This is a genomic window from Corynebacterium sp. 1103A, assembly GCF_055700955.1.
Genome location: NZ_JASTTF010000007.1, coordinates 57,672 through 113,134, shown reverse-complemented (window position 1 = coordinate 113,134; position 55,463 = coordinate 57,672). Strand labels below are relative to the sequence as shown.

Annotated in this window: 55 protein-coding genes, 2 tRNA genes, 1 other RNA gene and 1 pseudogene (2 of these 59 cut by a window edge); 36 read left to right on the top strand and 23 right to left on the bottom strand. The window is 66.5% G+C overall.

Annotated elements, in window-relative coordinates:
• Positions 1-474 carry the 5' portion of an ABC transporter ATP-binding protein gene (locus QQS52_RS06910; RefSeq protein WP_472773171.1) on the bottom strand. Its footprint begins 108 nt before the window's first position, so the window shows 474 of its 582 coding nt (coding positions 1-474); it begins with the start codon at positions 472-474; its stop codon lies beyond the left edge, outside the window.
• Between the two features lie 115 nt (positions 475-589).
• The gene (locus QQS52_RS06905) at positions 590-1,300 is read right to left on the bottom strand and encodes a queuosine precursor transporter (protein ID WP_472773170.1); all 711 of its coding nucleotides are present in this window, start codon (positions 1,298-1,300) and stop codon (positions 590-592) included.
• A 41-nt stretch (positions 1,301-1,341) separates the two neighbouring features.
• Here QQS52_RS06905 and gluQRS point away from each other — a divergent pair, with 41 nt between their 5' ends.
• On the top strand, positions 1,342-2,268 hold the full coding sequence (gene gluQRS, locus QQS52_RS06900; protein WP_472773169.1) for a tRNA glutamyl-Q(34) synthetase GluQRS: 927 nt from the start codon (positions 1,342-1,344) through the stop codon (positions 2,266-2,268).
• A gap of 68 nt (positions 2,269-2,336) precedes the next feature.
• Positions 2,337-3,889, top strand: a pseudogene (locus QQS52_RS06895) (cation:proton antiporter).
• Positions 3,890-3,926: 37 nt separating this feature from the next.
• Here the strand turns inward: QQS52_RS06895 and QQS52_RS06890 are convergent.
• Positions 3,927-4,295 carry a cupin domain-containing protein gene (locus QQS52_RS06890; protein WP_472773168.1) on the bottom strand — a complete coding sequence of 123 codons (369 nt, stop codon included), beginning with the start codon at positions 4,293-4,295 and terminating at the stop codon, positions 3,927-3,929.
• Positions 4,296-4,423: 128 nt separating this feature from the next.
• Between QQS52_RS06890 and QQS52_RS06885 the strand changes: the two genes are divergently transcribed.
• Together QQS52_RS06885 and QQS52_RS06880 are read left to right on the top strand one after the other, a co-directional pair.
• On the top strand, positions 4,424-4,927 hold the full coding sequence (locus QQS52_RS06885; protein ID WP_472773167.1) for a GNAT family N-acetyltransferase: 504 nt from the start codon (positions 4,424-4,426) through the stop codon (positions 4,925-4,927).
• 57 nt (positions 4,928-4,984) lie between these two features.
• A complete protein-coding gene (locus QQS52_RS06880) occupies positions 4,985-5,233 on the top strand; it encodes a hypothetical protein (protein WP_472773166.1) in 249 nt (82 codons plus the stop codon).
• A 158-nt stretch (positions 5,234-5,391) separates the two neighbouring features.
• Here QQS52_RS06880 and QQS52_RS06875 read toward each other — a convergent pair whose 3' ends face one another.
• From QQS52_RS06875 to QQS52_RS06865, 3 genes are all read right to left on the bottom strand, one after another.
• Positions 5,392-5,535, bottom strand: a complete 144-nt coding sequence (locus QQS52_RS06875; protein ID WP_472773165.1) for a hypothetical protein — start codon at positions 5,533-5,535, stop codon at positions 5,392-5,394.
• Between the two features lie 5 nt (positions 5,536-5,540).
• Complete coding sequence (locus tag QQS52_RS06870; RefSeq protein WP_472773164.1) at positions 5,541-6,479, bottom strand: alcohol dehydrogenase catalytic domain-containing protein; 939 nt, start codon at positions 6,477-6,479, stop codon at positions 5,541-5,543.
• 794 nt (positions 6,480-7,273) lie between these two features.
• A tRNA-Ser gene (locus QQS52_RS06865) sits at positions 7,274-7,362 on the bottom strand.
• 194 nt (positions 7,363-7,556) lie between these two features.
• On the opposite strand from QQS52_RS06865, the gene ffs reads away from it, so the two are divergent.
• The 9 genes from ffs to recR all read left to right on the top strand — a co-directional run bounded on the left by ffs (position 7,557) and on the right by recR (position 15,363).
• An RNA gene (gene ffs / locus QQS52_RS06860) (signal recognition particle sRNA small type) lies at positions 7,557-7,655 on the top strand.
• Between the two features lie 154 nt (positions 7,656-7,809).
• Entirely contained in the window at positions 7,810-8,178 is a 369-nt protein-coding gene (locus QQS52_RS06855; protein ID WP_368520505.1) for a GntR family transcriptional regulator, read from the top strand.
• Complete coding sequence (locus QQS52_RS06850) at positions 8,175-8,933, top strand: ATP-binding cassette domain-containing protein (protein WP_472773163.1); 759 nt, start codon at positions 8,175-8,177, stop codon at positions 8,931-8,933. Before QQS52_RS06855 ends, QQS52_RS06850 begins: the two co-directional genes overlap by 4 nt.
• Positions 8,934-8,986: 53 nt before the next feature.
• Entirely contained in the window at positions 8,987-9,664 is a 678-nt protein-coding gene (locus QQS52_RS06845) for a hypothetical protein (RefSeq protein WP_472773162.1), read from the top strand.
• A 94-nt stretch (positions 9,665-9,758) separates the two neighbouring features.
• Positions 9,759-11,030, top strand: coding sequence for an aspartate aminotransferase type Ic (locus QQS52_RS06840; RefSeq protein WP_472773161.1), 1,272 nt, complete (start codon positions 9,759-9,761; stop codon positions 11,028-11,030).
• Between the two features lie 142 nt (positions 11,031-11,172).
• Positions 11,173-11,616, top strand: a complete 444-nt coding sequence (locus QQS52_RS06835) for a suppressor of fused domain protein (RefSeq protein WP_472773160.1) — start codon at positions 11,173-11,175, stop codon at positions 11,614-11,616.
• Between the two features lie 17 nt (positions 11,617-11,633).
• A complete protein-coding gene (locus tag QQS52_RS06830; protein WP_472773159.1) occupies positions 11,634-14,132 on the top strand; it encodes a DNA polymerase III subunit gamma and tau in 2,499 nt (832 codons plus the stop codon).
• 99 nt (positions 14,133-14,231) lie between these two features.
• Positions 14,232-14,579, top strand: coding sequence for a YbaB/EbfC family nucleoid-associated protein (locus QQS52_RS06825; RefSeq protein WP_296206283.1), 348 nt, complete (start codon positions 14,232-14,234; stop codon positions 14,577-14,579).
• Positions 14,580-14,706: 127 nt separating this feature from the next.
• A complete protein-coding gene (recR, locus tag QQS52_RS06820) occupies positions 14,707-15,363 on the top strand; it encodes a recombination mediator RecR (RefSeq protein ID WP_472773158.1) in 657 nt (218 codons plus the stop codon).
• Here the strand turns inward: recR and QQS52_RS06815 are convergent.
• The 4 genes from QQS52_RS06815 to leuA all read right to left on the bottom strand — a co-directional run bounded on the left by QQS52_RS06815 (position 15,360) and on the right by leuA (position 21,194).
• Positions 15,360-16,115 (bottom strand): type 1 glutamine amidotransferase, encoded by a 756-nt coding sequence (locus QQS52_RS06815; protein WP_472773157.1) that lies wholly within the window; start codon positions 16,113-16,115, stop codon positions 15,360-15,362. The genes recR and QQS52_RS06815 overlap by 4 nt on opposite strands.
• Complete coding sequence (locus tag QQS52_RS06810) at positions 16,108-17,421, bottom strand: MurT ligase domain-containing protein (protein WP_472773156.1); 1,314 nt, start codon at positions 17,419-17,421, stop codon at positions 16,108-16,110. Before QQS52_RS06810 ends, QQS52_RS06815 begins: the two co-directional genes overlap by 8 nt.
• A gap of 57 nt (positions 17,422-17,478) precedes the next feature.
• Entirely contained in the window at positions 17,479-18,984 is a 1,506-nt protein-coding gene (locus QQS52_RS06805) for a DNA polymerase III subunit epsilon (protein ID WP_472773155.1), read from the bottom strand.
• Positions 18,985-19,376: 392 nt separating this feature from the next.
• The gene (gene leuA / locus QQS52_RS06800; protein ID WP_472773154.1) at positions 19,377-21,194 is read right to left on the bottom strand and encodes a 2-isopropylmalate synthase; all 1,818 of its coding nucleotides are present in this window, start codon (positions 21,192-21,194) and stop codon (positions 19,377-19,379) included.
• A 504-nt stretch (positions 21,195-21,698) separates the two neighbouring features.
• On the opposite strand from leuA, the gene QQS52_RS06795 reads away from it, so the two are divergent.
• Positions 21,699-22,847 carry a mannosyltransferase family protein gene (locus QQS52_RS06795; RefSeq protein ID WP_472773153.1) on the top strand — a complete coding sequence of 383 codons (1,149 nt, stop codon included), beginning with the start codon at positions 21,699-21,701 and terminating at the stop codon, positions 22,845-22,847.
• Between the two features lie 21 nt (positions 22,848-22,868).
• Here QQS52_RS06795 and QQS52_RS06790 read toward each other — a convergent pair whose 3' ends face one another.
• Entirely contained in the window at positions 22,869-23,732 is an 864-nt protein-coding gene (locus QQS52_RS06790) for a DMT family transporter (protein ID WP_472773152.1), read from the bottom strand.
• 189 nt (positions 23,733-23,921) lie between these two features.
• Between QQS52_RS06790 and QQS52_RS06785 the strand changes: the two genes are divergently transcribed.
• Complete coding sequence (locus tag QQS52_RS06785) at positions 23,922-25,187, top strand: aspartate kinase (protein WP_070768873.1); 1,266 nt, start codon at positions 23,922-23,924, stop codon at positions 25,185-25,187.
• 65 nt (positions 25,188-25,252) lie between these two features.
• Positions 25,253-26,284 carry an aspartate-semialdehyde dehydrogenase gene (locus QQS52_RS06780; protein ID WP_472773151.1) on the top strand — a complete coding sequence of 344 codons (1,032 nt, stop codon included), beginning with the start codon at positions 25,253-25,255 and terminating at the stop codon, positions 26,282-26,284.
• 78 nt (positions 26,285-26,362) lie between these two features.
• Here QQS52_RS06780 and QQS52_RS06775 read toward each other — a convergent pair whose 3' ends face one another.
• Positions 26,363-27,778, bottom strand: coding sequence for a YkvI family membrane protein (locus QQS52_RS06775; protein WP_472773150.1), 1,416 nt, complete (start codon positions 27,776-27,778; stop codon positions 26,363-26,365).
• Between the two features lie 267 nt (positions 27,779-28,045).
• Positions 28,046-28,615 (bottom strand): RNA polymerase sigma factor, encoded by a 570-nt coding sequence (locus QQS52_RS06770; protein WP_472773149.1) that lies wholly within the window; start codon positions 28,613-28,615, stop codon positions 28,046-28,048.
• A gap of 194 nt (positions 28,616-28,809) precedes the next feature.
• Here QQS52_RS06770 and QQS52_RS06765 point away from each other — a divergent pair, with 194 nt between their 5' ends.
• A complete protein-coding gene (locus tag QQS52_RS06765) occupies positions 28,810-30,363 on the top strand; it encodes a catalase (protein WP_472773148.1) in 1,554 nt (517 codons plus the stop codon).
• 252 nt (positions 30,364-30,615) lie between these two features.
• A complete protein-coding gene (locus QQS52_RS06760) occupies positions 30,616-32,124 on the top strand; it encodes a hypothetical protein (RefSeq protein ID WP_472773147.1) in 1,509 nt (502 codons plus the stop codon).
• A gap of 17 nt (positions 32,125-32,141) precedes the next feature.
• Here QQS52_RS06760 and QQS52_RS06755 read toward each other — a convergent pair whose 3' ends face one another.
• Positions 32,142-32,429, bottom strand: coding sequence for a peptidase M23 (locus QQS52_RS06755; protein WP_472773146.1), 288 nt, complete (start codon positions 32,427-32,429; stop codon positions 32,142-32,144).
• 395 nt (positions 32,430-32,824) lie between these two features.
• Complete coding sequence (locus QQS52_RS06750) at positions 32,825-33,271, bottom strand: TetR/AcrR family transcriptional regulator (protein WP_472773145.1); 447 nt, start codon at positions 33,269-33,271, stop codon at positions 32,825-32,827.
• Between the two features lie 196 nt (positions 33,272-33,467).
• Here QQS52_RS06750 and QQS52_RS06745 point away from each other — a divergent pair, with 196 nt between their 5' ends.
• Positions 33,468-34,826, top strand: coding sequence for a citrate:proton symporter (locus tag QQS52_RS06745; RefSeq protein ID WP_472773144.1), 1,359 nt, complete (start codon positions 33,468-33,470; stop codon positions 34,824-34,826).
• Between the two features lie 62 nt (positions 34,827-34,888).
• Here the strand turns inward: QQS52_RS06745 and QQS52_RS06740 are convergent.
• Both QQS52_RS06740 and QQS52_RS06735 read right to left on the bottom strand, forming a co-directional pair.
• Positions 34,889-34,965, bottom strand: a tRNA-Pro gene (locus QQS52_RS06740).
• A gap of 117 nt (positions 34,966-35,082) precedes the next feature.
• Positions 35,083-35,988, bottom strand: a complete 906-nt coding sequence (locus QQS52_RS06735) for a metallophosphoesterase (RefSeq protein ID WP_472773143.1) — start codon at positions 35,986-35,988, stop codon at positions 35,083-35,085.
• A 33-nt stretch (positions 35,989-36,021) separates the two neighbouring features.
• Between QQS52_RS06735 and QQS52_RS06730 the strand changes: the two genes are divergently transcribed.
• Positions 36,022-36,489 (top strand): GatB/YqeY domain-containing protein, encoded by a 468-nt coding sequence (locus QQS52_RS06730; protein WP_472773142.1) that lies wholly within the window; start codon positions 36,022-36,024, stop codon positions 36,487-36,489.
• Positions 36,490-36,513: 24 nt separating this feature from the next.
• On the opposite strand, the gene QQS52_RS06725 is transcribed toward QQS52_RS06730, so the two are convergent.
• Positions 36,514-38,961 carry a transglycosylase domain-containing protein gene (locus QQS52_RS06725; protein ID WP_472773141.1) on the bottom strand — a complete coding sequence of 816 codons (2,448 nt, stop codon included), beginning with the start codon at positions 38,959-38,961 and terminating at the stop codon, positions 36,514-36,516.
• Positions 38,962-39,217: 256 nt separating this feature from the next.
• Here QQS52_RS06725 and QQS52_RS06720 point away from each other — a divergent pair, with 256 nt between their 5' ends.
• The 4 genes from QQS52_RS06720 (at position 39,218) to QQS52_RS06705 (ending at position 41,120) form a co-directional block, all read left to right on the top strand.
• The gene (locus tag QQS52_RS06720) at positions 39,218-39,553 is read left to right on the top strand and encodes a WhiB family transcriptional regulator (RefSeq protein ID WP_472773140.1); all 336 of its coding nucleotides are present in this window, start codon (positions 39,218-39,220) and stop codon (positions 39,551-39,553) included.
• 109 nt (positions 39,554-39,662) lie between these two features.
• Positions 39,663-39,818, top strand: coding sequence for a DUF4177 domain-containing protein (locus QQS52_RS06715; RefSeq protein ID WP_168166954.1), 156 nt, complete (start codon positions 39,663-39,665; stop codon positions 39,816-39,818).
• Positions 39,819-39,821: 3 nt separating this feature from the next.
• A complete protein-coding gene (locus QQS52_RS06710; RefSeq protein ID WP_472773139.1) occupies positions 39,822-40,277 on the top strand; it encodes a RidA family protein in 456 nt (151 codons plus the stop codon).
• A gap of 21 nt (positions 40,278-40,298) precedes the next feature.
• Positions 40,299-41,120: an MBL fold metallo-hydrolase gene (locus QQS52_RS06705; protein WP_070768885.1), complete on the top strand. Its 822-nt coding sequence runs from the start codon at positions 40,299-40,301 to the stop codon at positions 41,118-41,120.
• A 164-nt stretch (positions 41,121-41,284) separates the two neighbouring features.
• Here QQS52_RS06705 and glxR read toward each other — a convergent pair whose 3' ends face one another.
• On the bottom strand, positions 41,285-41,968 hold the full coding sequence (glxR, locus tag QQS52_RS06700; RefSeq protein ID WP_070768258.1) for a CRP-like cAMP-activated global transcriptional regulator GlxR: 684 nt from the start codon (positions 41,966-41,968) through the stop codon (positions 41,285-41,287).
• Between the two features lie 466 nt (positions 41,969-42,434).
• Between glxR and nth the strand changes: the two genes are divergently transcribed.
• From nth to QQS52_RS06680, 4 genes are all read left to right on the top strand, one after another.
• Entirely contained in the window at positions 42,435-43,130 is a 696-nt protein-coding gene (gene nth, locus QQS52_RS06695) for an endonuclease III (RefSeq protein WP_472773138.1), read from the top strand.
• Between the two features lie 12 nt (positions 43,131-43,142).
• Positions 43,143-43,775, top strand: a complete 633-nt coding sequence (locus QQS52_RS06690) for a TlpA family protein disulfide reductase (protein ID WP_472773137.1) — start codon at positions 43,143-43,145, stop codon at positions 43,773-43,775.
• A gap of 51 nt (positions 43,776-43,826) precedes the next feature.
• Positions 43,827-44,591, top strand: coding sequence for an NUDIX hydrolase (locus QQS52_RS06685; protein WP_472773136.1), 765 nt, complete (start codon positions 43,827-43,829; stop codon positions 44,589-44,591).
• An 87-nt stretch (positions 44,592-44,678) separates the two neighbouring features.
• Positions 44,679-45,887 carry a MarP family serine protease gene (locus QQS52_RS06680; RefSeq protein WP_472773135.1) on the top strand — a complete coding sequence of 403 codons (1,209 nt, stop codon included), beginning with the start codon at positions 44,679-44,681 and terminating at the stop codon, positions 45,885-45,887.
• A gap of 25 nt (positions 45,888-45,912) precedes the next feature.
• Here the strand turns inward: QQS52_RS06680 and QQS52_RS06675 are convergent, their stop codons facing one another.
• A complete protein-coding gene (locus QQS52_RS06675; protein ID WP_472773134.1) occupies positions 45,913-46,824 on the bottom strand; it encodes an alpha/beta fold hydrolase in 912 nt (303 codons plus the stop codon).
• A 104-nt stretch (positions 46,825-46,928) separates the two neighbouring features.
• Complete coding sequence (locus tag QQS52_RS06670; protein ID WP_070768264.1) at positions 46,929-47,435, bottom strand: phage holin family protein; 507 nt, start codon at positions 47,433-47,435, stop codon at positions 46,929-46,931.
• A gap of 153 nt (positions 47,436-47,588) precedes the next feature.
• On the opposite strand from QQS52_RS06670, the gene QQS52_RS06665 reads away from it, so the two are divergent.
• The gene (locus tag QQS52_RS06665) at positions 47,589-48,317 is read left to right on the top strand and encodes a Fic family protein (RefSeq protein WP_472773133.1); all 729 of its coding nucleotides are present in this window, start codon (positions 47,589-47,591) and stop codon (positions 48,315-48,317) included.
• A gap of 13 nt (positions 48,318-48,330) precedes the next feature.
• Here QQS52_RS06665 and QQS52_RS06660 read toward each other — a convergent pair whose 3' ends face one another.
• Entirely contained in the window at positions 48,331-49,161 is an 831-nt protein-coding gene (locus QQS52_RS06660; RefSeq protein WP_472773132.1) for an HAD family hydrolase, read from the bottom strand.
• A gap of 318 nt (positions 49,162-49,479) precedes the next feature.
• Here QQS52_RS06660 and ssd point away from each other — a divergent pair, with 318 nt between their 5' ends.
• The 7 genes from ssd to QQS52_RS06625 all read left to right on the top strand — a co-directional run bounded on the left by ssd (position 49,480) and on the right by QQS52_RS06625 (position 54,038).
• Complete coding sequence (gene ssd / locus QQS52_RS06655) at positions 49,480-50,544, top strand: septum site-determining protein Ssd (RefSeq protein WP_472773131.1); 1,065 nt, start codon at positions 49,480-49,482, stop codon at positions 50,542-50,544.
• Positions 50,537-51,712 carry a TadA family conjugal transfer-associated ATPase gene (locus QQS52_RS06650; protein ID WP_472773130.1) on the top strand — a complete coding sequence of 392 codons (1,176 nt, stop codon included), beginning with the start codon at positions 50,537-50,539 and terminating at the stop codon, positions 51,710-51,712. The genes ssd and QQS52_RS06650 overlap by 8 nt, the downstream gene beginning before the upstream one ends.
• Positions 51,709-52,506, top strand: a complete 798-nt coding sequence (locus QQS52_RS06645; RefSeq protein ID WP_472773129.1) for a type II secretion system F family protein — start codon at positions 51,709-51,711, stop codon at positions 52,504-52,506. The genes QQS52_RS06650 and QQS52_RS06645 overlap by 4 nt, the downstream gene beginning before the upstream one ends.
• Entirely contained in the window at positions 52,506-53,087 is a 582-nt protein-coding gene (locus tag QQS52_RS06640; RefSeq protein WP_472773128.1) for a type II secretion system F family protein, read from the top strand. Before QQS52_RS06645 ends, QQS52_RS06640 begins: the two co-directional genes overlap by 1 nt.
• 101 nt (positions 53,088-53,188) lie before the next feature.
• A complete protein-coding gene (locus tag QQS52_RS06635) occupies positions 53,189-53,386 on the top strand; it encodes a DUF4244 domain-containing protein (protein ID WP_472773127.1) in 198 nt (65 codons plus the stop codon).
• Positions 53,387-53,389: 3 nt separating this feature from the next.
• Positions 53,390-53,692, top strand: a complete 303-nt coding sequence (locus QQS52_RS06630; protein WP_070769377.1) for a hypothetical protein — start codon at positions 53,390-53,392, stop codon at positions 53,690-53,692.
• Positions 53,685-54,038 carry an Rv3654c family TadE-like protein gene (locus tag QQS52_RS06625; protein ID WP_472773126.1) on the top strand — a complete coding sequence of 118 codons (354 nt, stop codon included), beginning with the start codon at positions 53,685-53,687 and terminating at the stop codon, positions 54,036-54,038. The genes QQS52_RS06630 and QQS52_RS06625 overlap by 8 nt, the downstream gene beginning before the upstream one ends.
• 37 nt (positions 54,039-54,075) lie before the next feature.
• On the opposite strand, the gene QQS52_RS06620 is transcribed toward QQS52_RS06625, so the two are convergent.
• Positions 54,076-55,463 carry the 3' portion of a DEAD/DEAH box helicase gene (locus QQS52_RS06620; protein WP_472773125.1) on the bottom strand. Its footprint extends 943 nt past the window's final position, so only the last 1,388 of its 2,331 coding nucleotides appear in the window; its start codon lies off the right edge, out of view — the gene reads right to left on this strand; it ends in the stop codon at positions 54,076-54,078.

Here is a 55,463-nt window from a genome sequence, read left to right as displayed (position 1 = left end):
CACTGATATCCACGTGCTGTCGAGATGCCGCTCGGGCTCGTCCACAGCGAAGACCGTGGCATTGAGGCCTAGCTGGGAGGCCAGAGAAAAGCGCTGCTGCTGGCCGCTAGACAGCTTCAATACCGGTTGCTGCAAGAACTCGTCAATCCTCCAGACTTCCTGCTCGCGCAGCAGCGCCTGCCCGCTGCTGCGGCGCAGGATCTCAAAGTGCTCCCCGACCGTTAAGTCTGGGTAGAAGACCGGGGCGCCGATGAAGGAGATGGCCCCCAGGTTTTCCTTGGCAAGCGGATTCTCGTCGTTCAGGCGCAGTGTGCCGGAAACCGGAGCGAGCTGCCCACCCAGGGTCCGCAGCAAAGTTGTCTTGCCGGCCCCGTTCCGGCCGGAGACCCCGTAGACCATCCCCGGAAGAAATTCTTGTTGTAAAGAACCGATTGGGCAGTGGTATCCGAATTCGATGTCTACATCAAGGCTCATTCTTTAAAAGTTGCTCCGTAGGTCTTCCTGGAGGGCCTCCCCGGGCGGGGAAGTCAGTCCTAGTGCAGGTGCAATAACAGTGAAAGTGTAGCTGGTTATTGACACCCGGTGGCGTTTAGGCGGCCGCCCCGCCGGCAACGTAGTTCTCCTTCTTCTTGACCCACTTGATGACCTGGGTGGTCACCGGCAGGAGGACGACCTCGATGAGGGTCTTCCACAGGAAGCCGACGATGACGTAGTTGATGAAGCCGCCGGCGGTGGAGATGCCGATGACGGGCGCCGCGATGGCGCAGAACAGGAGGGTGTCACCGAACTCGCCCACGACGGTCGAGGCGATGAGGCGGACCGGCAGCTTCTTCTCGCCGCTGCGGCGCTTGAGCACGGACATGACCCAGGCGTTGAGCAGCTGGCCGACGAGGTAGCCGCAGAGGGAAGCCAAAACGATCTGGGGAACCAGGCCCAGGGTGGCGGCGAAGGCCTCTTGGCCCTCGTAGAACTCCGCTTCCGGCAGCCAGATGCCGATGTAGAAGGACAGCACGGCCAGTAGGGCCATGGCGAAGCCGATGTAGATGGCGCGCCGGGTGGACTTAAAGCCGTAGCACTCGGCCAGCACGTCGCCGGTGATATAAGCCAGGGGGAACAGGAAGAAGGCGCCGTCGGTGACTAGGGGGCCAAGCTCGACGCCCTTCGTGGCGTTGATATTCGAGATCAGGAAGGTGACGACGAACAGCGTGACCAGCCACGGGTACAGGCTGGCCTGCACCGGGATGAATCGGATGCTCTCGCCACCGGGGTTGGTGGTTGCGGTTGCCGATTGTTTTGTCATGCACCTTATCGTGCCAGAACGTGGGCGGTACGCTGTAATTTATGAGTTCTGAGACCCTTCCTGCGGCCGGGCGCTACGCGCCCAGCCCAAGCGGTGACCTGCATTTTGGAAACCTGCGCACTGCGCTGCTGGCCTGGCTGTTTGCGCGCTGGTCCGGCAGGAAATTCTACCTGCGGGTCGAGGACGTGGACACCCAGCGTTCCTCGCTGGAATCCGCCGCGCGGCAGCAAGAAGACTTGCAGGCTATCGGCCTGGACTGGGACGGTGAGGTGCTGCGCCAGCAGGACCGTTCTGCGGCGTACGAGGCGGCGCTGGCCCGACTGCCGCACTACGAGTGCTATTGCTCCCGCAAGGACATCCAGGAAGCCGCCCGCGCCCCGCACGCCATTCCCGGCCAGTACCCGGGCACGTGCCGGGACTTGAGTGATAAAGAGCGGGAGGCCAAGCGGGCGGAGCTGGCCGCGGCTGGCCGCGTGCCGGCGTTGCGCCTGCGCGCCGACCGCGACGAGTATACCGTGCACGACTACCACCGCGGTGATTACACCGGTGAGGTCGATGACTTCATTCTGCGCCGCGGCGGGAACGCGAACCAGCACCAGGACTTCGCCTATAACCTGGCCGTGGTGGTCGATGACGCCTACCAAGGCGTGGACCAGGTGGTGCGCGGCGACGACCTGCTTACCTCCGCCCCGCGTCAGGCGTACCTGGCGCACCTGTTGGGGAAGGCGGCCCCGGAGTACGTTCACGTGCCGTTGGTGCTCAACAGCGACGGCCGGCGCCTGTCCAAGCGCGACGGGGCGGTGACCCTGCGCCAGCTGCTGGAGACCGCCAGCGTCCAGCAGGTGGTGGGGCAACTTGCGGCATCGTTGGGGCTGGCCGGAGCCCGCAGCGCGGAGGAGATCTTAGAGGGTTTCGATCCGGCACGGATGGGCTGGGATCCGGTTTTCTGGGAGCTGGCAGGAAACTAACTGGTGGCTGCCAGCCCCGCGTCCTACACTTAAAACGTAAAGAGAAAAAGGCGCGGGGAGAAGGCGTTGTGGAAATAGTCCTAGGGGTAGTGGCGTTGCTGCTGCTCAGCATCATTTCAGTCGTAATGGGAAAATTTGGGGCTGCCGTGGCCCGCCCTGCTATCGGTGGTGGCGATGGTCATCGTCTTCATCCCAGGTATCCCGGCGCTTAACGTGCCGGCCGATCTCATCCTGCCCATCTTCCTGCCGCCGCTGCTGTGGGCGCTGGCGCGGCGGACCTCCTAGGGAGTTATCCGGCAGCAGTGGCTGACCATCGTGAGCCTGTCCGTGCTGCTAGTGGTGGTGACCACGGCCGCGGTGGGCGCTGCCGCGTACGTCTTCTTGCCCGGCGTCGGGTGGCCGCAGCCCTGCTGATTGGTGCGGCCATCGCCCCGCCGGATCCGGTCGCGGGGGACGCGGTGGCCGAGCCCGCCGGCATTCCGCGCCGTATCATCTCGGCCCTGCAGACCGAGGGCTTGTTTAACGATGCCGCCTCCATCGTCGTCTTCCACATGACCCTGTTGGCCGTAACCCGTGGCGCGGAGCTTTCCGTGGGGAGGGCATCTTAAAGTTCGCCTACTCCGCCGTGGTGGCCAGCGTCATCTGCCTACTGGTCGGGCGGGGGCCAGCTGGTTTATCAAGCACGTGCACGATGTCACCGCGCGCAACGCACTGACCTGGGTGATCCCTTTCGCCACCTATATCCTCTCCGAGGAGCTGGGTGCATCCGGCGTTATCGCCGTGGTCATCGCCGCGGTGGCGCTCAACTCCCGAGCGCCCATTGAGGCCGAGGACCGCGTCAGCGGCCAGGCCTTCTGGTCCACGGTGGACCTGCTCTTTACCGGCCTGGCCTTCGGGCTCATCGGGCTGTCCGTCAACGACGCCATCACGCAGGTCGGCTCGGATCTGTGGCACTCGGTCCTGGTGGGCGTCATCCTGTCCCTGGTGGCCTTCGCCGTGCGCCTGGCGTGGATGTACGTCTTCTACCGGATCAACCTGCGGCGCGGGAAGCCCGGCGTGGCCCCCGCTCCGCCTGCAAGAAGTCCTGCTGATGACCTGGTCCGGCATGCGCGGACTCGTCACGCTGGCCCTAGTGCTGTCGGTGCCGAGCGGGGCCATCCCGTTCTACAACGAGCTCGCCGTCATCGCCCTGACCGTGCTGCTGGTGACCATGGTGCTGCCTGGTATGCTCCTGCCGTGGCTGATGAGCAAGCTGGATCTGACGGCGGATTCGCAGGCCGCCTCGGACAAGATGCACGCCGAAGTCACTGAGCGCGCCCGCAAGGCCGCCATCGACAGCCTGCGTAAACAGCACGATGACTTGGAACCGGAGGTCGCTGCCAACATCGACGACTGGTTCGACAAGGTCTTCGGCACTGACGACCTCGACGCGGAGGATCAAAAGGCCCGCCTGGAAAAGGCCCACCGCGCCCGCGCCTTCGCGGCCCAGGCCCGCGCTACCGCCTTCCAGGCCTCCCAAACCGTCCTGCTGGAGATGCGCAACGATCCCCGCTACAACCCAGCCCTGGTCGACGAGGTCCTCCACGAGGTCGACCGCATGGTGCTCGCCGCCCGGAAATAAGTTGCCGAAAAACCACCGGCGAGCAGACCAGTGGTGATTAGGATGCGCGGCCGGTCAGCTTGTCGATTTCACGGCGGACGGGGCTTAAATCAAAGCCGTCTTCGCGCAGCCACTCCACCTGCGGCGGGGTGTTCATTCCCCACTCCGCCCGGCAGAAGACATACGCCTGCTCCACCTCCGCGGTGTCGAATCCACCGTCGGCAAGGTACTGGCGGAAGCCGTTGGCGCCGGAGTCTTTAAACCACAGCCACACGAAGTCCTCGAGCGAGTCATCCAGCAAGAAGTCCTCCATCCCGGCCGGGATGTAGCGCAGCTCGTCTTTAATCCGTGCCAGCAGGTCAGCGTCCAAGAACGCGTAGAGATAGTCCAGCGAGTCTTCTAAACCGGCGTAGGTGAGGGCGTCCATGGGGCCCAGCTTAGCGCTTGCCGTACACCGGCCGCGCACGACCGCGAAACTACCAGTCACCCGCCCGGCATTTGGTGCCCTGAGGCATTCGGCAACCGATGCCGCCTTCAGCCAACAAAGGAGCTGCCATGGCCACCATCCGCCCTGAGAACCCCGCCGATAATGCGGGTATCCACCAGCTCGTGGAGGCTGCTTTTGCCCCCGTGGAGCAGTCCGATCACACCGAGCAGCACATCGTCGATGCCCTCCGCGTAGCAGGTGCACTGACCGTCTCTCTAGTCGCCGAAGACAACAACACCCTGGTCGGCCACGTGGCCGCCTCCCCAGTCACCCTGGGCACCAGCGCCGAAGGCGCGCACGGGTGGTACGGAATCGGCCCCGTCGCCGTCGCACCGCAGCGCCAAGGCGAGGGCATAGGCAGCGCCCTCATGGAAGCCGCACTTGCCCGCCTGCGCGCAGCAGGCGCAGCCGGCGCAGTGGTTTTCGGCGAACCGGACTACTACAATCGCTTCGGCTTTCACCCCGTACCCGGACTGGAATACCCCGGCGTACCCGAAAAGTATTTCACTGCCTGCTCCTTCGGCCCCGAGATTCCACTCGGTAAGGCGCGTTACCACCCGGTGTTCGGTTAGCCTGGGGCTAGTACCTGGACATCTACTACCAGCAAGTGCCCGGTCAACGGTGTCACCGTGCAGGAAACGGAAATGAAGTTCTTCCTTTTGTTTGTCGAGCTACTAGCGCTCCTAGTGGCCTGCGTAGCCTTCGCGATGGGATTCAATGAGGCCCATAATGCCCTTACACATGTGCAGACCAACAACGGCGTGGATGAAGCCACCCGGCTGCTTGAGCAAGCCCACGCCATGTTCACCGCAGCCGCAGTCTGCGGGGCGGTGTTCCTAGCCCTTTTTCTAATCCGGCTGCTGAGGCCCGCGAAATAGACCGCAATCTGCGATGAACGAGTCGACCGAGGAGCATGCAGACCGCGGGTAAAACGAAGCCGGGGTCGCCGCGGAGGCGGCGAATGCGGAAAACAGTGACCAGCTTGTCGCCAAGGGTAGGCGCCCGCCGCACTAAGTGCGGCGGGCGGAGGTGCGCGCTAGCTGCGGCCTTTGACGTCGATGAGGATTTTTACCTCGGTCGGGTCTTCCTTTAGGGCCTTGTAACCCTTCTCCACGAGATCGTCCATGGGGATCCGGGAGGTAATGTACGGCGCGAGGTCTAGGCGGCCGTCCTGGATCATCTTGATTACCTGGGGTGGTCGTTGTTGTATCCCAAGGAACTGCCGATGGAGCGTTCGGGCATGGTCAGATCTCCCACGATGTCGAGCTCGAAGTTCCGGTTGTGCAGGGCGATGATTTCGATGTGCGCGCCGGGTCGGGTGACATCGATCAGCTGCTGGAGCACTGCGGGAACGCTGGTGCATTCGAAAGCGACGTCGGCCATGGCGCCGTCGGTGAACTTCTGGACTTTCTCGGCTAGATCCTCGTTCATCGGGTCCACGCTCAGGTCTGCGACCCCGGTCTCCAGCGCCTTCTCGCGCCGGGCCTGTGACGGTTCGGAGATGATGACCTTCACCCCGTAGGCTTTCAGCACTGCGGCGGCGAGCAACCCAACGGGGCCGGCGCCGCCGATGATTGCGACTTTTCCGGCGTGGTCGCCGTTGGCGAATCCGGCGTGTGCGATGGAGTGGTGGGACACAGCCAGCGGCTCGATCAGGGCCGCCTGGTCTAGCGGGATATCTCTGATGGGGTGGACCCAGCGCTTTTCGACCACGATGTGCTCGGCGGTACCGCCACCCCGGCCGGAGATGCCGATAAAGCCCATGTTGTCGCACAGATGGTAGTCGCCACGCTGGCAGGCGTGGCAGGTGCCATCGACCATGAACGGCTCGACCACGACGGACTGACCTGGCTCGAACCCCTCGACATCGGCAGCGACTTCCTCCACCACGCCGGAGAATTCGTGGCCCAAAACGACGGGCAGCGTCTCCCCCCCCCCGGAGACCGGGTGCGGTGCGGTCTCACTGGGTGCTGGGCAGAACGGCCCTTCGAAGTAAAGGTGCACGTCAGAACCGCAAATGCCGCTGTAGGCCGGCGCGATCTTTACCGTACCGGGTTGCAGTTGTGGCTCTTCAATGTCATCGATCCGGACGTCTTCCTTGCCGTAAAGGCGGGCGGCTTTCATGGGAGTTGCTTTATGTCGAGTGCGCTCTTTCAATTCCCAGGATACGTCGCATTTTCAATCCCTTCCTGGTAACTAGAAGCGGTACGCGAGAAGTCTCACTCGGGTGGTCTATTTCTGGGCAGTACCAGTCTCGACTGCGTAAATTTATATCAGGTCCAGCATGAGCCGCCTTGGTTTTAGCCCAACGGGTGCGGCCCGGGTTTCACGCCAAACAGCGGCTTGGGTGAAATGACAAAGAAGAGACAAGGTGGAGTTGAATGAAGGCATCTGTAGGTTTGCTTGCCCTGGGGCGATTTTCGTTGCCTTCCTTAGGGGCTTAGTCAAACCCACAGAGCGCTAACGCTTGTGCAACCCGGGGTGGTCGTGACTAAGCTGCGTGCCGCTTGGGCAGGGAACGGGCCTGACCCCCGGAAAGTAGACACGCCGGGGTCAGGCCCCTCCCCCAGTCCCTAGACTGCCGCACACCGACAGAGGCTGAAACCGAGTTTTGGAAGGCCGACTCCCTAGGAACAATGGGAATCTAGGCACGTGCCTAGGGGGAAAACCCGGATGGTTCAAAGCTCGCGTCACCGCCGATGGGGTCCAAGAGTTCAAACTGCTTATCAAGCCGAACGGCCAGCCCTTTGCGGCAGTGCGATAGACGCCGAGCGCAGCTAATCGCCAGGCGTCCAAAAGCTCGATGAGAGCCTGGTCCTGACGTGTTGAGCAGTCACATCATGTGCGACTAATCCCGTAACCCGTCATGCTTTGGTTAACGCAAAGAAAAACGCGCCTCACCGAAGTGAAGCGCGTCGTGGCGGAGGATGTGGGATTTGAACCCACGAGGGGCGTGAGCCCCGCACGCGTTCCAGGCGTGTGACATAGGCCGCTAGTCGAATCCTCCGAGAAGAAACTGTAGCAGCCCCGGCAAGTGGCGACAAAATCGGCAGGTCAGCTTGAGAAATGGGTGGGCGATCTAGGGCTATAAAAGTGGCTGTCGGGTAGGCGGTTGTCGGGGCCGGCGGTGGTAACGCGCGTGGGCGCCTGGGCGGGGAGTGGACTGTTTGGACTATCGCCGGAATCCCGGCTAGAGTATGGGGCAGGATCTCGCGTGGCGTCCATCCTGTGAACTCCCCCAGGGCAGGAATGCAGCAAGGGTCAGCAGGCTCTGACGGGTGCGCGAGGTCCCCTTAATCTTTGTTGCCATCCGGCGCCTGCCGGGTGGCTTTTTCTATGTCTGGTCCGCTTTTAGGTCTTGACGGGGTGGGCAGTCTAGGTTAGGTTTACTACCTACGTAGTAAACCATATTGGTAGGTCGGTTTGCTGCGGGAACAATAAGGAAGGTGACGGGATGGCTATAACGGCTAAGGATCCCCGCCCTATCTATCAGCAGATAGCGGAGGAGCTGCGCGGCATGATCTTGTCCGGACAGCTGCCCGAAGGCGACAGGACACCGTCGACGCACGAATTAGCAAATTTTCATGAGGTCACGCCGACGACGGCATCGAAGGCGCTCACGGCGCTGGCGCAAGCTGGGCTCGTGGAAAGCCAGAGAGGACGAGGGATGTTTGTCATGCCTGGGGCGCGCGAGCGCATCAGGGACCAACGGAAGAAGGCGTTCGCCCAAGACTTTGTCCGCCCGCTGGTGGCGGAGGCCAATGCCCTGGGCTTGGGGGAAGACGACATTGCCCAGATGATCGCTAAGGAGTTAAGACCATGACCAGCACGCAGGATACTTGGGGCCCGCGGCCTATCATGGGGCTGATCGGGCCGAACGGCTCCGGCAAGACCACGTTTTTCCGCCGGCGCAGCGCGGAGCCGGATGTGGCCTTCGGCCAGGCCAGCGCCGATATTCACTTCTTCGGCGCCACGCCCCGAGACCATTTTCGTGTCGTGCAGCGCGGCTGGCAGGGGCTGGACGTGGGCGAAGCGGAGAAAACGCTGGGCTTCGACCCAACCACGCCGCTGGCAAAGCTGAGCGTGGGCCAGCGCCAGCTGGTCATCGTCGGCAGCGTAGTGGCCGCCGGCAAACCGGTGTTGCTGCTGGACGAACCCTTCAACGGTTTGGACGCACCACACCGCAACCAGGTGCGGGAGCGGCTTCGGCAGGCCGCAGAAACCGCCGAGGTGTGGGTGAGTTCCCAGCACTCGCAGGACCTGGCGGGCCTGGTTGATGCGGTGGTGGTCATGCGTGATTTCCACGCCCAGGCTCCTGTGACCATGGATGAACTGCGCGAGACCCACCCCGTGCTGAGCGGGCCGGCCGAGGCGGTGGCAGAGGTCATCGGCAGCGCGCCGTTGCTATCCGACAAGGCGCTGGGTGGGCATCGCCGGGCGGTGCTGGGGGCCGGACTTTCGGCCTCAACCCGGGATTTTGCCCAGTCCCGCGGCGTAGACGTGAGGTATCTCGACACCAGTGAACTGCTGGACGTAGCGGTAGCGGGTGCGCTGGTGCAGGAAGAAGAGGAGCAATAACAATGAAAGCGCCAGTATTTATAGCAAGCCAACCGGGACTGATCATCGGGTGCATGGCGGTGGCCCTGGGGCTGGCCGCCGGCGGCCGCTACCTCTTTATGGACGGCGGGTCCTGGACCATCCTGGCCGTTGTGGCCACGGCCGTGATTTTCACCCTGGCGGCGGCGGACTCGGCCCACTTGCTCGATTACCAGGTCGCACCCGGCCGCTGGTTGGGTTCTGCGGTCGTGTGCGCGGTAGTCGCAGCCGCGGTGGCCGCGGGCGTGCTTGGTGTGGCGATGTTTGTCATGCAGGATGACTCGCCGTATTACTCCGGTTACGACAGCTTCATCGTCACCTCCGGCCCGGTGGAATGGCTCGATACCAACGGGCAACCCTATATCGTCCCCGACGCCGGGGTAGGCGGGCGCGAAGTTGTCCTGACCCTCCTGGTGGTCTTCACCGTTTTCTTGGCCGCCGCCCTCGTCGGGGTCGGGCTGGGCGCGGTGCGCGCCCGCCGCTCGGTCCGCGCGCAGTGGGTGGTGGTCTTCGCCGGTATCGCTGCTACCGTTGCCGTCGCGTGGCTCATCGACCAAGTGCTGGGCATTTCCGTGCCCGCGCCGCTGCCGGGGGTATTCCTCTTTTGCATCCCGGTAGCCGTCGTGGGGGTAGTGGTGGCTGCCGTGAGTCTCCAGCGGTCCCGCACACGCTGGGCGGGTAGTGCGGATAGAGTTAAACTCGCCCGCAGCTGAGTGCTAAATCACGTAGGCGGCGCTATGCTAGGGGGCCAATAAGCAATCACCGATCTCTCACCTCGGATACCGGAAGGTAGGCAGACTAGCTCCTATGTCTCTTCTAGATTTGGGCGCGGCGGAGCGCGCCGAACTAGCAACTCAGATTCGTGCCGATTACGAAGATTTGAAGGCCAAGGGCCTGAAACTGGATCTGACTAGGGGCAAGCCCTCCAAAGAGCAGCTGGCACTGTCCGAGGACCTGCTGGAGCTGCCGGGCCGCAACAACTACACCGACGCCACCGGCGCGGATGTGCGCAACTACGGCAACCTGCAGGGCATCGTTGATATCCGCCAGCTGTGGGGCAAGCTGCTGGGCATCAACCCGGACCTGTTGATGGCCGGGGACTCCTCTTCCCTGAACTTCGAGTTCGATGTCATCTCCTGGGCCTATACCTTCGGCACCAACGACTCAGAGCGCCCGTGGAGCCAGGAAGAGACGGTCAAGTGGATCTGCCCGGTGCCGGGCTACGACCGCCACCACGGCATCACGCAGCGCTTCGGCTTCGAGATGGTCACCGTGCCAATGCTGGAGGACGGCCCGGACGTGGAGGCCATCCGAGAACTGGTCAAGGATCCGCAGGTCAAGGGCATGTGGGCCGTGCCGATGTTCTCCAATCCTTCGGGCGTTACCTTCGCCGAGGAGGTCGTGCGCGAGCTGGCCTCCATGGACACGGCCGCCCCGGACTTCCGCATCATGTGGGACAACGCCTACGCGGTCCACACGCTGACCGACGAATTCCCGGAGATCATCGACGTGCTGGGCCTGTCCCGCGAGTTGGGCAACCCCAACCGCTTCTTCGTTTTCTCCTCGACCTCTAAGATCACCTTCGCCGGCTCTGGCGTGGGCTTCATGGCTTCCTCCGAGGCGAACCTCGACTGGTTCAAGTCGATCGCCGGTAAGCGCGGTATCGGCCCGAACAAGGTCAACCAGCTCGCCCACGCGGAGTTCTTCAGCTCCGCCGAGGGCGTGCGCGCGGTCATGCGCCGCCACGCCGCGCTGCTGGCCCCGAAGTTCGAGGCCGTGCTGCGCATCCTGGACGAGCGCCTGGGCAAGTACGAGGTCGCGCAGTGGACCAAGCCCACCGGCGGCTACTTCGTCTCCCTGGACGTCATTGATGGCACCGCCACCCGTGTGTGGGAGCTGGCCAAGGAGGCCGGCATTGTGCTGACCCCGGCTGGTTCCTCCTTCCCGCTGGGACAGGACCCGAACGACCGCAACATCCGGCTCGCGCCGTCGATGCCGCCGCTGGGAGAGATCGAGGCCGCCATGGACGGCGTGGCCGTCTGCGTGCTTCTGGCCGCCCTCGAGAAGCTGGGGGCGTAGCGCAATTAACAACACGGAAATTGCGTATTGGCTCGATCAGATAATCCCGGCCTCCCTGGAGTTCCGCGACGTCTCCTCTGCTGACGGCGGCACCCGCTGGCGGATCGGTACCGCCGAGCTCGGCGACGGCCAGGCGCTGGCGGTGACCGTGGGCTTCAGCCAGGTTGATACCGGTCTGCAGCGCGCCGACGATGGCGTCGACGTGCGCTGTGAGTTGTTGGCCGTGGGCCGGACGAAACCCGCCACGGTGGCGGCGGCGGTGCAGGCTGCCGCGGATCAGATTGCGGCGGCGGCCGGGGTCATCCCGGCCCAGCCCGGCGTCCTGCTGCCGAACATGGCCGCGAGCAGTGCCCTGGAGCAGGACGAATCCGTCACGGCCCGGCACGGGCTGCTCATCGCCCCCTACCTCTGGGGCGGGCAGACCCCGCAGGTGGCAGAGGATAAACGCCTGACGCTGATCTGCCAGCTGCTGGTGCTCACCGACGCCGAATACTCCTACGCCGCTGACGAAGGCGTGGGGCCTTTCCAGCAGGCGGTCGCCGACGGCGGGATTGACCTGCTCGACTTCTCCCGGGCTGATGGCTAAGCGGTAGGATTTACGGCGTGGCTCTTTACCGGAAATATCGTCCCGCAAGTTTCTCCGAGGTGGTAGGCCAAGAACAGGTCACCACCCCGTTGTCGGCCGCCCTGGACTCGGGGCGCATCAACCACGCCTACCTATTTTCCGGGCCGCGGGGCTGCGGCAAGACCTCCTCGGCGCGCATCATGGCGCGCTCGCTCAACTGCGTGGAAGGGCCCACCTCCACCCCGTGCGGGGTCTGCGAGTCGTGTGTCTCCCTGGCCCCGGGTGGGCCGGGCAACCTGGACGTCACTGAGCTGGACGCGGCTTCCCACAACGGCGTGGAGGACATGCGTGAGCTGCGCGACCGCGCCTACTACGCCCCGGCGGAGTCCCGCTACCGTATCTTCATCATCGACGAGGCGCACATGATCTCCGCCTCGGGCGCGAACGCCTTGCTCAAGGTGGTCGAGGAGCCGCCGGAGCACGTCATCTTCATCTTCGCGACGACGGAACCGGAAAAGATCATCGGCACCATCCGCTCGCGTACCCACCATTATCCCTTCCGGCTGCTGACCCCGCCGGCGATGAAGGGGCTGCTGCAGCGCACCGTCGCCGCCGAGGGCGTGCAGGTCGAAGACTCCGTCTACCCCATGGTCATCCAGGCCGGCGGCGGCTCCCCGCGTGATACCCTCTCCATCCTAGACCAGCTGCTGGCCGGCGCCGGCCCGGACGGCCTGACCTACGAGCTCGCCCGCCCGCTGCTGGGCGTCACGGACATCACGCTCATCGACGACGCAGTCGCCGCCCTGGCCAGCGGCGACAAGGCCGCCCTGTTCCAGCTGGTCGACCACGTCATTGAGGCCGGCCACGAGCCGCGCCGTTTCGCCGTCGACCTGCTGGATCGCCTGCGCGATCTCATGGTGCTCCAAGCCGTCCCGGACGCTATCTCCGCCGGGCTGGTCGACGCCCCCGCCGACCGTGCCGTGGCGCTGACCGATCAGGCGCAGCGCTTCAGCGGCGACCACCTGGTCTTTCTGGCCGAGACCGTCAGCGAGCAGATTGCCGGCCTGCGCGGGGCGACCTCGCCGCGCCTGCTACTGGAAATCCTTTGCGCTCATTTGGTCTCCGCCGCCCGCCCGGCCGTCGGCCCCGCGGCGCCAACCACCAGTGGAGGGCCCCATCGGGCGGGCCAGTCCGGCCAGACGCAGCAGCAACCGCAGCAACAGTCCCAGTCCCGGCACGCCGGCTCCGCCCAGGAGGGCGCGGCAGCCGCCGCGGCCACCGCCGCACGAATCGCCGCTGCCCGCCGGGAGCGTCAGCAGCAGGGCAACGCTCAAAACCACGGCCCCGACCAGTCACCGGCATCGGAACCGGCTCCGGTCCACGTTGAAAAGCCGGTGCCTGCCGAGCACCCGGGCGAGCAGCCGGCGGAAGCCGCAACGGCTGATGCGCAGCAGGAGCAGCCCCAACAGGAACAGGCCCCGGCCGCCGACCAGGTAACGCACGGTGCGGACGCGGAGCCGGAGCACGTACCGCAGACCGAGCAGCCGGAGCGCCCAGAAGCGGAGCCCGCTGAGCAGGCGCAGGCGGCTGCCGCACCGGCACCGGCTTCCGACCCGGAGGAGCTGACCGCGACTATTCGGAACCAGTGGGCCACGCTGCGCGAGCGCGTGGGCACGACCAACAAGGTCGCCGAGATCATGCTGACCGAGGCGCGCGTGCTGGGCATTCGGGACAACACCCTGGTTATAGGACACACCACCGGGGCGTTGGCGCAGCGCTTGAACGCCCCGGAAAACGCCGGGGACCTGCAGCGGGTCCTGCGCGAGGAATACCAGGTCGAGCTTGGCATCGAGTGCGTGGTCGGAACCGACCCCGTCCAGCAGGGCTTTAACGCCCAGCCGGGCGCCAAGCCGGCCTGGGACCCGCAGAAAAACCAGCGTGAATCCAGCGACGATCAGGAGTCCGAGAGGCCTAGCTCTGCTGAACCCACGCCTGAACCGCAACCCGTGAATAATTCTGGCTGGGGCAGCCCGCGGCCCTTGGGCGGGCCGGAAGAGTCGGAGAAGGCACCGTCCCCGCAGCCCCAACAGGCCCCGCCTACCGCGCAGGGGCCCGGTGCGGGTGCAGGTGCGGGCGCCGGCGGTGGGAATGCCGCTAACGCGCGACCCAGCTGGCAGGACCGCATCCAGCAGGCGGCGGCGCAGGCGAAAAAGCGCGACGCCAACACCTTCAGCAACGGGGTACCGCTGCCGCCGGACCCGGGCCCGGAGGAAGGCTACGGTATCCCGCCGGAAGACGACTACGTGCCGCAACAACCGGACGGTCAGACAGCGGCCCCGCAGCAGGGGCAGGCGCCGCGGCCGGCACCGGGGCAGGGACAGGGCCAGCCCGGCCCGCAGGACGCGGCGGCGCTGCGGGACGAGGAAGAGCAGATGATGGCGGCCGCGGCCCAGGAGACCGGGGAGCGCGACCACCGCAGCGCTTTGGAAGTGGCGATGGAGCTGCTCAGCGATCAGCTGGGGGCGCGTCGCTTGTAGCGATCAGGGGCACGCAGCCTCTTCAGCGCCCGAGTTTTGGCGGTAGACTCGGGCATTGGCGAATTTATCCCTAGATTTTCTTGAGAGAAAGGCATAGCCATGACCCAGCCGGATCAACCCGCAGACATGAATGAACTGATCGCCCAGGCCGCCCGCGTGCAGGCCGAACTGCAAAAGGCCCAGGAAGAAATCCTGGCTTCTGAGGTCGAAGGCACCGCCGGCAACGGCCTGGTGACCTGCACCATGACCGGTGGTGCGGAGCTCAAGGACCTGAAGATTGACAAGTCCGTCGTGGATCCGGAGGACGTGGAGACCCTGCAGGACCTGGTCATCGGCGCCTTTAAGGACGCCCACCAGAAGGCCGGCGAGTTGGCCCAGGAAAAGATCGGCCCGCTGTCCCAGGGCATGGGCGGCGCCCCGGGCGACATGGGCAACCTTATGGGTTAGTCTTGCCCCCGGCTGCGTGACGTAGCCGGTGGCACAGGGCCGCGGTTTGCTTTTGGGAAAAGCAGGCTGCGGCCTTATTCTTGTTCTCGTTGCCTTTCCCGGAGTAAAGAAAGTAGGTCGTTGCCCGGTGTTTGAAGGACCTTTGCAGGATCTCATCGACGAGCTCTCCCGGCTGCCGGGCGTGGGCCCGAAGAGCGCGCAGCGGATCGCCTTCCACATTCTGCACATGGAACCCGAGGACATCGAGCGTTTGCGCAACGCGCTGGCCGCCGTGCGCGACGGGGTAACCTTCTGCCGGATTTGTTGCAATATCTCCCGGGAATCGGTCTGCCGCATCTGCGTGAACTCGCAGCGCGACCGCAGCACCATCTGCGTGGTGGAGGAGCCGAAGGACATCCAGGTCATCGAGCGCACCGGCGAATACGAGGGGCGCTACCACGTGCTGGGCGGGGCGCTGGATCCGTTGGCCAATATCGGCCCGAAAGACCTGAACATCTCCCAGCTGCTGCAGCGCATCGGCGGCGTGCTACCCGACCGAGAGCTCGCGGATTCCACGGAGGAGAATCCGCAATACGACTCCACGCCGGAGATCAAGGAGGTCATCCTGGCCACCGACCCGAACACCGAGGGCGAGGCCACCGCCTCCTACCTGGTGCGCTTGCTCAAGGACTTCCCGGACCTGCGGATAACCCGCCTGGCCTCCGGCATGCCGCTGGGCGGCGACCTGGAATTCGTGGACGAGCTGACGCTGTCGCGCGCCCTGTCGGGCCGCCTGGCGGTCTAGGCCAGGCGCTCCGCCCGCAGCTGCTGGACCGCGGGCAGATCCAGTGGAGCCAGGTCCTGGAGCCGCTGGCCGGTGGCGCGGGCCAGCAGCAGGTCGGCCAGCTGCGGGTTGCGGGCCAGGGCCGGGCCGTGCATGTAGGTGGCGATGACGCTGTCCTGGACCGCGCCCTCGCCGACGCGCTGCTGCTTGGCATCGGGCAGGTCGGCGGTGGCGGCGACATCGCTGTTGCCGGTGCCGCGCTTGACAATACCCAGGGGCTGGGCCGACGGGCCAAGGATGGTCGCGCCCAGGTGGTTTTCGAAGCCGGTCAGCGGCTCGGTCAGTTCGCTGGTGTAGCCGGCCGCCCAGGGGGTCGACTGGACCTCACCAATGGCGCGTTCCTGCAGGGGAGAGGTGGTCGCGTCCAGCAGGCCGACGCCGTCGACCACACGCCCGGAGGCGCGGAAGGACTCGCCTAAGACCTGCAGGCCTGCGCAGACGGCGAAGATGGGGCGCCCGGCGTGCGCGGCGCGGATCAGGCCGCCGTCGGAGATGAGGTGCTCCGCGGCCAGGATCTGGGCCGAGTCCTCGCCGCCGCCGAGGGTGTAGATGTCCAGCTGTTCCGGGACCGGCTCGCCCAGCTTGATGGGCACGATCTCGGCGTCGAGGCCGCGCAGGCGGGCGCGCTGGCGCAGCACCAGGGCGTTTCCGTCGTCGCCGTAGGTGCCCAAGACATCGGGAAGAATCAGGCCGATAGACAGGGTATTAGGCATGGCGGTTCTCCTTGTTTTCCGGGTTGCCGTGCTGCTCGGCGGCGTCGCGCTCGAGGGCCTTTTTCAGATCGCGGAAGGCGGTGTAGTTGGCTAGAACTTCCACGCGGCCCGGCGGGCAGGCGTCGATGGCCTGGACCGGATCCGGGATGAGCTCGTGGGTAATGTCCGCGTAGACCAAGCGCACCGCCAGGTCAGTGCCGCGCTCGCCGGCGGCCTTGACGGAAATGCCTTCGAAGTCCTCGAAACGCACGTCCCACAGCCAGGACATGTCCACGCCGTCGGCCACCTGGCCGTTGGTGGCGATGACGAGGCCGTCCGCGCTGCGGTCCACCATGGACAGCGCTTCCTGCCAGCCGGCCGGGTTCTTGGCCAGCAGCAGGCGGATTTCGTGCTCGCCGCGGGTGATGGTGGAATAGCGCCCGGCCACGTCGTCGATGCTCTCCACGGCGGTCACGGCGGCATTGGTAGCAATGCCGAAGGCCTCCGCGGCGGCGGCGACGGCCTGGGCCGCGTTACCGCGGTTGGCGCGCCCGGGAAGCGCCAGGTTCAGCGGGTAGGTGCCCACGGGGCTGACGATGCCCTCTTCGCTGACCGTCCACTCCGGCTGCGGGCGGCGGAATTCGCGCCCGTCGGGCAGCTTCTTGACCGCGTACCAGTCCTCCGGTTCGCGGACCACGTGGCCGCCGGTGCGCGGGCAGGTCACGGAGTCGCCCAGCCAGCCGGCGCCGGCAGCCACCCAGATGACATTCGGGGCGTCGTAGGCCACCGAGGTCATCAGCACGTCGTCGCAGTTGGCGATGACCAGCATGTCCGGGTGGGCCTTAACGCAAGCGCGCAGGGCGCGTTCGATCTTGTTGATCTCGCCCACGCGGTCGAGCTGATCGCGCGAGAGGTTCAGCAGCACCAACGCCTGCGGGTTCAGGTTGTCGGCCACGTGCGGCAGGTGTAGCTCATCGACCTCGAGGACTAGGTGGGAGGCGTCTTTGCCTGCCAGCAGGGCGGAGATGATGCCGGCGTCCATATTGTCGCCGCCGTCGTTGGTGGCCACGGTGTGGCGCGTACGCAGGGCCGCGGCCAGCATCCGGGTGGTGGTGGACTTGCCGTTGGTGCCGGTGACCAGGACGGCCGGGCGGCCGGCGCCCAGGGAGGACATGATGCTCGGGTCGATGGCGTTGGCCACCAAGCCGCCGATCATCCCGCCGGCGCCGCGCCCGGTGGCGCGGGAAGCCGTGGTGGCCAGGTTCGCGGCCGAGGTGGCGACGGATGTCCGCACCTTCCTGAGCGTTCTGCGTAGGTTAAAACTCATAGGCTACAGGTTAGTCCGCCGGTGGGCCCGGGCGCGATTGTGCACGCGGGTGGGTTTTTAAGAATTTGCCTGCGGTTTGCTGTTGCGCTGACTGTCGTGCCCACCGCGCCGCCGTCCGCCGCGCTTGCGCCGGGAGCCGCGGGAGCCGCCCTGCCCTGCGCCTTCGCCGTTTCTCGGCGACGGCGAGTCGGTTTTTGCTCCCGCCGGATGCTCCGGCGCGGCTGCCGACTGGGCGCTGGAGTTGTTGGCCCCGGAACGGTTCGCCCCGCCCCAGCTGCTGCGCCGGCGCCGCCGCCGGCTGCGGCGCGAGCGGCGCGTGCCGTTGTCCTCGGCCCGGCCGCCGCGGGAGCTGCGTGCGCCCCCTCTGGCGCCGGTGGTGGTATTCCCCTTGGCCTCTTGCGCCGCGGCGTTGTCCGCGCCGGGCTGCTCGCTGGCGGGAGTGATGCGCTCGACGGCATCGAGGAAGGCCCGATCCGACATCAGCGGGATGCCCTTGCGGTGGGCGTGCATGGGCTTGCCCACTAGGTCGGTGGTGACGTTGCAGACCACCAGAGAGGTCTCCCGGCTGAGCTTTTCCGAGTAGTTGAGCTCGTGCCGGGTAATGGCGGCGATGATCTCGTCCGGGTCCGCCGTGATCTCTGGAGCCACGACGATCTCCATGCCCGGCTCCAGCTCGTGCCCGGGCCGGTAGGGGCCGGGGTTCTGGTGGATGCGCGGGGCCTCCTCCGCGTCGACGCGCAGGTGCGAGCGCTGCAGGCCGAATTTATCGCCGCGCACCTCGTCCGGGGTGGTGGTGGCCAGCGGCCCGCGCTCGGCCTGGGCGAGGTAGAGGGCCACGAGGAGCTCGGTGGCCTCGCGGGAGGTCTGCGATTCCGGGACGTTGGCCCGCTCCGTGGTGGCGACCGCGCTCGGGGTCAGCACCCCGCAGTGGCGGGCGGTGGTGGCCAGCCGGATGTCCTCGAGCTGGACGCCCTGGCGCCGCGCGGAGGCCAGCGTGTCGATGATCCGCTCCGGGGCCGGCACGTGGCCGACCTTCTGCCGGCGCCGGCGGTTGTTGCCGCGGTTGCGGTTGCGGCTCCGGTTCTGCCGGGCCGCGGCCGTCATGGCGCGCCGGGCTTCGGAGACCACGAAACCCCACGTGAAGGGGGTGTCGTGAACGACTAGGGTGCGGCCGTCCAGGAGGCGGTCCAGGGGCTTGAGGATCCGGGAGAAGCTCTGGCCGGCGGAGACCTCCTCGTGGCTGAGCCCGTGCAGGTGTCTAGGGCCGGGATCGCTGCCGGGGTTGAGGACGGCGTGGAAATCCTGGCCAACTTCCCCGGCGGCGTTGAAGGTCACCGCATCCAGGGCCACGAGCCGGGCCGTGGACGGGTGGATGCCGGTGGTCTGCACGGTCAGGGCGACGAAGGGGAAGTCCGCAGCGGCGGTGGCGGACTGTTCCGCCGCGGCGCCCTCCGGACGCTGGGCGCGCGGGTCGTGTGGCTTGGGCGGGGTCGCCCCAGCCGTGGGCGCAGGCTCAGCCCCAGAGCCGGAACCGTTGTTCGGGCGCGCAGGTGAAGTACTCATTGAGGATAGTCTAGTTCACCGTTTTCCGCTGGGATGATTGGCAGGGCCCCTACCGCAAAGACTTGGTACGGCGGCCCCACCCACACCATCCAGCGCGGCAACGGCCCCCTCCTACGCCGTGTGGAAGGGGCCGGGGCCGGAGGTTTAAGAAGTCGGCTCTACCGGTTCAGTGGAGGAGTCGCCTCAAAAGTCACTTGGATGGTCGTGGTGGTGGGGAGCCGGGGGCGTGGGTGCCTCGGTGGCCGGTGTGGTTTCGCTAGAGCGAGGAGAACCTGCCCGGTCGGTCGGGCACCAGCTGACCGACGACTAGGCCGTCCACCCGCCTGTCAAAGCCGGCGCCGGCAGCGCGGGCGCTCTAAGTACAATCCACCAGGCGCTCGCTGCGGGAGGCGTTAGGCCAGCGCGCGGTTGACCGCGGAGTCGATGGCGCGCAGGGAAGCGGTGGTCGTGGAACCGGCAATCCCTACACCCCAGACCTTGGTGCCGTTGACGTCGGCGGCGATATAGCAGGCAGCCTCCGCGTCGTCGCCGGCGCTGCGGGAGCGCTGCGAGTACTCGATGACCTCGAATTCCAGGCCCAGGGCTTCCAGGGCATTGGCATAAGCTGCGATGGGGCCGTTGCCGGAGCCGCGCACGGTGGAGTTATCCCCGTTGTAGACGACCTCGGCGCTCAACTGTGTGGCGCCGCCGGCGGCCTCCGCGTTGTCGATGGTGACGTGGACCTGCTCCAGCGGGGAGGTATGATCCAGGTATTCCTGGGCGAAGATGTCCCACATGTTCTTGGAGTTAATCTCGCCGCCCTCGGCGTCCGTGACCGCCTGGACCACGGCGGAGAACTCACTTTGCATGGCCCGGGGCATGTTGATGCCGTGGTCGGTCTTCATGATGTAGGCAACCCCGCCCTTGCCGGACTGGGAGTTGACGCGGATGACCGCCTGGTAGTCGCGGCCCACGTCCTTCGGGTCGATGGGCAGGTAGGGCACCTCCCAGGTGGTCTCCCGCAGCTTGTCCCAGGAGACCTCCGTGTTGTTGGCGCCCGGCACGACCTGGTCCGCCATGGCGTCCAGGCCCTTGTTGATGGCGTCCTGGTGGGAGCCGGAAAACGCGGTGAAGACCAACTCGCCGCCGTAGGGGTGGCGCTCCGGGACGCGCAGCTGGTTGCAGTATTCCACCGTCTCGCGGATGGCCGGCAGATCCGTGAAATCAATCTGGGGATCGACGCCCTGGGTCAGCATGTTCAGGCCCAGCGTGATCAGATCGACGTTGCCGGTGCGCTCGCCATTGCCGAACAGGCAACCCTCGATCCGGTCGGCGCCGGCCAGGTAGCCCAGCTCCGCGGCGGCGATGCCCTCGCCGCGGTCGTTGTGCGGGTGCAGGGACATGATGATGTCGGCGCGCCGGGCGAAGTTGCGGTGCATCCACTCGATGGAATCCGCGTACACGTTGGGCGAAATCATCTCCACCGTGGACGGCAGGTTGATGATCATCGGGTCCTCGGGGCTCGGATCCATGATGTCCACGACCGCGTCGCAGACCTCGACCGCAAACTCCAGCTCCGTACCGGTGAAGGACTCCGGTGAGTACTCCCAGCGCCAGTTGGTGTCCGGGTAGTCCTTTGCGATGTCACGGATCAACTTCGCGGCGTCGGTGGCCAGCTTCTTGATGGCTGGCTTGTCCTTACGGAAGACCACGCGGCGCTGCAGCTTCGAGGTCGAGTTGTAGAAGTGCACGATGACGTTCTTGGCGCCGGCGCAGGCCTCGAAGGTGCGCCGGATCAGGTGCTCGCGCGCCTGGACCAGCACCTGGATGGTGACGTCTTCCGGGATCTTGTTCTGCTCGATGATCTCGCGGACGAAGTTGAAGTCCGTCTGGGAGGCCGAGGGGAAGCCGACCTCGATCTCCTTGTAGCCCATCTTGACCAACAGGTCGAACATGCGGTGCTTGCGCTCGGGGCTCATCGGGTCGATGAGCGCCTGGTTGCCGTCGCGCAAATCCACCGCGCACCACTGCGGCGCGTGCGTGATGGTCTTGTCCGGCCAGGTGCGGTCCGGCAAGCGGATGTCTTCTACCTCGGTGGCAAACGGCTGGTAGCGGCTTACCGGCATGGAGGAATTGCGCTGCTTATTCCAGGCCGGCTGGCCTTCCCGGCGGGGCCCGGCCGGGGTGGTGATTTCGCGGGGGGCGGAGATGAATGCGTCGTTCGGGCTCATGGTGTGCTTCCTTATTCTGTGTGGTCTTCGTTGTGGCTGCTATTAGCTGGTCTGCCTTAACGGGCGGCGGTCGCGGGCGGGGCCGTACGATCCGTGGCGCGGAGTATGCGCGTGGCACAAAACCGGGTGGTGGTGATGGGGTGAGCCCTCCGGCGAAGTGCGGAGCGGTCAGCGTAGGGGATGGGCCGGCACGGGCGCGGCGAGGTCACCGCGGCGGGGCGCTGACCGCAATCTGCCGGTTGGTGGAACGCAGTGCCTGCATCCTTTACCGACGGGCAAACCGGGCTGGGGCTAAATCCCGCCGCGGCTGATAAGTAGTAGCATCTGCCGCGAAGTCATGTGGCACAGACTACATGTCATTCCATGGGGTGGCAATTAAATATTCTTTTATTTCATCAGATGGGAAATCCGGGCTGTGGCAACGCCCCGCGGGGACGGGCCCAGCCGCGCGCGGGGTGTGCTGCGGCTTCCCGTGCGCGCGGAGGGCGGCTACCATCTCCAGACGTGGAAGAAACCAAGAGTACCGGCGCACCCCGGCTGCACCGCCGCGACTGGGCAGGGGCCGCGGCCGTCGGCCTGGGTGGCTCGGCCCTGCGCCTGGGGGTACTCGCGGGGATAGGGGCGGCCAACGACGAGCGCCTCGGGGATCTGCTCAACAAGTGGGACGCCGAGTACTACACGCAGATCGCCGCTCACGGCTACTTCGACGCCCAGATATCCGGCGGCGGCCCGGCCTATGAGAAGACCCTGGCGTTCTTTCCCGGCTTCCCCTTCCTGTTGCGCGCCGGGCACGCGCTGACCGGGGTGCACTATTCCACCCTGGCGGTGGTTCTCAACCTCGCGTTGACCGTCCTGCTGGCTGCCGGGGCCATGGCCTTGGCCAACCGGGTGGCCTTAAGTTGTGGGGCCGCGCCGGGGTATGGCTATCGCCTGGCCGCGGCGGCAGTGGTGACCGGGGCGCCCATGGCCATCGTCTTTGCCATGCCCTACACCGAGGCGCTCTTCGGAGCGCTGGCCATCTGGGCCCTGGTGGCGCTGTGGGACAGGCGCTGGCCGGCCGCGGCGGCGCTGGTTTTCTGCCTGGGCCTGGTGCGCCTGACCGCGGTGGATGTGCTCGCCGCCTTCGCCTTGGCCGTGCTGTTCTACGGCCGCCGGCAGTGGTCCGCGTGGGCCGGCCTGGCGGTCTCCGTGGTCCCGCTGGTGGCCTACCTGGCCTGGGCGAATTCCCACCTAACCGCGGTGGGCGGGTACTTCGGGACCCAGCGAAAGCACTGGAACTCCGGCTTTGACGGCGGGCTGGCCAGCCTGCGTTGGGTGGCCACGAGCCTGACCAGCGCGGAAAACGCCGGTTTCCTGCTGACCACCGCCGTCATGCTGGCCGCCCCGCTCTGCCTGGTCCTGGCGTGGCGCCGGATGGGCCTGGCGCCGTGGTGGTTTAGCGCGGCGCTGATAGTCAACGTCTTGGCCTCCGACGGCATCATGCACTCGCGCCCGCGGCTGCTGCTGCCGGCGGTCATCGTCGTGCTGCCGCTGCTGGTATCCGGCTTCCGCCGCCTGCCCGGCTGGGTTATGGGGCTGCTGGTGGCCCTATGGGTGCTTTTCGGTGCCTGGTTCTCGGCCTACATGCTCGCCGTGTTCGAGTGGGCCATCTAGGCGGCTAACGCGGGTCGGCGGCTAGCGCGGTTCGCTGCGCGATTGCTCGCCGCTGCCGACGGACTGCTGGGAGAGCACGATGGTGGCCGCGATCATGAGGGCCAGGGCCAGGCCCATCACCGCCCAGCCGGTGGTGGAGGTGATCTGGAATTTCTCGCCCAGGATGGCATAGCCCAGTAGGAAGGCCACCATGGGCTCGACGATGGTCATCGCGGGCAGCGACTGCTTGAGCGGGCCGGCGTGGAAGGAATACTGCTGGACCACCGTGCCGGTGGCGGCGGTGGCGATAAGCGCGTAGAACTCCCAGCTGATCAGGAGCTCGCCCACGCCGGAGTGGGCGAAGATATCAACGACCGCCTTGGATAGCACCGCTACATATCCGTAAATGCCGCCGCAGATCGTGCCGAGCATCAGGGCGCGCTGGCTGCGGTGTCGACAGCCGATGACAGCCAGCACCGCCATGACGGTGATGCCTACCAGCAGCGCCGGCGCCCAATCGGAGACGGCGGGCTGCGGCTTGCCGGCGCTGGGGCGGCCCAGGATGATGAGCGTGCCCACCGCGACGGTTAGTACCAGGGACCAGCCGATCTCCTGTCCGCTCATGCGGCGGCGGGAATACCAGGCGGCCAAAGGCAGCGTGAACATCAGGGACATGACCAGGATGGGCTGGACGATGAGCAGGGTGCCAAAGCCTAAGGCGATGACCTGCAAACCGTAGGCGGCCAGCGCGGCGAAGGTGCCCACCCACCACAGCGGCTGGGTCATGGCGGTGCGCATGACTGAGGAGGGGGCATCGAGAGCAATCCGGTGCCGTACCACCGTCCCCCAGGCTACGGTCAGGGCCGAGGCCAAGGCAAAGAAGATGGCTACGAGATTGCTTAACACCTACCCAACCGTAGTAAATGCCACGGAATTTCGTGCCCATTGGGGCACCGATGTCGAGTAAAAAGCTCTACCATGAAAGAGGTGCATGTAAATGCTGGCTCCGCGAATTGTGCGGGGTAACATGAGCACTTGACTACCAACTGACAGGTATTCACGAAGGCAAGTATTCGCGAAAGGTGGCAACAGCACGTGGCCTTAGTCGTTCAAAAATACGGTGGTTCTTCCCTGGAATCGGCCGAGCGCATCCGCGCGGTCGCAGAGCGGATCGTCGCCACCAAGAAGGCCGGCAACGACGTGGTGGTCGTGTGCTCTGCCATGGGGGACACCACGGACGAGCTGTTGGACCTGGCCGCCCAGGTTAACCCCGTGCCTCCGCGCCGGGAGATGGACATGCTGCTGACTGCTGGTGAGCGTATCTCCAATTCGCTGGTCGCGATGGCCGTGGAATCCTTGGGCGCGCACGCGCAGTCCTTTACTGGCTCCCAGGCCGGCGTGTTGACCACGGAGCGGCACGGCAACGCCCGCATCGTGGACGTGACCCCGGGGCGGATCACGGAGGCCCTTGACAAGGGCAAAATCTGCATCGTGGCGGGTTTCCAGGGTGTAAACAAGGAGTCGCGCGACGTGACCACCTTGGGCCGCGGCGGTTCGGATACGACCGCCGTGGCGCTGGCCGCGGCCTTGAACGCCGACGTGTGCGAGATCTACTCCGACGTCGACGGCGTCTACACCGCCGATCCGCGCATCGTGCCGGACGCCCAGAAGCTGGAGAAGCTGTCTTTCGAAGAGATGTTGGAGCTGGCCGCCGTCGGTTCCAAGATCTTGGTGCTGCGCAGCGTTGAATACGCCCGCGCCTTTAATGTTCCGTTAAGAGTTCGCTCGTCTTATAGCAATGACCCCGGCACCCTGATCGTCGGGTCGATGGAGGATATTCCCGTGGAAGAAGCAGTACTGACCGGTGTCGCCACTGACAAGTCCGAGGCCAAGGTGACCGTCCTGGGCATCCCGGACCGCCCAGGCGAGGCGGCCAAGGTCTTCCGCGCCATCGCGGATGCCGAGATCAACATTGACATGGTCCTGCAGAACGTCTCCTCCCTGGATGACGGCCGCACGGATATCACCTTCACCTGCCCGCGCGCCGACGGCCCGCGGGCCATGGAGCTGCTGTCCAAGCTGCGCGGTGAGGGCGACTGGTCCAACGTGCTCTACGACGACCAGGTCGGCAAGGTCTCCCTGGTGGGCGCCGGTATGAAGTCGCACCCGGGCGTGACCGCGGACTTCACCGAGGCTCTGCGCGACGTCGGCGTCAACATGGAACTCATCTCCACCTCGGAGATCCGTATCTCCGTGCTGACCCGCGAGGCCGACCTGGACAAGGCGGCCCGGGCGCTGCACGAGAAGTTCCGGCTGGGCGGCGACGAACCCGCCACGGTCTATGCTGGAACCGGACGCTAAAGCGCGCTGCAACAGCACCAACCACACAAGTACTGCACGTACAGGAGACTAGGAGTTTTAAAATCATGACCACCGTGGCGGTAGTAGGGGCAACCGGGCAAGTCGGCCGCGTGATGCGGCAGATCTTGGAGGAGCGCAAGTTTCCGCTGGACAAGATCCGCTTCTTTGCTTCCTCCCGGTCCGCCGGCACGGAGCTGGAATTCGCCGGCCAGCAGGTGACGGTCGAGGATCTGGCCGAGGTCACCGAGGAGTCCGTCGCGGACGTGGACATCGCGCTGTTTTCCGCCGGCGGTGACACCTCCCGCCAGTGGGCGCCCGTCTTCGCGGCGGCCGGCGCCACGGTCGTGGACAACTCCTCGGCTTTCCGTAAGGACCCGGACGTTCCGCTCATCGTGGCGGAGGTCAATCCGGGCGAGGCCAAGGATCTACCCAAGGGCATCATCGCGAACCCGAACTGCACCACCATGGCAGCCATGCCGGTGCTCAAGCCGCTCAGCGACGCCGCCGGCTTGCGCCAGCTGCACGTGTCCTCCTACCAGGCCGTCTCCGGCTCCGGCCTGGCCGGCGTGGAGACCCTCGCCGCGCAGGTCTACCAGGTCGGCGAGCACAACGTGGACTTGGTCCACGACGGCTCCCGCCTGGACGGCGAGGACACCGGCCCCTACGTCGCCCCGATCGCGTTCAACGCGCTGCCGATGGCCGGCAACCTGGTCGATGACGGCTCCCTGGAGACCGACGAGGAACAGAAGCTGCGCAACGAGTCGCGCAAGATCCTGGGCCTGCCGGATCTAAAGGTCGCCGGCACCTGCGTGCGCATCCCGGTCTTTACCGGCCACACCATGACCATCCACGCGGAGTTCGACAAGTCCATCACCCCGGACCAGGCCCTGGAGCTGCTGGGGAACACCCCGGGCGTGAAGGTTGTGGACGTGCCGACCTCGCTGGCCGCCACCGGCATCGATGACTGCCTGGTCGGCCGCGTGCGCCAGGACCAGACCGTGGACGACAACCGCGGCCTCGTCCTGGTTGTCGCCGGCGACAACCTGCGCAAGGGCGCAGCGCTCAATACCATCCAGATCGCCGAGCTGCTGGTCTAAGCCAGGCATTTACCCAAAGCAAAAGGCTCACCCGCACGGGTGAGCCTTTACTTGATCCCGCCGGGCGGGGGCTAAGCGCTAGTCCTGAGCGGCAGGGGAGGCGCCGGACTGCGGCGTGGAACCTTTGCCACCGGCGTTGTCGGTCTGCCCGTCGAAGTCGAGGTCGTTGTCAGCAGACGGAACCTCCGGTTTGGTGTGCTGGACGTAGGTCACGGAAGGATCCAGATCCTCGCGGTCGAAGTCCTCGAGCTCCTCGTCCGCCTCGAGCTCTTCGTAGATCTCCTCGGCGACGGTCTCCTCGAATTCGCCGGTGGCCATGTTGGAGGCCGCGGCCAGGCGGGCGAGCTCGCGCTCGTTCTTCTTGGTGAAGCGCTCGCGCGGATCCAGCTTGCGCTGCACCAGGGTGCGGGCGCGCATGCGTCGGTCGGACTCGTCCGTGAGCTTGCCGCGGCTGCGGATCCAGGTAAAGGACATCACGGCGATCATTAGGAGGCCGAGGTAGCCCAGGATCGGGTAGACGTTGCTGACCAGCTGCTGGAAGCCCACGAAGGACAGGACGAAGCCGATGAGGCAGGCCACGCAGTAGACCGGGTAGAACAGCTGCGGCTTGGAGCGGGTCAGGCGCTTGCCCAGCGCGTAGAACATGCCCACCGCGGTGTTGAAGACCATGCCGTAGATGACAAAAGTCATGACGTAGCCCAGGGCCGGGTGGATGGTGTTGATGAGCTCCAGTACCGGCATGTCCTGGCCGTTGACGGTCGGGGCGACGAAGAACAGGGAGAAGACCAGCAGGGCCAGCAGGATCAGGTAGAGGATGCCGCCGATGAGGCCGCCCCAGCCGACGGCGCGGTTGTCTAGGAAGTTACCGCCAATGACAATGGACATCGACACCGCGCACATGACGTTCAGGCCGGTGTAGTTCAGCGCGGAAATCCACCAGTTCGGCAGGGTGGTGTCCACGTTGCTGGTGGTCCACTCGTGCATCTGGCTGAAGTCCACGTCCACGGTGAGGATGGTGTAGCCGGTGGCCAGGACGATGAAGATGACGATGAACGGCGTGATAGTGCCGATGACGGTGGTCACGCGGTCCACGTCGAGCAGGCCGACCAGCAGCACCAAAACCAGCATGACGGTTCCGCCCACCCACACGGGGACGCTCGGGAACTGCTGGGTGATGTTCGAGCCGCCGCCGGCGAACATCACGAAGCCGATGCTAAACAGCGTGGCCAGCGTGGACCAGTCGAGGATTCGGGACGTAATCGGCCCGGAGACCTTCTCATAGACGGCGGTGTGCTCCGAGGCCTGGAAGTAGGAACCCAGCTGCAGGATGGAAATGCCGGTGATCATCATCAGTCCGGCGGCCAAGGCGATGCCGATTAGGCCCCATTCGCCGAATGCCACGAAGTACTGCATGGCTTCCTGGCCGGAGGCGAAGCCGGCGCCGACGACGACGCCGATGAACGCCATCGAGATTGCTATGGCGCGTTTAAACATGGAAGTTAAACCCCAAATCTATTATCAAAAGGCAGCGTAGCCCGAGGCGGGCCTAAAACGTACGGTTTATGAACTTACCCGTTTCCGGCCTGGTTTTCCGGGCAAACACCAGATAGACCACCCGGAAATTCACAATGCTTACCGGCCGGCCACGTGTCCCGGCCTGGATGTGCCCAGCTTTCACGCCTTTGTCACTATTTGGGCACAATCTGGCCCCGGCGCCGGAGGCTTAAAGGTTCGTTCCTAGTACTCGGTCCTAGTTCGGATCTAGCGTTCGGAGTTCTGGCTGGTCTCGGTGGCGGTGATGAGGTCCTTGCGGGCGCGGGCGACGCGCGAGCGGATGGTGCCGACGCGCACGCCGGTGATCTTGGCGGCCTCCTCGTAGGTATAACCCAGCACCTGGGTCAGGATGAGGGCCTCGCGGCGGTCGGCGGGGAGGGCGTCGATGAGCGCGCGGGCGTCGATCCAGTCGCTCCAGGTGGCGGAGTTTTCCAGGGCGGGGGCTTGGGCGGCGGCGTCCTCGTAAGAGGTGGCGGATTTGCGGGGCCGGGCCATGTCGTGGCGGATGTTGTCCACCCAGGCGCGGCGGGCGAGGGAGAGTAGCCAGGTGCGGGCGGAGGACCGGGCGGCGAAGCGAGGGAGGGCGGAGATGACCCGCAGGTAGGTTTCCTGCGCTAGGTCGTCGGCATTTTCGGGCCCGGCCAGGTGGGCCAGGAGGCGCCAGACGTCGTCCTGGGTGGCGCGGATGAACTCCGTCAGCGCGCGGCGGTCACCGCGCCCGGCGGCAAGTGCCAGGTGGGTGACGCGCGCGTCGTCGGCTGCGGAGTGGTGTTTCATCATCCTGAATTTACCAGGCACCGAATCCGGTTTTGGACCTATACTGGGGGCTAGGCAGGGGGCTGCACGAACCCTGACTGAGGCAAACCTATCAATAGTTGGAGTTTGTTTGCCACCCACTATTAAATGGGCTAGACTATAGTCCAACGGCTTTTAATAGCTGACCAATATTGCCACTGAAGGAGGCATACCCCATGACTCAAGATTCTTCTGCAGCAGACCAGATCCTGGGCCGCGGCAACCGCGCCGCTGGCGAGGGCCAGACCACCCGCCCGTCCGGTCAGCCGGTTGCGTCCGAGAACCGTTCTATCACCGCCGGCCCGCAGGGCCCGAACGTACTCAATGACGTTCACCTGATTGAGAAGCTGGCGCACTTCAACCGCGAGCGGGTCCCGGAGCGCACCCCGCACGCCAAGGGTCACGGCGCGTTCGGTGAGCTGCACATCACCGAGGATGTCTCCCAGTACACCAAGGCCAAGCTCTTCCAGAAGGGTACCGTTACCCCGATGGCCATCCGTTTTTCCACCGTCGCCGGTGAGCAAGGCTCCCCGGATACCTGGCGCGACGTGCACGGCTTCGCCATGCGCTTCTACACCGAGGACGGCAACTACGACATCGTGGGCAACAACACCCCGACCTTCTTCATCCGTGACGCCATTAAGTTCCCGGACTTTATCCACTCCCAGAAGCGCCTGGGCACCAACGGCCTGCGCAACGCGGATATGCAGTGGGACTTCTGGACCCGTTCCCCGGAGTCGGCGCACCAGGTGACCTACCTGATGGGTGACCGCGGTACCCCGAAGACCTCCCGTCACCAGGACGGCTTCGGCTCCCACACCTTCCAGTGGATCAACGAGGAAGGCAAGCCGGTCTGGATCAAGTACCACTTCAAGACCCGCCAGGGCTGGGACTGCTTCACCGACGCCGAGGCGGCGGAGATGGCCGGCCAGAACGCCGACCACCACCGCGAGGATCTCTACAACGCCATCGAGCGCGGCGACTACCCGGTCTGGGACGTCAAGGTCCAGATCATGCCCTTCGAGGACGCGGAGAACTACCGCTTCAACCCCTTCGACCTGACCAAGACCTGGTCGCAGAAGGACTACCCGCTGCACGACGTGGGCTACTTCGTGCTCAACCGCAACCCGCGCAACTTCTTCGCGCAGATTGAGCAGCTGGCCCTGGACCCGGCCAACCTTGTCCCGGGCGTGGGCCTGTCCCCAGACCGCATGCTGCAGGGCCGCGTGTTCGCCTACTCCGATCAGCAGCGCTACCGTATCGGGCCTAACTACAAGCAGCTGCCGGTCAACCAGCCGCTGAACGCGGACAAGGTCAACACCTACGAGCACGAGGGCTCGATGTCCTTCCTGTTCAACGACCCGCAGGATCCGGTCTACTCCCCGAACCGCTACGACAAGGGCGCGGGCTACCTGGATGACGGTGAGACCTCCAACCAGCACGATGATTTCGGTCAGGCTAGCGATCTCTACGTCAACCCGGACCCGCACGGCACCGACCTGTCGCGAGCCCCGTACGTCAAGCACGCCGAGGATGATGACTTCATCCAGCCGGGCATCCTCTACCGCGAGGTCATGGATGACGGCGAGAAGGAGCGCCTGGCCGACAACATCACCAACGCCATGGCTGGTGTGTCCGAGCAGGTCGAGCAGCAGGTCTACCACTACTGGGATCAGGTAGACGAGAACCTGGGCAAGCGCGTCCGCGAGCTCTTCGCCGAGAAGAAGTAGCCAGCGCGCTGATCCAGCCGTTCCACCCGGCTGGAAACGACCACAGATAGCTAGTACCCCGCGGGAAGCCGCGGGGTACAGTGCGTTTTATACTGAATAACCTCCTCGCGCGCCGCAGGGCGGTAAGCGCCCCGGCCGGCCCGGCACCGGGGCGGTCCCGCCGCTAACCAAGTCGGGAATAAAAATGGCAGCAGTGGGCGAAACGGCGCGCCTAGCCGAAGTAATAGGTGCTGGTAGATATCGTTTCTTAGTATGAACGACGCCCGCCTTGCTAGCCCCGCCAGCCCTACTGCCGCCGCGGATTCCGCGGACGGCCACCGCCAACCCCACCGTTTCCGGTCTGGGCTGGCGGCTTTGATCGTTCTGGTGCTGCTCACCGCCTGCGCCGGCATCGCTGCCGCGGTGGGGATGAGCCCGGAGAAGGCCTGGAACTCCGCCGACTCGGAGGAGGGAGTGACCGGCGCCCCGGCCGCCGATGCCCCCGCCGGTATCGATCCGAACGAGCTAGTCGACGCTCGCCGCGCGACGGGCGAGGCCCAGAGCCAGGCCGGCTTCCTCAAGTCCGGCACGCAGCAGCTGGCCGACGCCACCGGGCAGCTCAAAGACCGCACCGGGGAGATCACCGGCGGCGTGGACCAGCTCAGCCAGGGCACCCAGGAGCTGGTGGACGGCTTGGTGCAGCTGCAGGCCGGCACCGGCCAGCTGGGAGCGGGCGCGACCGAGCTCGCCGACGGGGTCGGCCAGGCCGTCGACCAGATAACCGGCATCGAGGTGGTGCGCGGGCAGATCCTGACCGCCATCGATGGCGCCCTGGGGGACCTGCGCGGCAACGACTCCGCGGACGCGAAGAAGCTGCGCGGTCAGCTCAAAGACCTGCGCGGCCAGGTCGATACCTTCAAGATCGACGAGTCCATCACCGGGGAGCTCAACCGCCTCAAGGACGGCTCCCGCGAGCTGTCCAACCAGCTGGCGGTGCCCGGCTATGCCTACCACGACGGCATCTACTCCGCCACGGAGGGCGCCAAGCAGCTCAACGCCGCCATCGGGGAGCTAGACGGCGGCGCCGACGAAGCCGTCAACGGCATTAACGAGCTGGACGAGGGCGCGCGCAAGATCGACGGAATGGCCGATCAGAACAAGACCAAGGTGGAATCCATCCAGCGCGCCATGCCGCCGGTCCAGTTCGCCGCGGACGGGCAGGACGTCGGCCCCTCGCGGCTGCTGGCCCCGGTGGTGGCCATGCTGATCGCCGCGCTGGTCATGCTGGGCGGTATCGGCCTAGGCTGGCTGTCCACCCAGCGCGGGTGGCTGAGCCTGCTCGGCGGCCTGGTCGGCCTGGTGGCCGCCGGTGAGGTGGCCCTGTTCGTGCTCGCCTCCGGACTGACCGCCGCCGCGGCAGCCATCGGCACCGGCATCTTCGCCCTCGCCGCGGTCACCGCCGCGGTGGTTACCCGGGCGCTCATGGGGCTGCTGGGCCGCTCCGGCGGCATGGTCACCGCGGCCTGCCTGGGCATCGTGCAGGTGGGCGTGGTCGGCTGGTTCTGGAAGTCGGTCGCGGCCAGCGATGCCCCGACCTACTGGCAGGTCATCGCCAACCTGCTGCCGCTGAACTGGGCCACCAACGCCCTGACCGTGGTGGGCAACGGCGGCCAGCAGTCCCTGCTGTGGATGTCGCTGGGCGTGCTCGCGGCCGTCGCCGTCATCGGCGGCGCCGGCGTGTGGTGGGCTAATCGCTCCAGTGTCCGTCCGTCCCGCGCCTAGGTGCTAGCAGGGAAGAATTAGTTGCCCTGGGGGTCCTCGAGGGCCTCGGGCTCGCCGAAGTACTGCTCGGGGATGGGGCGCGGCTGCGGGTTCTGCGCGCGGAAGAGCTGCAGGCGCGGGCGCCAGTTGCGGGGGTTGGTGTCGTACTGCTCGAGCTCACCAGACTCCCGGTTGACAAACGTCGGGCCCAGCTCCTGGTCCGGGTGGGCCGGGCTGAAAAGCCAGTGGGTGTCGGTCTCGGCCGCGCCGGAAAGCGGCCCGCGGTGCTGGTAGGCCTTGGCGGCTGCGTCCTGGAATTCCATCATGGTTGTCCAATCTAGCCCATTTCTTGGCCGCGTCGGGTCGGTTCTCCTTGCGCATGCCGGTGTGACGTTTGCCCACCCGGGGCGTGCTCGTGCGGGCAGCGATTTCCACCCAGATTTTAGGATGAATGAAAATGGGCAGCATACGGCGGTGATGATTTTGTCAGCTTTATGTCGCAAGTGGAGAGACCTTAACAGGATTCTGTGAAAGTGCTGGTGAGCTAGGATCTGACACTTCGGGGTGCTAGGCTAGGTCTCGCTCACGTAGTCCGCTTAGGGGGCGGACTAGCGGTTTAAATCCGTTGTGAGTGATAGGGAATAGGGGCGGCGCCGCAGCTGTAGGGATGCGGCGCCGTTTCCCTGTATCTAGGGGGGATAACAAGAAAACTCGGCCGCAGTTAGGTCGGTGCGTCAGGGGCCTGGCACAGGAGCGCCTCGGCCAGGGGGAGAAGATTGTCCACGAGTTCTTCGGTGCTGGCTTCGGCGGTTGCCGAATACTCCATGAGGTAGCGGGTAATCGCGACTCCTAGCAGCATGCTGCCCATGACGGGGAAGAGCGCAATCTGTTCGGGGCTGAAGCGCTCTTGCAGGCTGGGGGTCTGTTTGATGGCGTCAAGGAAATTCGCGCTGAAATAATCGCGCAGGCGCTCAGCTGCAAACTCGGAACCGATGCCCGCGCGGACGATAGCGCGCAGCCGCGGGCCCGTGTACGGGTCCTCCCAATTGTGGAAGTAGGTCAGCAGCATGTCCCTCAGATCCGTGCTGCGGCCGATTGTCGCGGGCACGGTCAGGAGGGTCTCCACGGCGGCATCGAAAAGTCCGGCCTTGCTCTTGAAATAGTGCATGACCAGCGCGGGGTCGACATCGGCGGCGCGGCTGAGTCAAGCGCCGAATAATCGGCAGAAAAGCCCGAGGTTACGAGCGGGGCCTCGGGGTTTGGTGAAGGCAAATCAACTGAATCAATCCAGCATGGTTTAAGCTGGATCACACTAACGAAAACGGTGTGGCGAACCTCGTGAACCGTCTGGATAAGCAGCCGGCATGCAAACCCCACTCGGCCTGACCCTCATGGGCCTGGCCATCATCATTATTACCGTGACCATCTTGATCCAGGGGCGGACGACGCCGCTGGTGCCCATGACCATCGTCCCGGTCGTCGGCGCGCTGATCGCCGGGTTCGGGTTCGGGGAAATCGGGGACTTCTTCGAAGAAGGCCTGGGCTCGGTCATGAACGTCGTGGCGATGTTCATCTTCGCCATCATCTTTTTCGGGATCTTGCAGGACGTCGGGCTATTGCACCCGGTGATCCGGGCGCTTATCACCGCCACCCGGGGCAACGTCGTCGCGGTGACCGTGGGCACGGCCGCCATCGGCATCGTGGCGCACCTGGACGGCTCGGGGTCTACCACCTTCCTGCTGGCCATCCCGGCGCTGCTGCCGCTATATACCGCGTTGCACATCTCCCGCTACGTCCTGGTGACCATCGTCGCGCTGGCGGCATCCGTGATGAACATGGTCCCCTGGGGCGGGCCGTTGGGGCGCGCGGGCTCGGTGGCCAACCTAGAAACCCACCAGATCTGGATGCACCTGCTGCCCATCCAGGGCGTGTGCGTCGTGATGGTCCTGGTCATCGCCGCCACGCTGGGCGTGTGGCAGAAGCGGCGCATCGCTAAGCTACGCGCCGCGGGCCAGCTGGAGGGGGAGGAGGCCGTCGACGTCAACGCCATCGCCAGCGACTTCATCCGCAAGCAGAAGCAGGAGGACAAGGGCTTCCGCAACCGCACCGGCCGGGTGGTGACCATCCTGAACGTGGCCGTCATCCTCCTCGTGCTGGTGGCCCTGCTTTCTGGGCTGCTGCCGCCGGCCCCGGCCTTCCTGTTGGCCGCGACCGTTGCTTTGCTCATCAACTTCGACTCCCAGTCGGAGCAGACCGACGCCCTGCGCCGCCACGCCCCGAACGCGCTATCCATGGCCGGCATCATCCTGGCCGCCGCCATGTTCCTGGGCGTGCTCAACGGCGCCGGCATGCTGGAGGCCATCGCCCAGCAGCTCATCGCCATCCTTCCGGCGTCCGTGGGGCCGTACCTGCACGTCATCATCGGCCTGCTAGGCGTGCCGCTGGACCTGATGACCTCCACGGACGCCTACTACTTCTCCATCCTGCCCATCGTGCAGGAAACCGTCGCCAACTTCTGCGTCAGCGGCATGGGCGCGGCCAGCGCCCTTATTATCGGCAACGTCATCGGCACGTTCGTCTCCCCGTTCTCCCTGGCCCTGTGGCTGGCGCTGGGCCTGGCCCGTGCCGACATGGGCGAGTACTTGAAGATCGCCTTCCCGCTGGCGTGGGCGTTCTCCCTCGCCATCGTCCTGGTGGCCTTCGCCTTCGGGATGCTGGCCTAAGGGCAGCAGGGCTAGGCAGAAGAAAACCCCGCTCTCACTGAAAATGAGAGCGGGGTTCGTGTTGGTCGGGATAACAGGATTTGAACCTGCGACCTCCTCGTCCCGAACGAGGCGCGCTACCAAGCTGCGCCATATCCCGGCGACCGTTCTTTGCGGTACCGGAATACTGTAACGCACTTTCTTCCCAACTAACAAAACGCCTGCACAGCGGGTGTGTATTCGGCGCGTGTCGGGGAGGCGTTGGCTAAGGAGCCTATTAGGAGTCCCGCTCGGTGATGTGCAGCAGTGTGGCCGAGGGGCGGCAGAAAATGCGCACCGGCGCGTACTTGGACGTGCCCAGGCCGTTGGACACGTGCATCTTCATCGGCCCGAAGTCGTGGAGGCCCTGGACGCGGGTCCGGTCGATGTCGCAATTGGTCACCAGCGCCCGGGAGCCCGGCAGGCAGATCTGGCCGCCGTGGGTGTGGCCGGACAGGGACAGCTGGTAGCCGTCCGCGGCGAATTGCTCCAGCACGCGCGGCTCCGGCGAGTGGAGCAGGGCCAGGCGGAGATCCGAGCCCGGGTTCGGGGCACCGGCTATCTCGGAGTAGTCGTCCAGATCGTGGTGCGGATCGTCCACGCCGGCCACGGCCAGGCGCACGTCACCCACCTTGAACTCCAGGCGGGCCTGGTTCGCGTCGAGCCAACCGTGCTCCACGAACGCCGCGCGCATGTCCTTCCATGGCAGGTCCACATAGGACGGCTCGCGCTTGGCGCCCCACAGGTACTTCAGCGGGTTGACTGGGCGCGGGGCCCAGTAATCGTTGGTGCCGAAGACGAACAGGCCGGGCCGCTGAAGCAGCGGGCCCAGGGCGCGCAGGACGTCGGGGACCGCGGCGGCGTCGGAGAGGTTGTCGCCGGTGTTGACCACCAGGTCCGGCCGGAGGGTATCGAGCGCGGAGACCCAGGCGATCTTTGTGTCCTGGCCCGGAATCATGTGCAGGTCGCTGACGTGCAGCAGGCGGAATTCTTTGTCTCGGCGCAGCGTGCCCGCCGGCAGCAGGGGAAGGGTGTATTCCTTGAGCTCGAACTTGTCTAGTTCGGTATAGCCCCAGGCCAGGGTCGCGGCCCCGGCGGTGGCGAGGGCGCCGATGCTACTGAGTGCACTCGTCGATTTTTTCACGCCGTCCAGCCTACCTGGCGTATCTTTTTAGGTATGAGCAACCTCAAAGAAACCATCCGTGCCGATCTGAAAACCTCCATGAAGGCCAAGGAGAAAGAGCGCACCAGCGCCATCCGCTCCCTGCTGGCCGCCATCCAGGCAGACGAGACCAACGGCTCCCGCCACGAGCTGACCGATGAGGACGTCCTCAAGGTTATCGCCCGCGAGATCAAGAAGCGCCGCGAGTCCGCCGACGTCTACCAGGAAAACGGTCGTCCGGAGCTGGCCGAGGCCGAGCTGGCCGACGTGCCCTACTTCGAGGCCTACCAGCCCGCCCAGCTGGACGACGCCGAGGTCGAGCAGCTCGTCGCTGAGTCCGTCGCCGAGGTCGAGCAAGCCACCGGGGAGGCCGCCAGCATGAAGCAGATGGGCGCGGTCATGAAGGCCGCCAATGCGAAAGCCGCCGGCCGGGTCGACGGCAAGCGGCTCTCAGGCGCGGTCAAGGCGCGCCTGCAGGGCTAGCGGCTAGCTGTAGAGGAGGATAAGCTACAGCCCGAACAGCCCACGCAGATCGTTGGTGAAATTATCGATGTCGCGCTGGGAAATCAGCGGCTCGGGGCGGCTCTGACCGCCGCCACCGCCGCGGCCGGAGGGGGCATCGTTAGCAGCCGGGGAGGGGCTGGAAGCGCCCGTGCTGTTGGAGTCGGCGGTGCCCGACGAGCTGCCGCCTCCGCCGGAGCCGTCCGATAACTGGACGCGGACTGTCGCGCCCTCCTTGAGGCCGGCGGCGCTGGGCACCACGCGCACCACGCGGCCGTAGGGGGTGTCGCCGCCGATGACCTGGGTGGTCTCCACGTTCAGGCCCTTGCCCTCGAGCACGCGGCGGGCCTCGGCCTCGGACTTGCCCCGCAGGCCGTCGAGGACCGCGTCGTTGTTGGTGCCCTCGCGGTACTTCTCGTCGCCTTGCGCGACATTGCCGCCTGCGGCCTGCGGGACCTGGGTGGCGAAACCGAAGAAGGTCTGCGCCGGCTCGTCGCCGCCGTACATGCTGCCGCTGCCGCACTGGCGGGTCGGGCCCGTGCACAGCGGGGAGGTCGAGGTGCCGTCGTTGAAGATATACGGCGCGGCGGCCACGCCGGAGTTGAATCCCAAAAAGGCCGCTGACTGGTGCGACTCGGTCGTACCGGTCTTGGAGGCGGCCTGGCCGGAAAAGCCCATGGATTTGGCGGCCTCCTCCGCGGTGCCGTGGTCCATATCGGCGGTCATGGCGTCCGCCAAGGCGTCCGCCACACCCTTGTCCAGGGCGCTTTCACAGGGCGTTTCCTCCAGGTAGACCTGGTTGCCCTCCTTGTCCGTGACGCTGGTGATGGGGTTCGGCTCGCACCACTTGCCGCCGGAGGCGATGGTCGCGCCGACGTTGGACAGCTCCAGCGGGTTGACCGCGGTCGGGCCCAGCGTGAACGAACCCATGGGGGCCTCCTTGGCGAAGTCCGCCAGGGCGGCGTCGCCGTAGGTGCCCTTGTCTTCGTAGGAGCGCATGCCCAGATCTACGGCCATGTCCACGATAGCCTCGATCCCAACCTGCTCGGAGAGCTTGATGAAGGTTGTGTTGGGGGACTCGGCCAGCGCGTCCTGGAAGGTCAGTGTGGGCTTGTAGGTGCCCGCGTTTTCCACGCAGTACTTGTTGGTCGGGCAGCCGTCCGCGCCGCCGTGGCCCAGGCCCTCGGCCTCGTAGCGGGTGGGAACATCGAGCAGGGACTGGGTGCCGTAGCCGCCCTTGAGCGCCGCGGCGGCGGTAAAGATCTTGAAGATCGAGCCGGCGCCGTTGCCCACCATGGAGTACGGCTGGGGCAGGATGGTCTCCGCGTTGTCCAGGTCGAGGCCGTAGGTGCGGGAGGAGACCATGCCCAGCACCTTGCGGGAGTCCTGGCCCGGTTCGACGACGTTCATGACCTCGGCCACGCCCGGGGTGGTCGGGTCGGTCTGCGCGTCCACGCTTTCCTTCGCCGCGTCCTGGACCTGCGGGTCAAGGGTGGTGTTGACCGTGTAGCCGCCGTGCTTGAGCTCCTCGGTCGACAGGCCCTTTTCCTCCAGGTACTGCAGCACGTAGTCGCAGAAGAAGCCGCGGTCGCCGGCGCCGATGCAGCCGTTGGCCATCAGGTTGGGGCTCTCGAGCACGCCCAGCGACTCGCCGGCAAAGCGGTCCGCGTCCGCCTGGCTGAGGTAGCCGTTATCGGCCATGGACTGAAGCACCTGGTTGCGCCGGTCGGTGGCGCCTTCCGGGTTGGTGTACGGGTTGAGGTATTCCGAGGACTGGACCATCCCGGCCAGCAGGGCGGACTGCGGCACGCTCAGGTCGGCGGCGGGGATATCGAAGTAGGTCTGCGCGGCGGCCTCGATGCCGTAGGAGTGGTTGCCGAAGGGCACCAGGTTCAGGTAATTGGTCAGGATTTGGTCTTTGCTCAGCTCCTTATCCATCTCCGCGGCCATGCGGATCTCCCGCAGCTTGCGGGGGATGGATTGCTCCGTGGCCGCGGTGCGCTCCTCGTCGGTCTGGGCCGCGACTAGCAGGAGGTAGTTCTTCACGTACTGCTGGTTCAGGGTGGACGCGCCCTGGGAGACCCCGCCGGCGGCGAGGTTGCTAGCCAGCGCGCGGAAGTTGCCCTGGAAGTCCACGCCGTCGTGCTCGTAGAAGCGGTGATCCTCGATCGCCACGATGGCGTCCTTCATCGACTGCGAGATCTGATCCGGCTCGACCGGGTGGCGGCGCTGATCGAAAAGGTAGGCCAGGTCCTCGCCCTGGGCGTCTTTGATGGTGGTCACCCCGGGGGCGGCGCCGGCGTTGAGCTCGTCGATATCGGACTCCATCGTGGCGCCGGTGCGGGCGATGGCTACCGACGTGATGCCTGCAATGGGGGCGAAGGCGACGGCGATGAGCACCCCAACCAGGAGGGTGGCTAGGGCGATCTTTGCCAGAGGTCTAGATGCATTCACGCGTTATACCCTACGTTGCTTTGGTCTGCGGGGAAATACGCAACTCCTGTTGGCGTGGGTAAAGCTGTGAGAAATAGGCGAACTCACAGCGCGCTGTGATCTGAGCGAACACCCCCTAAAGTGTGACCTGTTAGACAGCTAATCGGTGCTGTTAATACACTAACCGTAGGCATCATGACGACTGTTGGTCACGCCGCGCAGACGGTGCGTTAGCGCGTGGCAGTAGATGGCTCACCGAAAGGAGTACAACCCTTCCATGACTTTAAGCCTGCAGGGTTCTGGCCAACGCACGAAAGCTACCGGCACGGCCTCCGGTTTCGAGCGGGGTGAGTGGATTACCCAGGCCAAGTGCCGCAACGGCGACCCGGATGCGCTTTTCGTGCGCGGGGCCGAGCAGCGCAAGGCGGCCGTCATCTGCCGTCACTGCCCAGTCATGATGGAATGTCGGGCCGACGCCCTAGACAACCGCGTCGAATTCGGCGTCTGGGGCGGGCTGACCGAGCGCCAGCGCCGCGCCGTGCTGCGCAAGAATCCGGACGTGAAGAACTGGGCCAACTACCTGGCCCGCGGTGGGGAACTGCACGGCATCTAAGGACTGGGCGGCGCGCGAGCCAGCTCGGTTAAGAAATAGTGAGAAACTGTGAGAAAACGTCCCGCAAGACCGATGTCTTCGGGGCGTTTCTTCGTCTAAAATGGGCACCATGACTAAATGGGAATACGCGACCGCGCCCGTACTCACCCACGCCACCAAGCAGATCTTGGACACCTGGGGTGAAGACGGCTGGGAATTGGTGACTATTACTCCCGGTATGAACCCGGAGAACGTCGTTGCATATTTCAAGCGTGAGGTGGAATAACACATGAGTTTTAAGAAGCGACTGGAAGAGCTGGGCTACGAGCTGCCGCAGGTGGCCAAGCCGCTGGCTTCGTACGTGCCGGCCCTCAAGGTAGGCAACCAGGTCTGGACCTCGGGCCAGCTGCCCCTGGTCGACGGCCAGCTGCCGGCCACCGGCAAGGTCGGCGCCGAGGTCAGCCTCGAGCAGGCCCAGGATCTGGCCCGCCGCAGCATCCTCAACGCGCTCGCGGCTGTCGATGCCGAGGTGGGCCTGGACAACATCTCCCGCGTCCTGAAGGTCGTGGGCTTCGTCTCCTCCGATCCGGACTTTGTGGACCAGCCCGAAGTCATCAACGGTGCCTCGAATCTTATCGGTGAGGTCTTCGGGGACGCCGGCCAGCACGCTCGCTCCGCCGTCGGCGTGGCAGTTCTGCCGAAGAACTCCCCGGTGGAAATCGAGCTCATCGTGGAGATCTCTTAAAGATCGGATAGGGTAGGATTTATGGAGCATCCTGCATATAGCCAACTTCGCCCGGTGACTCGTTCAGCGGGCGTTGTCCTGTGCGACAACCCCAGCTACACGGCCCTCGAGGGGACCAACACCTGGATCATCCGCGCGGCGGAAGACGCCAAGTCAATCGTCGTGGATCCGGGCCCGGAAGACGAGGGAAACCTTAACGTCATCCGCAACAATGCTGGGGAAATCGGCCTCATCGTACTGACTCATCGGCACAATGACCACGCCGACGGGGCCAACCGGCTGCGCCAGCTGACCGGGGCGCCCATCCGCGCTTTTGACCCGAACTACTGCTCAAGCGGTTCCGAAGCACTGCAAGACGGGGAGAGCATCTCTCTGGACGGGGTCACCCCGCAGCTCGAGGTGGCGCACACCCCAGGCCACACAGCGGATTCCACGTCCTTCTTCGTCTGGAGCGGCGAGCCGCACAACTCCCACCTAGAGGGCATCATCAGTGGTGACACCATCGCCGGTCGCCACACCACGCTGCTCTCGGAGACCGACGGCGACTTGGGGGACTACCTGGAGTCGCTGGCCATGCTTGAAGAGCGCGGCAAGGACGTGCCCCTGCTGCCGGGCCACGGCCCGGATCTGGAGGACACCTCCGCGATGGCGCGCAAGTACATCGACCGCCGCCACTACCGACTGGATCAGATTCGCACGCTGCGCCAGGAATACGGCGAGGACATCGAGCTGCGGGCCCTCATCGACAACATGTATGACGACGTCGATCCGGTCCTGCGCCATGCGGCCGAGCAATCGACCCGCACGGCGCTGAAGTACCTAGACGCCGAAAAGAACAGCTAAGAGACCCTTCCCAGGGCACTTGCCTCCCCGCCCCCTCACTGGCTCGCGCGAAGCAGTGAGGGGGCGGGGAGGCTTTTGTCTTCCGTCCGTGCCCGCCGGGCCCGGGCATAAAAATAACCCCGTCCCCGCGGGCGCGGGGTGCGGGGTCTTGGAAAAGGCCGGTTTTAGCGGGCGCGGCGGGCCAGGTGCTCGGTGTCCACGATGATGACCGACTTGCCCTCCAGGCGGATCCAGCCGCGGTGAGCGAAGGTCGCCAGGGCCTTGTTGACGGTCTCGCGGGAGGCGCCGACCAGCTGGGCGATCTCCTCCTGGGTCAGGTCGTGGTTGACGCGCAGAGCGCCGCCTTCCTGCACGCCGAAGCGGTTGGCCAGTTGCAGCAGCGTCTTGGCCACGCGGCCCGGCACGTCGGTGAAGATGAGGTCCGCCAGGTTGGCGTTGGTGCGGCGCAGGCGGCGAGCCAGCACGCGCAGCAGCTGCTGGGCGATGGACGGGTGGTCACTGACCCACTGTTTGAGCATCTCCGAGTTCATAGTGGCGGCCTGGACCTCGGTCACACAGACCGCGGCGGAGGTACGCGGGCCCGGATCGAAGATGGACAGCTCGCCGAACATGTCGGACGGGCCCATCACGGTCAGCAAGTTTTCGCGGCCGTCCGGCGCGTGGCGGGCGAGCTTAATTTTGCCCGAGGTGATGATGTAGAGGCGGTCGCCCGGTTCGCCCTCGTCGAAAATGGTGGTACCCCGCGGGAAACGGACGGTCTCCATCTGCTCAATCAGGTTGTTAACCGCGACGGGATCGACACCCTGGAAGATACCGGCGCGGGAGAGAATATCCTGAACGCTTTCCACTAATGCTCCTTGGTCACTCAGCTGATGGGGTCGAAGGTGTAAATCTGCAGTGAGCTTCACCGCAGGCACCGGATAATTTTATGTAACGGCTCTCATTCTACCGTGGAATTGGTCACTTATGGGGCTAAAAGCGCAATTCCTAACAGAAACAGAGCCTGCACACAGGGCACGCGTAGTCGCGTAATCCGTGCGTATGAAAGATAAAAGCCACCGCTGCAACCTCCAGCTCCCAGGGGAGCCGCCAACTCAGTCGTGACAACCAGGAATTTTAAAAAAGCGATCCGGTTTTGGTATGTCCAGTTATCCCGAGGGCGCGAGCGTGCTAGCCCTGCAATCTACAACCTAGTGCAGACTAGGTGAGGACGCTTGATTCAAGCTTCTCCATGGACATGGCGAACACGGCAAGCGCGACGGGCGCGACGATGACTAAGACGATCATGGATACCATCTTACTAAGCTTTTATTCATGCGTGACCATAAACCCTCGAAATCTGCGAAAAATCTTCGCAAATCCGATCCGCAGCGGGCCGAGACGATCAACAAAATTCTCAGCCGGGAATATCCGAACGCCCGCTGTGAACTGGACTTCCGCAACCCGCTGGAGCTACTGGTGGCCACGGTGCTCTCCGCCCAATGCACCGACGCACGGGTCAACCAAGTCACCCCTGCACTCTTCGCAAAATACCCTAACGCCGCCGCCTACGCCCAGGCGGACCCGGCGCAGCTCGAGGAAATCCTGCGCCCGCTCGGCTTCCAGCGGGCCAAGACCAAGCACCTGCTGGGGATAGGCGAGGGGCTTTTGGCCCACTTCGGCGGCGAGGTCCCCCGCGGGGTGAAGGAGCTGACCAGCCTGCCTGGGGTGGGCCGCAAGACTGCCCTGGTGGTGCGCGGCAACGCCTTCGGCCTGCCGGGGCTGACGGTGGACACGCACTTCCAGCGCCTGGTCACCCGGCTCGGCTTGACGGAGAAGACGACCCCGGTGGCGATAGAAAAGGGCATCGCCGCCCAGCTGCCGGAGGAAGAGTGGACCATGTTCTCCCACCGACTCATCTTCCACGGGCGGGCGGTCTGTCGGGCACGTGGCCCCCGCTGCGGCGACTGCGTGCTGGCGCACCTGTGCCCGGCGGCTGCGGAATACGGGAAAAGTGCGCCGGCCCAGTAGAATGGTGGGGACATGAAAAAGCAGGTTTTCTGGTCCATCGGGGCGGCTGTCGTACTGACAGTCGCCGTGGTCGCCGCCGCCCTGGCACTCCTGTCTTCCGGGGGCGGCGACGACGGTGCGTCCGGCCCGGGAGCTGACGGCCCGGACGTGGCGGGGGCATCGTCTGCGCCCGGGGCATCGTCGGCCGAGCAGGGCGATGCCACCGAGGTGCCGGCCCGCCCGGACTGCCCAGCGGGCACGGTCGCCGGCGTCCAGCTGGGCTGCCTGGGCGGGAAGGAATCCGCGGAAGAAGCCTCGGCCGATAATGGGGTGACCATCGTCAACGTGTGGGCCTGGTGGTGCCAGCCCTGCCGGGATGAGCTACCGCTGCTGGAGGAAGTCGCCACCACCCACCCGGAGTGGGAGGTTCTCGGCGTGCACGCCGATACCAACGCCGCTAACGGCGCGGCGCTGCTCGAGGAGCTCGGCGTGGGCCTGCCCAGCTTCCAGGATTCGGATAATTCGTTTGCGGGCGAGCTCGGCCTGCCGCGGGTCATCCCCATCACTCTGGTGCTGAAAGACGGGGACGAGGTCGGCCGTTTCGTCCAGGCCTTCGAGTCCACCGCGGAGATTGAGTCCGCGGTCGCGGGGGCGCTGGATGGCTAAAGCTAGCGCTTTGGCAACGGGACGGCTAAGGGCAGGGGTGGTGAGGAGCTGATGGGGCTGCACTTGCCGCACCACGGGGACCGGCCCGGCGAAAACGTGACGGTGCGCCCGGCGGCCGCGCCGCGGTGGCTGCGCCCAGCCCTCGGGGTGGATTCGCACCAGATCGAGGCGACCATGGGCCAGCGCCTCGACTGCAACTTCCCGCCGGTGAAGAAGCTGCGCCGGGACGCGGCGGTGCTGGTGCTGCTGGCCGGGGACTGCTTGGACAACGCCCGGGTATTGCTGACCCACCGCGCGCCGACCATGCGCTCGCATTCCGGCCAGATCGCCTTCCCCGGTGGCCGGGTGGATCCGGAAGACGCCAACCTGGTTGATGCCGCCCTGCGGGAGGCCTGGGAGGAAACCGGGCTGGATCGCCGCAGTGTGACCCCCATCGATCAGTGGGAGCGGCTGCGGATCCGGGCGACCGGCAACCCCGTGACCCCGGTGCTGGCCTATTGGCACAGCCTCTCCCCGGTCGGGGTGGCCAGCCCCGCGGAGACGGACGACGTCTTCACCGTCCCGCTGACCGATCTCATCGATCCCGCCAACCGGATCCAGGTGGGGTGGGGTGCTTGGAGCGGGCCCGCCTTCCGGATCCAGGGCTACGTCATCTGGGGATTTACCGCCGGGGTGCTGGCCACCACCTTGCGGCACGCTGGCTGGGAGCAGCCCTGGGATAACAATTCGGTGCGACCGCTCCGCGCCACCCTCGCCGCGTCGCGCAATCGTGAGAAGATGAACGAACCGCACCAGCACCAACCGGCAGCCGAATAGTTATGTAGCTGTTTAGCAGCTGCGTCGCCGCGCGGTAGTATGCTGGCCTAGCCAAAACAGATTTTTACAGGAAGAACCCTTATTTCAGTGAGCGCATTTTTAGTGGTCGACGCCCTCATCGTGATCTCCGTGCTAGCCGCGGTGTTCACCGGGTGGCGCCAGGGCGTGATGTCTTCCGTGCTGTCCTTCATCGGCATCGTCGCCGGCCTGGTCATCGGCATGGGCCTGGCCCCGCTGGCGATGCGCCTGACGGACTCGGTGGCCCTGCGCCTCTTGCTGGCCGTCGGCGTGATGATCCTGCTGGTCGGGATCGGCCATCTGGCCGGGTCTTCCCTCGGCGCCCGGCTGCGGGACAGGCTCCGGCTGCGATCGGCCCAGCGCATCGACTCCCTGGCCGGCTCGGTCTTCCAAGCCGTGGCCGCCCTGCTGGTCATCTGGCTGGTCTCCATCCCCCTGGCCAGCGGACTGACCGGCGCGGTGGGCAAGGGCCTGCGGGAATCTAAGATCCTGGGCGGCATCCACTCGGTCGCACCGGAGCAGCTGAAGGCCTTGCCGGGCGGGGTGACCTCGCTGCTGAACCAGACTGGCCTGCCGCCGCTGGTGGCGCCCATCGATGGCGACCGCAACGTGGAGGTCGCTGCGCCGCGCATCGAGATCGAGGACAAGGCGCTGGTCAAGCAGCTGCGCCCCTCGGTCATCCACGTGCTGGGCGACGCGGACTCCTGCAGCCGCCGCCTGATGGGCTCTGGCTTTGTCATCCAGGACGACTACGTGGTCACCAACGCCCACGTCGTGGCCGGGACCAACCTGGTCAACCTGGATACGGCCACCGGCATCCAGCAGGCCGAGGTGGTCTACTACAACCCCGAGGTGGACATTGCCCTGCTGCACAGCGAGAACCTGCAGCTGCCGCCGCTGGACTGGGCGCCGGAGCCGGGAGTGACCGGCGATGACGCCATCGTCATGGGCTTCCCGCAATCGGGCCCGTTCAGCGCCACCCCGGCCCGCGTGCGCGACCGCATTACGATTGCCGGCCCGGATATCTACAACATGGGCCGCGTCGAGCGCGACGCCTACACCGTGCGCGGCAGCATCCAGCAGGGCAACTCGGGCGGACCGCTGTTTAACACGGAGGGCCAGGTCTTGGGCATGGTCTTCGGCGCGGCCGTGGATGACACGGACACCGGTTATGCGCTCACCGCCGACGAGGTGATTTCCCACATCGGTAACGTCACGCAGCTGACCGAGCCGGTCCACACCGGCGAGTGCGTGGTCCGCGACGTCGTCTCCGAGTAGGCCGGAAGATAAGCCGGAGCAGTTGCTAGAGCTGGCGCGCCCAGTCCGCGACGGTCGCGACGAAGTCGGCGGGCTCTTCCACGTGCGGCAGGTTCTTGGCGTGGCGCAGGCTGTGATCGGCAAAGGCGCCGGTGGTGCGGGCCCTCGCGCGCCGGATGATGGGGTTCCACAGGCGCTGCCCGGAGTGGAAGAAGAGTACGGGCGCGGAGATGGTCTCCTCGACCCAGCGGCGCGGGACGGCGGCGGTCAGCAGCCGGTGGTTCCACAGGATTCCGCGCACGACGTTGCCGATGGAGGCGGCCTCGATCCGCAGCCGCAGCAGCCGCTGGAAGCGCTCGTCGCGGAAGCGGCTGGTGGTATTGAGTAGCAGCTCCTTGCGGTAGACCCACTCGGAGAGCCCAGGCACGCGTTGCAGGGCTCGGTAGGGCAGGCGGCACAGGCCCGCGCGCAGCCACAGCCAGAAGAAGTCCCAGGGGCGGGCGGTCATGGCGCGCCGCAGGTCCACCGGGTAGGCGCCGGAGATGCTCACGATGCCGGCGACGCGCTCGGGATGCTCCACCGCCAAGGACCAGGCCACCGAGGCGCCCGTGTCGTTGCCGATGATGAGGGCCCGGCGGTGGCCCAGCGCCTGGATGAGTCCGGAGAGATCGCCGGTCATCACGCGGATGTCGTGGCCGATATCGGCCGGGGGCTTGTCGGACATGCCGAAGCCGCGGGCATCGATAGCCGCGACGTGGAAGCCGCGCTCGGCCAGCGGGGCGATGACGTCGCGGTAGTCGAACCAGCCGCCGTAGGAGCCGTGGACGGCCACGACGAGGGGATTTTGGGGATCCCCGGCCACCGCGGCGTGCAGCCGGATGCCGCGCGTGTGCACCAGTTGGTGCGTAAACGGGCCGTCCAGCTCCACGACGGAGGGCGAAAGGTTGCGTGCCGACACGGGCGTTACTCCTCCAGGTTGGGGTCGGTAGAAACTGACAAAACTCCGCCGAACGCGGTGCGTGGGGCGGAGTTAGGGGCAGGGAGGGGGCTTTAAGGGCTGGCCTAGGAGTTAGTGAACAGGCCCTTGTTGCCCTCGACCTTCTTCTGGGCCTTGCCCGGGACCAGGTCCTTCATGTCGCTAAAGGAGTTGATGGTCTTTTCCGGCTTCTTGACCTTCTTCACGTTCTGGATACCCACCAGGGCGCAGACGCCGGCGATGACCAGCATGATGAGGAAGACGATAAGGAAGGCGGCCCAGCGGTCCAGCCACTTGGCCAGCAGCTCCGCGAGGAAGAAGAAAAAGAAGAAGGAGCTATACAAAGCGACGGTGCCGGCGACGCCGAAGAAGCCAGCGCCGATGCCACCTTTCTTGGCGGAAGCGGCCAGCTCGGTCTTGGCCAGCTCGACCTCCGAGCGGACCAAGCTGGAAACCTGCTCAGTGGCGTTGGAGACCAAGGTGCCGATGGAAGCCTCACCGGAGCGGGAGGTGTCAGCGTCGCTGAGGGGGATCGCGTTGACCTTCGGGGCAAACTGATTACTGCCGTCGGTGAAAAGTCCGTCGTTGCTCACAGGTTAAACCTTCCTTGGGTGGAAAATATTTCGTAACTTAAATACTACGTGGAAACGTCGTCCGCGCGCACAGCTTCCCGCCACGCGGGTTACAGTCTAAAAACGGTCGGCCGCAGCCCGTCGCCACGTTTGCTAACGCCTATCCTAGTTCATATGGCCGAAAATGACCCGCTATCCCTGCTGTTAAGAGACGAAGAAGTCTCCCGCCTATCCGGGCGGGCCGAGAATACTATCGCGGCGGCACACCGGCGACCTGCGGCTTTGCGCAAACCCGAGGTCGTTTCCTCTGAATCTCTGCTGCGCGGCGCGCGGGCCAGCGCGGGGCTGGTCAGCGGGCGCGTCGCCCGCGACGTGGCGGAGGAATTTAATGCTGATGGCAGCCTGCTGGCCCGCCACATCAGCGCCTATTCCACGCTGGCGCCCGAGCAGTTTTCCGCCACCATGCGCACCTTCACCCGCGCCCCGCTGCAAGTTCTGGCTCGCTGGGACGTGGCAGGCGGCGGGGCGGGTAAGCCCCAGGCCGTGGCAGACCGCCTGACGGCGCTGGCCGGTTGGGTCGTGGAGGGTGCTGGCAGTGCGCCGGGGCCGGGCCTGCGCTTGCTCCTGCCGGCGGTGCTGCACGCCGAGGTTGCCGCCCACGGTTGCTTCGGCGAGCGCAGCGGGCTGGTGGGGCGGATGGCCGGGCGCGCCGCCGCCATCGCCACGGGCCTGGATCCGCGCGGTTTCGCGGTGCCGGAGACGTTTTTCTTTCGGCACCGCCAGCGGTACGCAGCAACGCTGCAGGCCTACCGTGCCGGGGATCCCTTCCCGCTGCTGCGCTTCCACCTGGCGGCCTGGGAGGCTGGCGGCAAGGAGGCAGAGGGCATCGCACGCGCCGCTTAAGCGCAATCCGGTGCTAAGCCGGCCATTTGGCGGGGTCGGGGCGGCCGGCTAGCCAGATGCCGCCGGCGATGAGGGCGGCGATGCCGGCGACCACGCCGGCGCCGATGCCGACCTCTTTGGCCCCGGGCAGGGTGAACAGGGGCTCGGGATCCTTGAAGGTGCGGATGTCCCAGCCGTGCTCCAGGGCGTGCTTCTTCATGGCCCGGTCGGGGTTGACGGCCACGGGGTTGCCCACCTTTTCCAGCATGGGGATGTCGGTGGCGGAGTCGGAGTAGGCGAAGCTGCGGGATAGATCGTAGCGGCCGGACTCGGCGAGGCGGTCGAGGGATTCCGCCTTGGCCGGGCCCTTGCAGTAGTAGAGGACCTCGCCGGTGAACTTGCCGTCCTCGGCGGCGAGCTCGGTGGCCACGACCTGGTCCACGCCGAGCTCGTCCGCGATGAGCTGGACCAGCGGGCGCGCGGAGGCGGAGATGATGATGACCTCGTGGCCGGCGGCCTGGTGGTAGGTGATCAGCTCGCGGGCCTCCGAGTAGATGGCCGGGGTGAGTACGGTGTGCATGGTCTGCTGGGCGATGGCCTCGACCTCGTCCACGGACCAGCCGGTGACCATCTTGGCGAGCTGGTCCCGGGTGGCGTCCATCTGCTGGCTGGACTGGCCGGCCATCATGAAGCTGGTCTTGGCCAGGGATAGCTGCAGGGCCTCGGTGGGGGTAATCAGCCCGTTGTGCATGAACTCCTTGCCGAAGGCGAACGCCGAGGAGGTCGCGATGATCGTCTTATCGAGATCGAAGAAGGCCGCCACGCGGGCGGTGTCGGCGGGGAGGCGTTCGGGCTGGCGAGTCATAGGGGTGAAATCCTGGCGCTAAATCCTGTTGCTGAAGTGTCTGTCGTTTCCTGTGGTGCAATTGTTACGTTTGTGTTTAATCTACCGCAGTTTCCGGCGCTTTCCTAGGGGAGTGGGAAAACTACCTACTCCATCGTAGGTTTGGCCTCGATGGTTACACTCCGCAGGAGTGCGCGCAAGGGCGAACGCCGGGTTATTCACACCAGGATGGTGACATGTGTCGTGGGCCACTAATTTGCGGCCGCGCGCTGTGGGGTTGTCCACAGGCGTTCTCGCGCGCCCTGGATTGGGTGGGGCAGACCGGCCAGAGTGAGGGGCATGAACGCACCGATTACTGACTTCATCCTCATCGCGGTCACGGACCCGCTGCTCATCCCCGAGGCCCAGCACGCCGCGGCGGCCGCCAGCGCGGAGGTCCGGCACGCCGTCGACCCGCGCGAGATCTCCCGGCTAGCGGCCCAGGCTAGGGCCGTGGTGGTGGACGAGACCACCGCCGCCCACGTGGCCAGCTTGCGCGGCCGGGCCCCGGCCTACTTCGTGGGCAACGAGCCGGGCCCGCTCAACTACGAGGCGGCGCTCAACTGCCACGCGGAGGCGGCGTTTATCCTGCCGGCGGAGTCCCGCCAGCTGCTGGAGACCCTGGGTGAGGTCATGCGCGGACCCGAGGAGGCCACCGCCGAGCACTGCCTGGTGGCCGTGGTGGGCGCCGGCGGCGGGGCCGGGGCATCGCTGCTCGCGGCCGCGCTGGCCCGCACGGCCGGCCAACACCGGGCAGACGGGGCGGTCACGCTGGTCGATGCCGGCGAATTCTCCGGCGGGCTGGATCTTCTCCTGGGGCTCGAGCAGCAGCCCGGGGCGCGCTGGCCGGAGCTGCGCCTGGGCCAAGGCGCTATCGCCGGGCACGAGCTGCGGGCCGCGCTGCCGACCACTGCGGACGGGGTGGCGGTGCTGTCCGCGGCGCGCAGCGCTGTGGCCGATCCGTTTCGCCTCGAGCTGGCCGCCGTCGAGGCCGCCTCCGAAAGTGTGCGCGGGCAGGCGGGGATAAGCATCTTCGACTGCGACTGGCACCTGCTGCCGCGGCAGGCCCAGCACGTGGTGGTGCTAGTGGCCGCGGAGGTGCGCTCGACCGCGGTGGCCGCCCAGCTGGTGGCCAAGCTGGCCGCGGACAATCGCCGCTGCCACCTGGTGGTCCGGGACCGCGGCTGGTCGGGCCTCGGCCTCGGGGAGGTCGAAAAGATCTGCCACGCCGACGCCGTCGCGCAGATGCCGACGAGTAAGAAGCTGGCCGCGGCTGTGGAGATGGGCGGGCTGCCGCAGCGCCTGCCCCGCGCCATCGAGGCCACCTGCCGCCAGATCCTGCAGGCGGTGGGCCAGGATGTCTAAGGTCTCGTGGCCTGCGCCGTCGCCGCCGCAGCTTATCGACAGCCTCCAGCAGTGCGTGGCGGCCGAGCCGGAGCTGCTCCACCGGCCCGCCGAGCTGGCGCGCCGGGTCCGCCAGGAGGCCGGCGTTATCACCGACGTGGAGGTCCTGCGCGTGCTGCGCCAGCTGCGCGACGACACCACCGGGCTGGGCCCGCTGGAGCGGGTGATGAACTACCCCGGCATCACGGACGTGGTGGTCAACGGCCCGCACTCCGTCTTCGCCGACACCGGGGCCGGGCTCGCGGAGGTCCCGGTCCGCTTCGCAGACGATGCCGAGGTCCGCCGCCTGGCCACCCGCCTGGCCGTGGGCTGCGGGGCGCGCCTGGACGACTCCCAGCCCTTCGCCGACGGGCGGCTCGAGCGCAGCGACGGCACCATCCTGCGCCTGCACGCGGTCCTGTCCCCGCCGGCCGAGGGCGGGACCTGCCTGAGCCTGCGCGTGCTGCGGCAGGCGCAGACCAGCTTCGCGGAGCTCGTCGACAACGGCACCATCGACCCGGCGGTCGCCCCGGTCGTCCGGGATCTCGTCGCCGCCCAGGTCTCCTTCCTGGTGGTCGGGGGCACCGGATCCGGGAAGACGACGCTGCTTTCGGCCCTGCTAGGCGAGGCCGATACCGCCCAGCGCCTCCTGGTCATCGAAGACACAGCCGAGCTCAAGCCCAATCACCCGCACGTGGTCAGCCTGGTCGCGCGCCGCTCCAACGCGGAGGGGCGGGGAGAGATCACCATGGACACCCTGCTGCGGCAGGCGCTGCGGATGCGCCCGGACCGGATCATCGTCGGCGAAATCCGCGGCGCGGAGGTCGTGGACCTGCTGGCGGCGCTGAACACCGGGCACGACGGCGGGGCGGGGACCCTGCACGCCAACTCGCTGGCCGAGGTGCCCGCCCGCATGGAAGCTCTCGCCGCCCTCGGCGGGCTGGACCGGGCGGCGCTGCACTCCCAGCTGGCGGCGGCGGTGCACGTGGTATTCACTACCGAGCGCGGCCGGGACGGGCGCCGCCGGCTGGCCCAGATCGGGCTCCTGGAAGGCAACCCGGTGCGGGCGCGGGTGGTGTGGAGCGCGGAGGGCGGCCCGCGCGAGGGCTTCGCCGAATTCGCCGCTGAGCTTTCCGGGAGGCTGTCATGATGAGTGCCCTGTGGTGCTTGGCCGCGGCCGCCGGCGTGTGGGCCACGCTGCCCTCTGGGGCGGCCCGCCTGGGAGGAGCCCGGGGGAAAGCGCCGGGCGGGCTGGGCCCGCTGCGCGCCGCGCCGGCCGTGCTGGCCGGGGTCTTCGCGGTAACGCTGGTCAGCCTGTGGGTGGGCCGGGCTACGGTGGTGGTCGCCGGGGTCTTGGTGGTCGCGACGGCATGGTGGGTGATCCGCGACATGCGGCGAAACCGGACCCGGCGCACCGAGCGGGAGGTGCTGGCCGCCTTCCTGGGCACCGTGACCGGCGACCTGCGGGCTGGGGCCACCCTGCCGACGGCGTGGGCGCGCGGGGCGGAGGCCCTGCCGGCGGGCGGCCCGCCGGAGCTGCGCGACGTGTTGGTCAGCGCCGGGGTGGTCGCCGCCCGCGGCGGCAGCCTCCCGCAGGTGCTACAGGCCAGCCCGCGGCTGCGCGGCCTGGCCCAGCTGTGCGCGCTCAGCGACGACTACGGCATCCCCCTGGCCCGCCTGATAGAAAGCGCGCAGGCGCGCGTCGACGCCGCCCGCCGGCACGCCCAGGCCACCCAGGCGAGCCTCCAGGGCCCGCAGGCCACCGCCTACGTCCTGACCTGCCTGCCACTGGCGGGAATTGCTATGGGCGTGGTGATGGGCGCCGACCCGGTCGGCTTCCTCCTCGGCGGCGGGTTGGGCGGCGTCCTCTTGGTCCTCGGGGTGTTGCTGGCCTGCGCCGGCTTCGCGTGGTCGCGCTACCTCATCGGAAAGGCGGCCGGCTGATGAATGCACTGGCGTTTTCTTTGGGGCTGTCCTTGCTGCTGCTGGCCGGGGCGGTGGCGTGCCTGCCAACGGCGGCTGGCGCCCGGGTGCTGCCGAAGACCCCGCGCGATGGCCCATCGGCGCTCCTGCGGGGGATTTCGGAGCGCCTCACCACGCGACAGGGGCCCGACCCGCTGGATGTCGCCAGCGACGTCGAGCTCTTTGCCGCTTGCCTGCGGGCCGGGCTGTCCACCCAGCAGGCGGCCAGCGCCCTGGCCCGGGTAGGCCAACTATCCGAGCGCTGGGGCGAGGTGGCCGCGCTGCTCGCGGTGGGGGCCCGGGGGCAGCGGGCCTGGGGGCGGCTGGGCATCGATGAGCTCGCCCACCTCGTGGTCATGTCGGGGCAGTCCGGCGCGGCGATCGCGCAGGGCTGTGAGCGCATCAGCCACACGCTGCGGGTTTATGCGCAGTCCCAGGCGACCGCGGCGGTGGAGCGGGCCGGCGTCTTCGTCGCCCTGCCGCTGGCCGTGTGCTTCCTGCCCGCCTTTGTGGTGCTGGGCTTGGTGCCGGTGGTGATAAGCCTCGGCGCGCAGCTGCTCTAACCGGGCAGCTCCAGCTTGTTCCTGTTCGCACGACTATTCATGCATCCATCCATATCCATCCGTACCCATCAATTCAGACCAGAACACGAAAGGGAAGTTCCATGAAAATTGCCACCTACCTGCGCAAGAAGGCCTCGGCCCTAGGTAACGAGGACGGGATGTCGACTATCGAATACGCCATGGGGAGCTTGGGGGCCGCGGCCCTGGCGGCGGTGCTCTACATGGTCATCAACAGCGGCGGGGTCTCCGACGCCATCGAGGGCATCATCACCGACGCCCTCTCGAACACCCCGGGCTAGACCATGCGCGATGATTCCGGTTCCGTCAGTATTGAGGCCGCCCTCGCCTTGTCCAGCCTGGTCATCGTGGCCGCAGCCATCCTGGGCGGTATCGCGACGCTGGCCGCGCACCTTTCTGCCGTCGATACCGCCGGCGCGGCTGCCCGCGCCCACGCCATCGGGGTGGACTACGTCCCGCCCCGGGGAGATATCGAGGTCGCGGTCAACGAGTCGGGCGGGCTGGTCACGGCCGAGGCCCGCGTGCCGGCGGTGCTGGGCACGATGAGCCACACCGCGGTCTTCCCGGCGGAGGTCTCCGGTGGATAGCCCGGCGCCAGCCCGCCGGCGGGTGGGCGCGCTCGCCCGGCAGGAGGATGGCTACGCCACCGTGACCGCGGCCGGAATCATCGTGGCCTTAGCCAGCGTCCTGCTGGCCGTGGCGGGGATCGCCGCGCACGTCGTCGCCCGCCACGAGGCCCAGGTGGCCGCGGATCTCGCCGCGGTGGCCGGGGCCTACGCCCTGGCCACCGGCCAGGACGCCTGCCCGGCGGCCCGGCGCACGGCCGAGCACAACGCCGCCCGCCTGGACACGTGCACCGTTTCCGGCCGCGACGTCGTGGTTGGCGCGTCGGTGCGCTGGCGCGGCGCCCAGGCCAAGGCCGGGCCCGCCTAGCCCGCGCAGATTAATCCAGTAACACCCCGAACAAGTATCACTCCGACCCAGCCGTGGAGCCCTGCGTCATCGTGACCAGGGCTCCCAGCAGTTTCAGGGCCCCGGCCTTGTCTAGGGGGTTGTTGCCGTTGCCGCACTTGGGCGACTGCACGCACGACGGGCAGCCCGACTCGCAGCCGCAGGAGCGCACGGCGGTGAAGGTGGCCTCAATCCACTCCGGGAAGCGGTTAAAGCCCTCGTCGGCGAAGCCGGCCCCGCCGGGGTGGCCATCGTAGACGAAGACGGTGGGCAGCTGGGTATCCAGGTGGCGCGCCGTCGAGACCCCGCCGATATCCCAGCGATCGCAGGTGGCCAGCAGCGGCAGCAGCCCGATGGCGGCGTGCTCGGCGGCATGCAGGGTGCCCGGGATATCGGCCGCCGTGACGCCCAGTTTGTCCAACACTAGCGGGTCGATGGTATAAGCCACGGCGCGGGTGCGCAGGCTCTGCTCCGGCATCTCCAGCGGCACCTCCTCGCCCACGGTGCCGTCCGGCAGGCGCACCACGTACCCGGTGACCTGGTTGGTGACCTCGACCTCCACGTTAGCCACCCACAGGCCGGGCGAGTAGTTGATGAGCTCGTCCTCCTCGGCCGCGGACAGGATCCGGATGTCGGTGGTGGAGTGGGCCTGCGTGGAATAGTCCGGCACGTCGGGGCGCGCCAGGGCCACGTAGTCGTCTAGGTCGAGGTCCTCGATGACGAAGGTCTCGCCCTGGTGCAGGTAGACCGCGCCGGGGTGGACCTGGGCGGCGGCCCGGGCGGCATCGACGGTGCCCAGCAGGCGCCCGTCCGAGGCGTCGACGATCATGACCTCCTGGCCCGCGCCGCCGCGCAGGGAGACCTGCCCGTGGGCGGTCTCGGGGCGTAGCTGACCGTCCAGCAGCGGGGTGGGGAACCAGCCGCGGGCCCGCTTCTTGATGAGCCCGTCGCGGGCCAGCGCCTCGACGACGGCGGGGGCGAAGGCGGCCTCGGCATCGCTGAGCGGTAGCTCCACGGCCGCGCAGTAGAGGTGGCCGTAGAGCAGGTAGGGGTTGCGCGGGTTGAACACGCTGGCCTCGACGTCGCGCTCCAGCAGGGTGGCCGGGTGGTGGACCAGGTAGGTGTCCATCGGCTCGTCGCGGGCGATAAGCACCACCAGGGAACCCTGGCCGCGCCGCCCGGCCCGGCCGGCCTGCTGCCAGAAGCTGGCGACGGTGCCGGGAAAACCGGCCGTGACCACCGCGTCCAGGGTGCCGACGTCGATGCCGAGTTCCAGCGCCGAGGTCGTGGCCACCCCCAGCAGGCTCCCGTCGTCGAGGCCGGCCTCCAGGGCGCGGCGGTCCTCGGCCAGGTAGCCGGCCCGGTAGGAGGCGATGCGCCGGGCGAAGTCTGCCCGGCCCAGGCGGC

Coding starts and splice junctions, on each gene's coding strand:
- QQS52_RS06905 (WP_472773170.1), bottom strand. CDS start 1,300: ATGACAAAACAATCGGCAACCGCAACCACCAACCCCGGTGGCGAGAGC.
- gluQRS (WP_472773169.1), top strand. CDS start 1,342: ATGAGTTCTGAGACCCTTCCTGCGGCCGGGCGCTACGCGCCCAGCCCA.
- QQS52_RS06890 (WP_472773168.1), bottom strand. CDS start 4,295: ATGGACGCCCTCACCTACGCCGGTTTAGAAGACTCGCTGGACTATCTC.
- QQS52_RS06885 (WP_472773167.1), top strand. CDS start 4,424: ATGGCCACCATCCGCCCTGAGAACCCCGCCGATAATGCGGGTATCCAC.
- QQS52_RS06875 (WP_472773165.1), bottom strand. CDS start 5,535: ATGATCCAGGACGGCCGCCTAGACCTCGCGCCGTACATTACCTCCCGG.
- QQS52_RS06870 (WP_472773164.1), bottom strand. CDS start 6,479: ATGAAAGCCGCCCGCCTTTACGGCAAGGAAGACGTCCGGATCGATGAC.
- QQS52_RS06855 (WP_368520505.1), top strand. CDS start 7,810: ATGGCTATAACGGCTAAGGATCCCCGCCCTATCTATCAGCAGATAGCG.
- QQS52_RS06850 (WP_472773163.1), top strand. CDS start 8,175: ATGACCAGCACGCAGGATACTTGGGGCCCGCGGCCTATCATGGGGCTG.
- QQS52_RS06845 (WP_472773162.1), top strand. CDS start 8,987: ATGGCGGTGGCCCTGGGGCTGGCCGCCGGCGGCCGCTACCTCTTTATG.
- QQS52_RS06840 (WP_472773161.1), top strand. CDS start 9,759: ATGTCTCTTCTAGATTTGGGCGCGGCGGAGCGCGCCGAACTAGCAACT.
- QQS52_RS06825 (WP_296206283.1), top strand. CDS start 14,232: ATGACCCAGCCGGATCAACCCGCAGACATGAATGAACTGATCGCCCAG.
- QQS52_RS06815 (WP_472773157.1), bottom strand. CDS start 16,115: ATGCCTAATACCCTGTCTATCGGCCTGATTCTTCCCGATGTCTTGGGC.
- QQS52_RS06810 (WP_472773156.1), bottom strand. CDS start 17,421: ATGAGTTTTAACCTACGCAGAACGCTCAGGAAGGTGCGGACATCCGTC.
- QQS52_RS06805 (WP_472773155.1), bottom strand. CDS start 18,984: ATGAGTACTTCACCTGCGCGCCCGAACAACGGTTCCGGCTCTGGGGCT.
- leuA (WP_472773154.1), bottom strand. CDS start 21,194: ATGAGCCCGAACGACGCATTCATCTCCGCCCCCCGCGAAATCACCACC.
- QQS52_RS06780 (WP_472773151.1), top strand. CDS start 25,253: ATGACCACCGTGGCGGTAGTAGGGGCAACCGGGCAAGTCGGCCGCGTG.
- QQS52_RS06775 (WP_472773150.1), bottom strand. CDS start 27,778: ATGTTTAAACGCGCCATAGCAATCTCGATGGCGTTCATCGGCGTCGTC.
- QQS52_RS06770 (WP_472773149.1), bottom strand. CDS start 28,615: ATGAAACACCACTCCGCAGCCGACGACGCGCGCGTCACCCACCTGGCA.
- QQS52_RS06765 (WP_472773148.1), top strand. CDS start 28,810: ATGACTCAAGATTCTTCTGCAGCAGACCAGATCCTGGGCCGCGGCAAC.
- QQS52_RS06760 (WP_472773147.1), top strand. CDS start 30,616: ATGAACGACGCCCGCCTTGCTAGCCCCGCCAGCCCTACTGCCGCCGCG.
- QQS52_RS06755 (WP_472773146.1), bottom strand. CDS start 32,429: ATGATGGAATTCCAGGACGCAGCCGCCAAGGCCTACCAGCACCGCGGG.
- QQS52_RS06750 (WP_472773145.1), bottom strand. CDS start 33,271: ATGCACTATTTCAAGAGCAAGGCCGGACTTTTCGATGCCGCCGTGGAG.
- QQS52_RS06745 (WP_472773144.1), top strand. CDS start 33,468: ATGCAAACCCCACTCGGCCTGACCCTCATGGGCCTGGCCATCATCATT.
- QQS52_RS06730 (WP_472773142.1), top strand. CDS start 36,022: ATGAGCAACCTCAAAGAAACCATCCGTGCCGATCTGAAAACCTCCATG.
- QQS52_RS06720 (WP_472773140.1), top strand. CDS start 39,218: ATGACTTTAAGCCTGCAGGGTTCTGGCCAACGCACGAAAGCTACCGGC.
- QQS52_RS06715 (WP_168166954.1), top strand. CDS start 39,663: ATGACTAAATGGGAATACGCGACCGCGCCCGTACTCACCCACGCCACC.
- QQS52_RS06710 (WP_472773139.1), top strand. CDS start 39,822: ATGAGTTTTAAGAAGCGACTGGAAGAGCTGGGCTACGAGCTGCCGCAG.
- QQS52_RS06705 (WP_070768885.1), top strand. CDS start 40,299: ATGGAGCATCCTGCATATAGCCAACTTCGCCCGGTGACTCGTTCAGCG.
- nth (WP_472773138.1), top strand. CDS start 42,435: ATGCGTGACCATAAACCCTCGAAATCTGCGAAAAATCTTCGCAAATCC.
- QQS52_RS06690 (WP_472773137.1), top strand. CDS start 43,143: ATGAAAAAGCAGGTTTTCTGGTCCATCGGGGCGGCTGTCGTACTGACA.
- QQS52_RS06685 (WP_472773136.1), top strand. CDS start 43,827: ATGGGGCTGCACTTGCCGCACCACGGGGACCGGCCCGGCGAAAACGTG.
- QQS52_RS06665 (WP_472773133.1), top strand. CDS start 47,589: ATGGCCGAAAATGACCCGCTATCCCTGCTGTTAAGAGACGAAGAAGTC.
- QQS52_RS06660 (WP_472773132.1), bottom strand. CDS start 49,161: ATGACTCGCCAGCCCGAACGCCTCCCCGCCGACACCGCCCGCGTGGCG.
- ssd (WP_472773131.1), top strand. CDS start 49,480: ATGAACGCACCGATTACTGACTTCATCCTCATCGCGGTCACGGACCCG.
- QQS52_RS06650 (WP_472773130.1), top strand. CDS start 50,537: ATGTCTAAGGTCTCGTGGCCTGCGCCGTCGCCGCCGCAGCTTATCGAC.
- QQS52_RS06645 (WP_472773129.1), top strand. CDS start 51,709: ATGATGAGTGCCCTGTGGTGCTTGGCCGCGGCCGCCGGCGTGTGGGCC.
- QQS52_RS06640 (WP_472773128.1), top strand. CDS start 52,506: ATGAATGCACTGGCGTTTTCTTTGGGGCTGTCCTTGCTGCTGCTGGCC.
- QQS52_RS06635 (WP_472773127.1), top strand. CDS start 53,189: ATGAAAATTGCCACCTACCTGCGCAAGAAGGCCTCGGCCCTAGGTAAC.
- QQS52_RS06630 (WP_070769377.1), top strand. CDS start 53,390: ATGCGCGATGATTCCGGTTCCGTCAGTATTGAGGCCGCCCTCGCCTTG.